The organism is Pantoea allii (assembly GCF_002307475.1).
Classification (GTDB): Bacteria; Pseudomonadota; Gammaproteobacteria; order Enterobacterales; family Enterobacteriaceae; genus Pantoea; species Pantoea allii.
In genome coordinates this window covers 57,672-106,233 of sequence record NZ_NTMH01000047.1, presented here as the reverse complement: position 1 = coordinate 106,233, position 48,562 = coordinate 57,672, and the positions used below count along the sequence as shown (strand labels likewise).

Genomic DNA, 48,562 nt, shown 5'->3' with positions numbered 1-48,562 from the left:
AGAGTAATCCCGCTGAGTGCGTTTAACATACTGTTTCATCACATTCTCCTCAAAACCAGTGGAAAATGTGTCAACGCTATTCAGGACGGGACACTGGATTTTACTCCGCCGTCTCTTTCCCTTCCGTTGCCTCTTCAGCGATGGCCAATGGCCAGCCACCTAAGCGCTTCCAGCGGTTTACCAGTTCGCAAAACAGCGTAGCCGTTTGCTGCGTATCATAAAGGGCAGAGTGCGCCTGACTGCTGTCAAATTCCATCCCCGCTGCTTTACAGGCTTTCGCCAGTACCGTCTGACCTAACACCAGTCCGCTTAACGCGGCGGTATCAAAGGTGGCAAAAGGGTGAAACGGGTTACGTTTCAGGCTGGCACGCTCGGCCGCGGCATTAATAAAATTAAGATCAAAAGTCGCATTGTGCGCCACCATAATCGCGCGGTTGCAATCGTTGTCTTTAATGCCTTTGCGCACCATCTTAAAAATGGCGTGCAGCGCATCGTATTCACTTACTGCACCCCGCAATGGATTGCTGGGATCAATGCCCGTAAAGGCGAGCGCTTCCGGATGCAGCAGGGAGCCAACAAAAGGTTCAACGTGAAAATGCAGTGTCTGGTCGTGATGAAGCCAACCCTCGTCATCCATTTTCAGCGTAATGGCGGCGACTTCCAGCAGCGCATCGGTTTGCGCATTAAAGCCCGCCGTTTCCACATCGATAACCACGGGATAGAAACCACGAAAGCGTTGATTAAGTGCGTTGGGGGAAGACGATTCAGACATCAGGATCTCATTGCAGAAAAAGGGCAACGCGTAGTATGCCAAAAAAGCGCACCGTCTGCAGCAGGTAGAGAGAGGGGAAACGAGAATCAGCCCGCGTGGCGCGGGCTGATATTGTACGGCTTAACTTCTGAGGCCGTGTCCAGCATGTTTATTTTCGATCAGTTCGATTTTATAACCATCGGGATCTTCAACGAAGGCAATCACTGTGGTGCCGCCTTTAACCGGGCCGGCTTCACGCGTGACGTTACCGCCGTCTTTACGGATGCGCTCGCAGGTGGCGGCAACATCGTCAACGCCCAGTGCAATATGGCCATAGGCATTGCCAAGGTCATAGCTGTCAACGCCCCAGTTATAGGTCAGCTCAATGACAGCACCTTCGCTCTCTTCGGTGTAGCCAACAAACGCCAGGGTATATTTATATTCAGCGTTTTCGCTTTGACGCAGCAGGCGCATGCCCAGCACACGAGTGTAGAAATCAATGGAGCGTTGCAAATCGCCAACGCGCAGCATGGTGTGAAGTAAACGCATAGCTTCCTCTTTTTAAAACGTCATTCCCGGATGACACAACTACTAAGTATAGCGACGATAACCGCGAAAGAATAACCGCAGCCGTGAGAACGTCTCACGGCTGCCTGCATGTTACAGTGCAGGATAATCAGTATAGCCTTCTGCGCCGCCGCCGTAGAATGACTCTGGACGTTGTGGATTGAGCGGGGCATCTTTTTGTAACCGCTGCGCCAGATCCGGGTTCGCAATATAGTCACGACCAAAGGCAACGGCATCGATCAAGCCACGGCTGATAAGGTCATCGGCTTTTTCGACAGTATAAGCGCCTGCGCCAATGATCACGCCAGGGAAGGTGTCACGCACTTTCTGACGGAACGCATCGCTGTAAGGTGTACCACCTGCCCAGTCAGGTTCTGACATGTGCAGATAAGCGATGTTGCGTTTAGCCAGCTCAGCGATATACCACAGCGCATCTTCTTCTTCGTTCGGGCCGTTATCCAGATTCTGGAAGCTGCCCACAGGGGAGACGCGGATACCTACGCGGTCTGCTGACCAGTTGGCAATCGCGGCATCAACCACTTCCAGCGCAAAACGTCCGCGTTTTTCAACGCTGCCGCCGTATTCATCGGTGCGCAGATTAGATGACGGAGACAGGAACTGGTGCATCAGATAGCCATGGGCTGAGTGCAGCTCCAGCATGTCAAAGTCCGCTTCGCGGGCATTAGCGGCAGCCTGACCGAAATCGGCCACGATCTGCTGAATTTCGCTGATGCTCAGTTCGCGCGGGGTTGACGTATCTTCACGATAAACGCTGCCATCTTCAGCACGCAGTGAGGTACGGGTGCCTGCCGGAATCGCCGAAGGGGCAACCGGTGCTTTGCCTTCTGGCTGCACGCTGTTATGCGAAATACGGCCGGTGTGCCACAGCTGCACGGCACTGTGTCCGCCTGCCTGATGGATACCTTCATTGATGGCTTTCCACGCGGCGATTTGCGGCTGCGTGTGCAAGCCTGGTGCGCCCGCATAGCCTTTGGCCTGGAAAGAGATCTGTGTTGCTTCGGTAATAATTAAGCCAGCACCTGCGCGTTGACGGTAGTATTCAGCCATCAGCGGAGTAGGGATATCTCCTGGCTCAATGCTGCGTAAGCGCGTCAGTGGTGCCATAAATACACGGTTAGGAACGGTAATTGCGCCCACTTTTAACGGACGAAACAACTGCGTACTCGCCATAACAACTCCTTTCAAGTAGACCGGTCGTCTACAAACTGTGGTTTTTTATACCAGCGGATTTTTCAGCCACTGTTCGAGGGTAATAAATGCAAGCCTCATGGGCTGTGCTTTACGGGAAAGCTTGCTCTGCAAACTGGCGCCGAGCCACAACACATAGAGCAGTTCAGCCAGTTGCTCGGGTGGATGAGGCAACTGCAATCCTTCATCCTGCTGTGCCAGTTTGAGCGCACGCGCATAAGCGGCAATAACATGACTGGCACCTTGCTGCAGGGCTATGCGCATGGGCTCAGACAGGTCACACACTTCGGCTGACAGTTTTACACTCAGACAACCGACGATATGCCCCTGTTGTTCAAAGATTTCAAGCGCATGCCTGAAATGGTCCAGCAATCGTTCACTGACCTTACCCACGGGGTGAGACAGTTGCTGCTCAACCTCATGCAGGTAGCGGATAAAGTAGCGCTCCAGCAGGGCGACGCCAAAGGCTTCTTTAGACTGGAAATAGTAATAAAACGATCCCTTCGGGATGGCCGCCTGAGTCAGCAACTGGTTCAGGCCCATGGCGGTAAACCCGCGCTGCAGGCAAAGCGATTCGCCTGTAGCCAGCAAGTGTTCCCGTGTCTCATTACGTTGTGGCATCTTATTCATGGGCTTTATCCTGGTAGACCAATCGGTCTAATGCAAATCTTAATCGCGTCGCAGGCACAGAGTGCTAAATCATCACGGACGGAAAGTGAATAAATGGCGCGTGCGGTGATTATTTCTTGCACAAATGCATCAGTCTGTCTTCAATAGAAGGATTAACGTTTGAGTGGGAGCAGTCGTGGCAGAGCAGCTAGAGTTTTTTCCGGTGCCCAGTCCATGCCGGAGTATTTGTCAGACAGATACACGCGGCTACTGTGTGGGGTGCCTGCGCAGCCGTGATGAGCGTTTTAACTGGATGCGCTACACCGACAGCCAAAAGCGCGAGGTGCTACGTCTCTGCCACCAGCGCCGCCTGCGCCTGCTGCGGCAACAGCATAAAGACGAGCCTCAGGAACCGCAGCAACCTACCTTGTTCTGACCCCTGCGCGATTTCCGTTATACTCCCTAACCAGCCGCTTTTTGTGCCACAGGGAGAACACCATGTTACAACCGCAAGCCATTGCTCCGCAGGGACCCGACTTTTCACCGCTCATTATGGGCTATTGGCGTCTGATGGAGTGGGGCATGACGCCTCAGCAGCTGGTGGGATTTATTGAACACCATCTTTCACTGGGGATTTCCACGGTCGATCATGCCGATATTTATGGTGACTACCGCTGTGAGGCGGCGTTTGGCGAAGCGTTAAAATGCGCGCCGGCTTTGCGCCATCGGCTGCAAATCGTCACCAAATGCGGCATTGCAACCCGGGCTAAACCAGAACATCAGATTGGTCATTACGTGACGGACACCGCGCACATTCTTGCCAGCGCCGAACGTTCACTTCGCTATTTCAACACCGACCATATCGATCTGTTACTGATTCATCGCCCCGATCCGCTCATGGACGCCGACGAGGTCGCTGAGGCATTTCAGCAACTGCGCCAGGCCGGTAAGGTGCTACACTTCGGTGTATCCAATTTTACGCCTGCACAGTTTGCGCTGTTACAGTCGCGGCTGCCCTTTAGCCTGGTGACTAACCAACTTGAAATTTCCCCCGTTCAGCAAAACGTCCTGCTGGATGGATCGCTGGACCACTGCCAGCAGCATCGCCTGCGCCCGATGGCCTGGTCATGTCTGGGCGGCGGCCGTCTGTTTAGCGATCCCCATTTCCAGCCTTTGCGCGACGAACTGGCGCAAATCCGCGAGGAGACAGGCGCATCCAGCCTGGAACAGGTGGTGTATGCGTGGGTTATGCGCTTACCGAGCAAACCTTTACCTATTATTGGATCGGGCAAAGCACATCGCGTCACCGAAGCGGCAGGTGCCGCCGATCTCTCGCTCAGTCGCCAGCAGTGGTTCCGCATCCGTAAAGCTGCCCTGGGCTATGACGTACCCTGAGCGTAAACATTCGTCAATTTGCGGCAATCTTTGCAGGACGGGGCCAGGCTTAAGCTGAAACCCAAAGCAGAAAGGAGCCACAATGAAAGGTAAAGCCATCGCGTTATTAACGCTGTTAACCTGCGGCGTCGCCCAGGCCGCGAGTGAAGAGGTGACGATTCATGACGTGTCGCCGCAGGGGATCGGCAAATCCGTGGGGACGGTGAAGATCGAAGAAACGAAGTATGGTTTAACGTTTACGCCCATGCTGACAGGGCTCAAACCGGGCATTCACGGCTTCCATGTTCATGCCAAAGGCAGCTGTGAACCCGGCGAGTCAGAGGGGAAAACGGTAGCCGCAGGGGCTGCGGGGGGCCATCTGGACCCGGAAAATACCGGTAAACACCTCGGGCCTTACGGTGAAGGGCATTTGGGCGATCTGCCTGCTCTCTATGTCGATGAGCAGGGCAAGGCAAGCTACCCCGTGCTGGCGCCACGCATCAAAACCCTCAGTGAGGTGAAAGGCAAAGCGCTGATGATCCATGTCGGTGGCGATAATCATGCAGATCATCCGAAACCGCTTGGCGGCGGCGGTGCCCGGTTTGCCTGCGGCGTTATCTGACGGGCCAGTCTGGCGGCGCAGGTGGCCGCCAGTAAGGCTTTTCGCTTGTTGAGCATTTGTTGTAGCATCATCGCCTTATTCCCCCCTATGATACTGATTCCCGTCATAAAGCCTGACAACCTGAGGAGCAGGACAGATGAAATGGAAGGGCGCATGGTTACTGTGCTTGCTGCTGGCAGGATGCGATAAACCGAATGATACGCAGTTGGTCACCGAAACCGGACGTGAACTTCAGCGCACCATTGATACCAATCCTGCGCGCATTCGGTGTGAACACATCGCGAGAGGGCGTGAGCGGTTGAGTCGGGATGTGATGCAAAAACTTCAAGACGCGCACTGCCAGAATGTTCTGCGTAGCGCCACTGAGACCAATTTCACGGACACCACTATCTATCATCATAATGCGGTGATGATTTGTGGGGGGATCACCGGGAAAAGCTTTACCGGCACCTTTATTTCGCGGCGCTTTATTTTCTCTCCTGACGAAAAAGCACTGGTTATTGAGCCCGTATCAGAGGCGGATAAAACCCGGTTTGAAGGACAAAAAACCGTGCAGCAGCTGCAGGATGATTTTAACCGGCAGCATCAGCAGTATTGCCAGTAATCAGTCGGGAATCGCCTGCTTCAGCTGATCCAGCGAACAGCGTAATCGCCACAGCAATCCCGCAAGCGTGCCGGCTTCGCGGGTATTTTCCCGCAGAGTTTCCTCGATCATCGTCTGTAGCGCGTCCAGCGCCGCATCCAGTTGCCGGTGCTGCACACCGCGAAGGCTCATCACGTGCTGCAGATCCTGCATCGCGCGCACGCGGCAGGCATTCAGTCTCGATGACCCGGTTTGCCAGTCGCGCAGTTGCCAGACGAGATGTGAACAGTTGAGCAGGACCACGCCCCAGCGCAGTAACCAGACGCGCGCCGTTTCATCCCGACTGCTGCTGAGTTGACCGATCTTATGATAGATCAGTGACTCGAAGCGGTTTTCGCTCAGGTGAGGTCGGGGACGAAGCTGATCCAGAAACGCCATACGTAAAGACTGAATATGGCGTCGGCTACGGCGGCTGTCTGAACTGGGCCGAAGTATCTGAAACGCCAGCCAGGCCAGCAGCACGCCACACACTTTGGCGATATTACCGTCAAAAAACGTTTGGTAATCCCAGTCGGGTGGGTTGGTGACGGCCAGAAATGATCCCAGGAAAACAATAAACTGGCCCCACATGGCGGCCCGCTGTTTCTGTTGCACCCGAAACAGTTGCAGAGTCAACAGCAGCGGAAATAAGATCGCCAGCAGTTGCCACAGCTGATCAAACTGCACCATAAGACCGAATTTAAAAACAAAGCTAAACGCAAACAGCCACAGCAGCGTTTTCAGTAATAATGTGATGCTGCCCGTGGGCGAGGGAGCCGAGGCGTAAAGCACACAGGCAATTGCCGTAAAGGTCAATGCCGATGCGCCAGAGGACCATTGCGTCGTCATCCAGAATGCGCAGCCCGCAACCACCACAGTAAAGGTGCGCAGTGCACTCCAGCCCGCTTCCGCACTGTCGCTTTCACTGGCGAGCGCCGACACGGCGGGTGGCTGAAAGCGCCTCTCCCCATCGGCGTGCTCCAGCAACCGTATCCAGCGTAATACGTTGAGATACATCCAGCAGAAATAGCGCAGCCGCTGACAAAAAGCGCGCTGCCGATAGTCGCCGTCACCGGCTGGCGTAATGGTGCGGAGCAGTGCTGCCAGGCGGTACTTATTACAGTCTGGTTTCGCCAGCTCACGTGTGAGGCTCTCTAACGCCACAAACACCGTCTCAGGCGCGTCGGGCCAGTTCAGCAGCATACGACGCAGGCTGGACAGTACGCTGGTCAACCGTAACTGTTGATGCAGGATGTAATTCAGCACGTTATTTTGGCGGCGAAAGCGGTAATGACTCCAGAAGGCCTGAATGCGTAATAAATTCATGGTGAGGATCTGCCCAATCACCGCTTCATGTGCCGTGCGTATCCCGTCATTGCGGGTGTCCTGCAGCAGCAGCGTGGCGTGCTCCAACAGGCGAGTGTGCATCTGTTTTAGCGCGTTGATTAACGCATCGCCGTCAGAAGTGCTGGGCAAGAGCATCATCATAAAGCCCGCGCACAGCAGCCCGGAAATCACTTCGCACACCCGAGCCTGCGCGATGTCCCACAGGCTGGCGATATCGGTGAGATTGACGCAGCTGAAGGCAATAATCGCCGCGGTATAACCTGCCAGCGAAAAACCGTACGCCACGTTGTTCTGGTAGTGGTTTGCCACCCAGGTGCACAGCGCCAGCCAGCCGGCAATATAAAAGGCGAACAGCCAGGGCTCATTCAACGTATGGCCCGCAATCAACAGGGCAGCCGTCGCACCCAACACACTGCCCACTATGCGACCCAGACTTTTACTGATCACACCGCCGATGGTCGGAAAGCTGACAACGGCTGCAGAGGTCATGGCCCAGTAAGGCTCATCCAGATTCAGGCCATAGGCAATGCTCAGGGCAAGACACATCGCGCTGGCATTACGAAGGGCATAGCGCCATTGATTGCGATCCGCCTTCACCCAGGGCAGGTTTCCCCAGGCCAGTCCATTGAGATTCATGGCTGTATCGTAATCGTGCAGGTCGTGCCTGCGATTAAACGCGCGTGATCGGGAAGTGCGGTGAGGCGAATGCGAACAGGGACACGCTGCGCCAGGCGAACCCAGGGCACGTTAGGTTTGATATCCGGCAGTAAACCGTTATCCGCCTCCAGGCTTTGATCGTAAATAGCCCGTCCCACGCTTTCGACCTGGCCGGGCAACTGCATACCACTGCTGTACAGGACCACCTGGGCAGCGGCGCCTGGATGAATATGGCGCAACTTGGTCTCTTCAAAGTAGCCCACGACATAATAAGAATGGCTGTCGACAAGGGCAAAGAGCGGCGTGCCCGCGCTGGCGTAGTTGCCGGGTCGCAGGGTCAGATTACTTATCCAACCGTCAGTGGGGGCAGTAACGGTGGTTTGCTGCACATCCCACTGCGCCTGATCCCGCTGTGCCTGCGCGGCTTTCACGCTGGCCAGCGCCGCATCCGCATTCAGGCGAGCCACATCCAGATCTTCGCCAGAAATCGTATTGCGCGGCAGTTTACTTCGTCTGCTGAATTCATGTTGGGCTTTGGCGAGGTCGGCTTTTGCCTGGCTGAGTTGCGCATCGGCTTTGTTCAGTTCGATTTGCCACGGCACCGGGTCCAGTGTGAATAAGGTGTCTCCCTGATGGACAAACTGGTTATCCGTCACTTTTAGCGCAACGATGCGCCCTGATATCTGTGGTGTGATATCCACCAACTCGGCACGGACTTTTCCATCCCGTGTCCAGGGTGACTGCATGTAGTAATTCCAGGCCCACCAGGCGCTGAGCAACGCAATGGTGAAAACAATCAGCGTAGAGAAGTATTTTAATCCGGAAAATGTCATCTTTTTCATCCGTGATCCATCAGCCAGAGTGAGCCAGTTACGCACAGCACGAACAGGGAGAGATCAAACAGTGTGGGATGCCAGACTTCGCCGGAGGCGAGCCAGCCGCGCAGCAGTGGGTGAATCAGCAACCAGAGAAAAAAACCGGCCAGCACCGCTTTAAACAGGGGAGGGAAGTAAAGTGACGCCCCGAAAATCAGTTCCGTGAGCGGGTGAACAGTAAGAAATCCGTGGTTGATGATATCCATTATGGTGGTGCATCCTGGAACCGGATGGTGAAATATTTTCAGCCGAAACTGTTCACTTAGTTATTTGTAATTTAACCTTCAAGCTTGCAAAATACTATACAATGCCGCTTGATAGCTAGCATACTAAATTATAAGGAGATAACATGGATACCCCTCTCGGAACGGACCTGTCCAGACTGGTACGCATCTGGCGCGCACTGATAGATCAGCGCCTGAAACCGCTCGACCTGACTCAAACGCACTGGGTCACACTGCACAATATCCATCAGCTTCCCCCTGAGCAGTCACAAATTCAGTTAGCCAAAGCCATTGGCATCGAGCAACCTTCGCTGGTCAGAACCTTAGATCAACTGGAAGAAAAGGGGTTAATTACCCGCACCACCTGTGCGCACGATCGCCGTGCCAAACGCATCAAACTGACGCAGCAGGCAGAGCCGGTTATTCAGCAGGTTGAACACGTGATTGATATTACCCGGGATGACATCCTCTCCGGTATCAGCCGCGATGAAATCAATCAGATGGTGTCGCTGATTGCACGCCTTGAGAAGAATATCCTCGAGCTACAGAACAAAGAGAAATAACACCGACGCGCAGTGCGGCAGCACTGGCGTCGGTAGGTTACTGCGTTAGCGTGGAGAAACGGTAACCTGGCTGCCGTCAGTCGCCATTGCCACACGTTGTCCGACGGAGTAACGACTGGCCGCCTGTTTCTGCACCACCATGATGGTATTGCCGTCATCCTTGCGGATTTCCAGCTCGACACCATCAGATTTATTCATCGCACCTTGTACGCCCTGACCTGCAACGCCACCCAGCACCGCACCGCCGGCCGTTGCCAGACTGCGTCCTGCGCCACCGCCGATGGTGTTGCCTAAGAAGCCACCCAGCACCGCACCGCCGATTGCGCCGATGATGTTACTGTCATCGCCGCCCTGAATTTTAACCGGGCGCACGGACACCAACGTACCGTATGAAACACTCTGAACCTGTTTGGCTTCACTGGCGCTGTAGGTATCGCCCGACAACGTATCGGTATTGCTACAACCTGCAAGCATTACACCAGTCAAAGCGACCACAATTACACGCTTAATCATTTGAAAACTCCTTTATTCAAGAATGCGCCATATCTCTCGCGAAATCCTGTAAACAGTATAAGACATAAAGCTGGATAGTTGACCTTTGTCGGAACAAAACATGGCTGACGCCAGCATAGACCGTTAAAATTTAACAATGATTCAATCGATAACAGAAAAAGTTCAAAGGCGTTAACTGACAGGCAATTAATTGATTAAAAACAAATTAATCATGGATTTACCGGGGAGAGTTTGTCACGCTTATACCCGCATAATAACATTTTCACCACAACGAAAGGAAAGGCTATGAAATCAGGACGCTACATCGGCGTGATGTCGGGTACCAGCCTTGATGGTGTGGATGTGGTGCTGGCAGCTATCGACGAAAATATGGTGGCGCAGCAGGCAAGCTACTGCCATCTCATGCCGCCTGATTTGCGTCAGGCGATTCTGGCGATATGTCAGGGGCAAACCCTGACGTTGTCACAATTAGGGCAACTTGATACGCGACTGGGGCAGTTGTTTGCTGAAGCGGTACTGACCCTGATGCAGCGAGAATCCCTTGAGGTGGGCGATATCGTGGCCATTGGCTGCCACGGTCAGACGGTGTGGCATGAGCCGCAGAGCGCGGCACCGAATACGCTCCAGATCGGTGACCATAATCAGATTGTTGCCGCGACCGGTATCACGGTGGTGGGTGACTTCAGGCGGCGAGACATGGCGCTGGGTGGGCAGGGTGCCCCGCTGGTGCCGGCTTTCCATCAGGCCTTGCTGATGGATGCCACTGAACGTCGCATGGTGCTGAATATAGGCGGGATCGCCAATCTCTCTTTGCTGATCCCGGGACAGCCTGTTCGGGGGTTTGATACCGGGCCGGGCAATATGCTGCTTGATGCCTGGATCTGGCGCAATCAGGGTAAAGCCTATGATAAAGATGCCCAGTGGGCACGCAGTGGCCACGTCAGTCATGCTCTGTTAGAGGCTTTACTGCGTGAGCCCTGGTTAGCCTTGCCGCCGCCAAAAAGTACCGGGCGGGAGCTGTTTAATCTGGGTTGGCTGGAGCAACACCTGCGCCATTTCCCCGGCATCGCCGCACAGGACGTCCAGGCCACGCTCAACGAGTTTACTGCCATCAGCATTGCGCAACAGGTACAGCTCAATGACGGGTGCGATCGTTTACTGGTCTGTGGGGGCGGCAGCCGCAATCCATTACTGATGTCACGTCTGGCGGCGCATCTTGCCGGTACCGAGGTGACCACGACCGATTCGGCTGGCATTAACGGTGATGATATGGAAGCCCTGGCTTTTGCCTGGCTGGCATTTCGCACCCTGTCGGGCCTGCCTGGGAATTTGCCGGCGGTCACCGGAGCGCGTGCTAAAAGCGTTATCGGTGCAATCTATCCCGCCAATCCGTTATATACGCGCTAAAAGAAAGGGGACAGAAGCTGTCCCCTTGAAAGACGTGGACGTAGCGGCTCAGGCCACCCCGGGAAGATGCGTCAGATTACGCACGCCCGTGATGACGGTTGCCACGATGGTTTCCCGACGTGTAATGACTTCGACCTGGTAGTATTTGCTGCGATAGGCAATTGAATAGATAACCGGATGGTATTTATTGCCCTCACCATAGCGAGACATATGGGCTTCAAGCGCGCGCGAGGCGGCTACGATATGGACGGGTTCTTTATCACCGCGGATGATTTGCTTCATTCAGTCCCTCAAATGCTGTACCTGTGGGGCGCGCCTGAACACTGCGCGTTGCATCGGTCTTTAACACTGAACATCTGACTGCTTAACATCATCGTTAATTAAAAAAACAGCGTGCACGTTAAATATTGCAGAGCAATGACACAATCTGAAACGTGCTACTCATATTTAGCAGCACGTTTTATTTCCGGCAAGGGAAACGCAAAATTTATTACGTTTTCGTGCTAAGCCTTATTTAAGCTCTGGCCAGGCGACGGCAGAGACGCCGTTTAACTTAGGCCAGGAAAAAAGAAACCCCTGGAACTGTGAAATGCCGGCCGCTTCCAGCCACATCCACTCTTCAGGTTGTTCAATCCCTTCTGCAATTACGCTAATTTCCAGAGACGAACAACAGGCTAAAATAGCGTGCACAATCGCCTGCTTCGGCCCGCTCTTGTGCACGTTACTGATAATGCTGCGGTCGATTTTTATTTTATCGGGTTGAATCTGCGTCAGTAATGACAACCCGGCATAGCCCGCGCCAAAATCATCCAGCGCAACGCTAATACCGGCGGCTTTAAGCTGTTTTAGCGCGGCGGCAAATTCATCAAGGCGCGAGATGATTTCATTTTCGGTGAACTCAACCACAATTTGTTCGGGCACCAGATCCTGGGCATGAATTTCCGCCAGCAAAAAAGCGACCGCGTCGGGCACCACGACCAACGACATCGGCAGCAGGTTAACTGACAGCATGATACCGTCGACGCCCAGTGCTTTTGCCTGGGCAAAGGCGGTGCGCTTAGAGTGCAAATCGTTGCGGTAGATATCCTCGGGTGCAAGGCGCGAAAAATAATGCTGTTGTGTTTCCCCCTGACGGCCGCGCAGCAGGGCTTCAAGGGAAACAATTTTACGGGCAAAGGGATCAATGATCGCCTGAAAGGCAAAATTTACGCCCTCCTGATCGATCATTGCCGCATCACCTTCGCGTGTTTCCGCATCATCCTGAATAAAATCCCAGCTGTCCGCAGAGGGGATTTCAAAATAATTTTCTTTCTCTCGCGCTTCAACAAACGTGCGTAAGAACTTAAGCGCCCGATCTTCGTACGTCAGTTGATATTTAGTCGTGCCTTTTTCCAGCACGGCATTGAGCACCGTGGTTTTATCGTATTCCCGCAGGTCAAACAGCTCCATGCCCACGTTACCAAAACGACGAGAAGGGGCGTAATCACGCATTAATTCCACAATATTATGATGGCTGGAATCGCGGCAAATACGCTCATAAACCGCCAGGACATCCGCTTCAGGTCCTTCAAGCACCTGAAAAAAATGGGTACCGTTAAATAATAAAATGCCGGTTACACTGGATGTCTCATTTATTTTGTTAGCTTTAGTGACTAATCCTTCCAGCATCTTAAGCGGAACGTGGTCAGCGATGTGACTGCGATAGATAATTGTAGACAGCATAAAGTCTTCCAGATTCTTGTTTTTTTACCGCACACATTGCCAGAGCGTTTATCAGGCAGAGCCTGATCCTGCTGTCATATCATCGCAAAATGTGTCTGTGCCATGCTCTTCACCAGCACTGCACCAGGGGGCGCTTACCTGTGATGTTCCGTTGTCACAGAAGAGTTAACGCGATCGATCCGTGGGGTGGATAACAGACCGGGTCGGCGGTAAACAGATTTTTTATTATTCTGTTCTTTACCAGCGTGTTACGCATAGTTTCTATTATATCAGTAGTTCAGCCGTTAGGTATTGAATAGTAGTATCTTTTTTGCATTTTATCGCCCACTAATAAATCCGGCTGGCGCAGTCTGCGATCAGGTTATCTGGCGTAATCAAATTATCCCTCCGGCCTTACGTTCTCAGCCGGGCAGAAAATAGCAGCGTGTTGATTTGATATGTTTTTTTAAGCGGTATGCAGACTGACGGGTTTAAACGCAATGATTAAAGGATCAGACCTGATTTGGCGAACAATGCCATTTCCTGAAACCCGATGCTCATAAGAAGTTAACCTATGCGAAACCGCCCACTGCGAATAAATCTCAAAACCACGGTTTTATAATTATCTCTGTAGTTTTAGGGATAATTCTCAGCTAAGGTCAACAACGCTACATTATTAAATTAAATCGTAATTAACTCTTTTTCTACCTCATTGGCACAGCGACCACCAGGGGCAATCTTATGCTTAAATCAAGCTACTATTATGTCTGTCCTTATACCCGAGGCGGATGGATAATTCATAAAGAAGGTTGTATTCATCTGGATAACGGCCGTGGACGTGAATTTATTGGTTCGCTGTATACCCGTCAGCAAGCCTTAACGGTGGCCAAAATTCATCACCCCGACGTCATCCTGTGTACCGCCTGCCTGAGCCCGTACGTGTGCCCCAGTGCTGGCAGAAGCCTGGCAGCACGCAGTCGGGCCATGCCCATGCGTCATACGCCAAAGTCGTCCTGAACGGAGTATGCTGCGCCAGCGCTGAGCGTGCGTTTCATCTTGTCGGCACAAGGTGTCGGAAGGGCGTGAAAAATCGGGTCATGAAGGCGGGGCGTTCACTGCCGCGTTAAGAGCGAATAACCGCTAAACACGCATCGTATTAATAGTGCAGGGCACGCAGTGTAATAAAGCAGCTGCGAACAGCTGCTTTATTCATATTAAGCCTGTTTAGGCTGTCCGTTAGAAGCGGTCAGGCCACCATCAACCGGGAGATTAGCGCCTGTAATATAACGCGCGTCCTCACTGGCAATAAAGGCTATTGCATCAGCAATATCTTCAGGCTCACCCGCACGCCTTAACGGAATGCGATCGTAGAAGCGCTCAAGCAGCGCCTGATCGTTTTTCACGCCTTCGGTCAGATCGGTGAAAGTGAAGCCGGGACAAATTGCATTTACCCGCACGCCGTCAGCGCCGTAATCCATTGCCAGTGACCGGGTAAAGTTGGTAACTGCGCCTTTGGCGGCGTTGTACACGCTCATTCCCCAGTCGCCACCCAAACCGGATACCGATGAGATATTCACCACGTTGCCTTTGGATTTGAGCAGGGCGGGCATGAAGAAGTGAACGCAGTGGAATACGCCGTCGAGATCGACACTCATCAGCTTCTTCCAGTCGGCAGGTTCGATCTCATGGATGCGCCCCTGCACGATAATTCCGGCATTATTGACCAGCACGTCAACCCGGCCATATTTCTCTTCGACGCGGGCTGCCAGGGCTTTTACCTGATCGGCCTCGGCGACATCGCAGGCGGTAGCCAGATGACTGTCGCCAGGCAACTGCGCTAACACTTTTTGCAGCTTATCCTGATGACGTCCAACCAGTACGACAGAGGCGCCTTCCTGTGCAAAACGCCTGGCACTCGCTTCACCAATTCCTGAACCGGCTCCTGTCACTACAACGATTTTACCTGTAAATCTGGACATTTTGCCTCCTTAATGGCGTCGCTTGCTGTTATAACCCTGTTCAGCCTGGCAGCCCTGTGGCCCAGGTCAAGCGCAACGGGACCGGATGCGTATTGTTTAACCGCTAAGCGCCCGAATCGCGTTGCACAGGACGCCGTTACGGCCTTCTGAACAGGGCCATGCTCCGGCCTTCCAGCTCAAAGTCCTTCTCTTTGGTGATCACCATTCCGTGTTTGCTCACATCGCTGGTGGTCAGCTCCAGTACCCATCCGCCTTCCCCAAACTGAGGAATACGGAAGGGGACGTTGCCTTCAAACGGGTTGATCAGCATGAGCACGTCATACCAGACACCGTCCTGATGTTGCAGGTCCGGGCGGCCGATATAGACGCCGAGCGTTGAGCCTTCGTCCCACTGTTCTGCCTGCTGTAATCCACCACCGGCATTGAACCACTTAATTTCCATTCCATCGCGCCAGCTTTCACGCCGTAACAGCGGCTGGGTTTTACGCAGCGAGATGACATGGCGCGTGAACTCACGCAACGCTTCAGCGGAGGCGGGCAGGTTGTCCCAGTGAACCCATGAAATTTCACTGTCCTGACAGTAACCGTTGTTATTTCCCATCTGGCTGCGACCAAACTCATCGCCCGCCAGCAGCATCGGTGTACCGTGCGAGAAGAATAACGTGGCAAGAAAGTTACGCTTCTGACGCTCGCGAACCGCATTGATGCCCTCGTCGTCCGTGGGGCCTTCGGCACCATAGTTATACGAGCGGTTATCATTGTGGCCGTCGTTGTTGTCCTCACCGTTATCGGCATTGTGCTTCTCGTTGTAGGACACCAGGTCGTTCAGCGTGAAGCCATCATGCGCGGTGATAAAGTTGACGCTGGCCCAGGGGCGGCGTCCGCGCTGGTCATAGAGATCGCCGGAGCCAAGCAGGCGCGCAGCAAAGTCGGTGGAGACATTGTTCCCTTTCCAGTAATCGCGCACGGTATCGCGATACTGATCGTTCCATTCTGCCCAGCCCGGTGGGAAGCCGCCGACCTGATAACCGCCAGGGCCGATGTCCCAGGGCTCACCAATAAGTTTTAACCGGGAGAGCAACGGGTCCTGGGTGATGGCGTCGAAGAAGCCGCCACGTGGGTCGAAGCCTTCCGGTTCGCGGCCCAGAATGGTGCCAAGGTCGAAACGAAAACCGTCGATATGCATGGAGTCGGCCCAGTAACGCAGGGAATCCGTGACCATCTGCAACACGCGCGGATGAGAGGTATTCACGGTGTTTCCTGTGCCGGTGTCGTTGATGTAGTAACGATGCTGGTCCGGCAAGGTGCGGTAGTAAGAGAAGTTGTCGATGCCTTTAAAGGACAGGGTTGGGCCAAGCTCGTTGCCCTCGGCGGTGTGGTTGTAAACCACGTCAAGGATCACTTCAATGCCCGCATCATGAAAGGCGCGCACCATATCCCGGAAACCCTGAATGCCGCGCGGACCGAAATAGCGCGTCGCCGGGGCAAAAAAGTTCAGCGAATTATAGCCCCAGAAGTTTTTCAGCCCTTTATCCAGCAAGTGTTGGTCGTCTGGAAACCAGTGCACCGGCAACAGTTCAACCGAGGTAATGCCCAGGCTCTTGATATAGCCCACCGTCGATGAATGGCTCATCCCATCGTAAGTGCCGCGCATCTCCGGCGGCAGCGCCATGTTCATTTGGGTGAAGCCCTTCACATGGGTTTCATAAACGATCGTTTCGGACCAGGGAACCTGAGGGCGGTTTTGGTCCTGCCAGTCAAATTCATTCGGGTCAATCACGCGGCATTTCGGCGTGAAGGGCGCGCTGTCGCGATCGTCAAACGTCAGGTCTTTGTCTTCGTGGTACAGATCATAAGCGAAGTGCGCCTCGTTCCACGCAATATCCCCGGCCAGCTCGCGCGCATAGGGATCGACCAGTAATTTATTCGGGTTAAAACGATGACCGTTTTCCGGATCGTAAGGGCCATAAACGCGGTAGCCATAGAGTGTGCCTGGCGGTAAACCGGGCACGTAACCATGCCAAACCTCATGGGTAAACTCAGGCAAATCCAGTCTGGCTATCTCATTTTTTCCGCCTGGATCGTAAAGACACAGTTCTACGCGTTCTGCGTGGGCAGAAAACAGCGCGAAATTTACCCCTTTACCATCGAAGTTTGCCCCAAGCTGTAGACTCGATCCCGACGTGATTTCAAAACGATGATTTGACATCTATCCCTCTCAATTAACGAACCCAGTTACGGCGTTTCAGTCCATGTACTGACCTGCTTTCAGCAAGCGAATAATGCCAGTGCCCAGTAATTATTTAACGTTTCAAGCGTAATGCGATCGGTCAGGGTGATTTCCTGGCCACTTAACACATCACGGTAACGGCGATGTGCCAGTTCGTCAGGCAACACAATCTCTGTGGCGGCCCAGCGCGCCGACGGGGGCGTTTCCAGGTTTTGCTGTGGGTTAAACATCAGCCGGGAGGTGATCACGATAACAGCGTCATTGCCGCGCGTACGGGCAAAGGCCAGTAGCCTGTCCGAATGCGCGCCCTGTGCCGTCAGCGGCAGGTAAGCGCCTCGGGCGAACAGTTCAGGCCGATCCCGACGGGCATTCAGTAGCGCAACCGTCGCTTGCTGGTTAACCTGTCCCTGAAGCCAGCCATCAAGCGTAGTGGGCAGGGCGGTCGTCGCAGTCGCTAACATCTGTTGGAGGGCGGCATAATCAGGCTCACGACGGTTGTCAGGATCGACCAGGCTGAAGTCCAGTGCTTCGCTTCCCTGATAAATATCCGGCACGCCAGGCGCGGTCAGCTTGATGACTCTCTGGCTCAGGCTGTTTATCAGCCCGGTCTGGATAAAGGGCTGCAACGCCTCGACGAAATCCTGCAGGAAAGCCTGATTAGTCGGTGAAAGCAGATGACGCGCGTAGTCCAGCACCGCCTGCTCATAGGCCGCATTGTTCTCTGTCCAGTCAGTACGCAGCTTGGCTTCACGCAGCGCTTTTTCCACATAGCCCGCAAAGCGCTCGGCTAAGGCATCCAGGCCCGCGCTATCCTGAGGGTCCAGGGTCGGTGGCCAGACGCCAGCCAGCGCCTGATACAGCATCCACTCCACGGACGCCTCCGGTGCAGGGCCATCCTCAAGGGTACGTACCGCCTGACGATTAAGCCCGCGCCAGCGTTCCACGCACGTCGCCCAGCGCTGAGGGGCTTCTGTCAGGGTATAAAGGCGGGCACGTGCGTCCTCGCCTCGCTTGGTGTCATGCGTCGAGCTGGCGGTAAGGGTATCCGGCTGGCGCGCAAGACGCGTTTGCATCTCATGGTGAAACTGTTGCGGGTCAAACTGCTGCTGCAAGGGTTCTGCGCCGACTTCATTAAGCGCCAGCGCCCGGTTCTGTCGGTAGAACAGCGTGTCCTCGATGGATTTCGCCATCAGTGGGCCGGTGAGCTGCTGGAAACGGGTACGGAAGCTGTCCGCCAGCCCGGTGACCTTAGCGTCAACGTTGCCCTGTATAATCTGTAGCAGGAAATCGATCGTGCGACTGTCCGGTGCCTGTGCTGACGCCTTCACGTTGCTGGCGATATCCTGTAGCCGTTGCAGGTCATCTGCGGGCAGGCCGTGCGCATTACCGTAGGTGCGGTAAACCGGAAAGGCCACCAGCAGCTCACGCAGTGCGGCGCGCAGCTGATCCGGGTTAACCGTCATCTGTTCACCTGCGGCAATAGCGGTAGCCAGATCCATAAGGCGCGAAAATTCACCCGCAAAGTTGCGGTCTGCCATCAGGCATTTCGCGTTGCGGAGTTCGTCTGCCATCTGGACAGCGTTGCCACTGACGCTCTCATAGGCCTGGCGGAGCCCGTCGAGATGATGGTTATCAACCAGGACATGGGACAGCGCGGCGATAAACTCGTAGCCGGTGGTGCCCGAAATCGGCCAGTCGGCGGGGATCTGTTCTCCCTCGCCCAGGATTTTCTCGACGGTGATATAACATGCCGCACCGGCCTCGTGGCGCAGCTGTTCAAGGTATCCTTTTGGATCGGCCAGCCCGTCAACGTGATCGACACGCAGGCCGTCAACCGCGCCGCTGTGCACCAGTTCCAGAATAAGCCGGTGCGCATCCCTGAACACTGCCGGATCTTCGACCCGCACACCGACCAGGCCAGTAACCTCAAAGAAACGGCGGTAGGAGAGATCCTGGGCGGCATCGCGCCACGACATCAGTCGCCAGGGTTGCTGTTGGTGCAGGGCCGCCAGCTCGGCTTTGCTGCGAAGCTGGAGAACCGCCTCTTCACGTCCCTGCCAGCTTTCCGGGGTCAGGGGATAGTAGCTCTCAAAATAGGCCAGTGCCGGTTTGCCGGTTTGCGGATCGCGTTTGACGGCGAGGTCTCCGTTTTCCAGCACGGTGTCGGGATCATCGCCCAGAAATGGCAGCGTCAAACGGCGTGACCAGTCGATATCAAAATAGTGGGCATAGCGACTGTTTTGGCCGTGTTCCAGCACGTCGTACCACCAGCCGTTTTCCAGCGATGCCGCCATGTGGTTGGGAACAATATCAATGATGAATCCCATACCGGCCTGTTTCAACGCCTGCGCCAGACGATCAAACCCCGTGCGGCCGCCAATGGCCGGATCGATTTGATTCACGTCGGTCACGTCATACCCGTGGGTGGATTCACGGGTCGCGGTAAAGACTGGCGAAGCATAGAGATGACTGATGCCGATGTGTTTCAGATAAGGAATCAGCGCCGCTGCGCGGTCAAAGGTCATGCCATTTCGGAACTGAATACGGTAGGTCGCGGTTGGAATACTCATTTATGCTCTCCGGCAGCCAGACGAACAATCATTGCGTTTGGCGGCAGATTGTCTGCCGGTTGCGGCCAGGCAAAAAGGGTTTCACCCGGCATCTCTGGCAGGGGACGATCCTGTTCACCGATATTCAATGCCACAGAGAGGGTTCCGGCTGGGAACGTCCAGCTTACGGCAACGAATCCCTCTGCGGTTTCCAGCACCTTCCCGCTATGCCCGCCCGCCGTTGCCAGCAGCGGCACAATGTACTGCTGCCGGATGGCCAGAAGCGAACGGGTCAGCTTCAGCCAACGTTTTCCTTCTTCACTTTCCAGCTTGCGCCAGTCCAGTTTTGATCGGGTAAAGGTCGCTTCGTCATTGGGATCGGGAACGCTTTCACCTTCATGGCCCGCGTGTCCTTCAAACTCTCTCGCCCGGCCTTCGCGCACCGCTTTGGCCAGATCGCCATGGAAATCGGTAAAGAACAGGAAAGGATGGGTTTCGCCGTACTCTTCCCCCATAAACAGCAAAGGGATGTGAGGCGACAGCAGGAGCGTGGCCAGCAGCACCTGGGTACGTTCGGCTCCGGCCAGCGAAATCAGCCGTTCTCCCTGCGCGCGATTGCCGACCTGATCGTGATTCTGGATAAAGTCCACAAAGGCCACCGGGGGTTGACCGGTGCTGTCAACGCCGCGCTTTTCGCCGGACTGCACGGAGACCTCGCCCTGATAGACAAAGCCCTCAGCCAGCGCGCGCGCCACGCGTTTCTCTGGCTGCCCGGCAAAATCCTGGTAATAAGCATGCGTTTCGCCCGTGGCAAACACATGAACGGCATTGTGAAAATCATCATTCCATTCCCCGGTAAACAGCGGGGCGGAGCCATCTTCTGCTCTGGGATGCAGAAAGATAACGTTGCGACAGTCTTCGGTGGTGAGGTGAATCTGGCGATCGGGAATATCGGCACGAATGCGTTCGGCAATGTCCGTCAAAACATGCTTGTCTGAAATGTCTTCAATCTGGTCGATGGCGTCAAAGCGCAAGCCGTCAAGATGGTACTCCTGCAGCCAGTAGAGCGGGGCTTCAGCGATATAACGCCGCACCGCATCCACATCATAAGCAATACCTGCGCCCCACGGCGTCATCCGGTCTTTATGAAAGAAGTCAGGCGACAGCAACGGCAGATAGTTACCATCCGGGCCAAAGTGGTTAAGCACAATATCCAGTACCACCGCAATGCCATAACCGTGGGCTGCATCAATAAACGCCTTAAAATCGTCAGGCGTACCGTACGCGGCGTGAGGTGCGTAAAGCAGCACGCCATCGTAACCCCAACCACGTTGACCACCGAACTGAGAGACGGGCAGCACTTCAATCATGGTGATGCCAGTTTCAGCCAGGTAAGGCAGTTTCTTTATCGCGGCCTGGAAGGTTCCTTCTTCGGCGAAGGTGCCCATATGCATTTCATAGACCACGCTTTCCTGCCACGGACGACCTTGCCAGTTGGTGTTCTGCCAATGATAGTGACCAGGATCGATGACCAGAGAAGGGCCGTTGACGTCGTCTTGCTGCGCGCGTGAAGCCGGATCGGGAATCACCGTGCCATCGTTCAGCACGAAATTATAGGCTGCTCCCGCCTGTACACCGCTGACCTGCTGCTCAAACCAGCCGTCTTCGGCTGGCGTCATCGCGATATCATTACCGGAAAGTCTTAATGTGACCTGCTGTTGACCCGTCGCCCAAACGCGGAAACGCACGGTACCATCAGCCAGAAATTCACTTCCCCAACTCTTAAAAAAAGATGTAGATCCCATTCCGTTGCCTCGTTAACCAGAAAGTACGCAATAAACATCCTCGCGCTATCGTTAAGCCGATGAGGCGAGTTCAAAGGTATGTCAGCGAGATTCAGCGCCCAGGAGGTCGGTACGCCTTAACAGCCTTAACCAGCGCCATTATTCAGAAAATGTTATGTGTAATACCGCTTCAGGCACCCGGCAGCGCCTGCTTCACACGACTCTCAACAAGTAATCATAGACTACGCTGCGGCATTTACGGTCGCGGTGCACAATGAACAGCGCACCTTTTTTCCCCTTCTATATGACCGGGTTGTCCGATCACCCCGACATCCTTCTGCTGCTGTCTGCGGTAAATCAGATAAACACCAGGGCTTTTGCAGAAAAAAACCGCTGAAAGCAGCGGTTTTGCAGGGAAAACAGAAAGGGCAGGTGTGACACCCGTGCGCCCCGTGCTCCAGCCACCCCGATCGGAATGGCTGGAACCAGGATCAGGCCGGAATGGTCTGTGCTTTTTGACTGCGCGACCAGACGCGATGTTCTGCCATGGCGGCCGTAAAATCATTCATCAGCGCAATTTCAGCATTATCGGCTTCCACAATGCCTTCTTCTTGCTGGTTTTCATCCAGATCAAACTGGGCTTTAAAGCGACGTGCGTCGCCACTCAGGCCGATGACTTTCAGATGCTTGTAGGCTTCCAGCAGGAAGTAGCGCGCGTCACCGCTTTTCAGCAGCGCGTCAATGTTACCATCGGGTACCATTACGGCATCGAAGGTCAGTGAAGGGAGACCGTTGAACGTCGCATCGATGGGTAACAGAGAACCGTCGTCGGCGCTGACCTGGCCCATATGCGCCGCCAGCAGTTTGGTATGCACGCCTGCGGCTTTCAGGTGCTGCAGGATGTGCAACACGTCCTCGGCCTTCACGCCTTCGCTCAACAGCAGCGCCACCTGACGACCTTTGATGTCACCATCCGGAATCGCATACAGGCTCAGGCTGTCATCTTTCTGCAGACCATTCACGTCTTTTGGCGCAGCGGTATTCAGCTGTTCGTCGCTAAGGCCAATACCCAGATTGGCTGCCACACCTTGCGCCAGTTTGACATCAATGCGCAGCAGATGGTCAAGCACGCGCTCGCGAATATAAGGACGGGCGACTTTACTCAGCTCGAAAGAGTACGCGCCAATGATGTGCTGCTGTTCGATCTCGGTCTGACTGTTCCAGAACAGGCGAGGTTGAGAATAATATTCGCCAAAGGATGGACTGCGTTCACGGACTTTATGCCCCTCAACTCGTTCCTGATAGCTCTCGAACCCGCCACCTTTTGCCGCAGGCGGTGTTTCGCGAGGCCAGTTATCGTTAATCGAGTTGGGCTCATAGTTGGCCGGATTGGTGTCAATATCCATCCGGTGCATGCCCTGGCGCTGAAAGTTGTGATATGGGCAAACCGGGCGGTTAATCGGGATCTCATGGAAGTTAGGACCACCGAGGCGACTGATTTGCGTATCGGTGTAGGAGAACAGTCGGCCCTGAAGCAGAGGATCGTTGGAAAAGTCGAGCCCCGGTACGATATGGCCCGGGTGGAACGCAACCTGCTCTGTTTCTGCAAAGAAGTTATCCGGATTGCGATTCAGCACCATTTTACCGACCCGCACGACAGGGACCAGCGCTTCAGGAATCAGCTTGGTGGCATCCAGAATATCGAAGTCGAACTTGAACTCATCCTCTTCCGGGATCAGCTGCAGGCCAAGCTCGAATTCCGGAAAGTCACCCGCTTCAATCGCTTCCCACAGATCGCGACGGTGGAAGTCAGGATCGCGCCCGGTCAGCTTCTGCGATTCGTCCCACAGCAGCGAGGCTTTACCTGCCAGTGGTTTCCAGTGGAAGCGAACAAACGTGGCTTTGCCTTCATCGTTAATCAGACGGAAGGTGTGAATACCAAAGCCTTCCATTGTGCGATAGCTGCGCGGAATACCGCGGTCAGACATTGCCCAGATCACGTTGTGCAGGGTTTCAGGTTGTAGCGACACATAATCCCAAAAGGTGTCATGAGCACTTTGGCCCTGTGGAATTTCATTGTGTGGCTCGGGTTTCACCGCATGCACAAAGTCGGGGAATTTGTGGGCGTCCTGAATAAAAAACACCGGCGTGTTATTACCCACTAAGTCGAAAACGCCTTCATCGGTGTAGAACTTGGTGGCAAAGCCACGGATATCACGCACCGTATCCGCTGAACCCGCGCCGCCCTGAACCGTGGAGAAGCGCACAAACACCGGTGTAATCTGCTCTGGCTCGCTCAGGAAATGGGCCTTGGTCACGTCCTTCATTGAGCAGTAAGGTTGGAAATAGCCGTGTGCCGCCGAGCCTCGCGCATGAACGATACGTTCCGGAATTCGCTCATGGTCAAAATGGGTGATTTTCTCCCGCATGATGAAATCTTCAAGCAGCGTCGGCCCACGCGCACCGGCGCGTAACGAGTTCTGGTCGTCTGCAATACGGGTGCCCTGATTGGTGGTAAGCGGGCTGCCCGTTCCATCTTTACGGTTCGCTGCTAACTGATCGAGTTTGCTGCTGTGGGTATCGGGGGCTTTAAGACTGCCTGGTGCCGTGGGTTTCTTACCCGGCGGTGTCGGTTCGGCTGGTGGCTGATGTGAACCATCTTTAGGAGCCAGTGAGCCCAGTCCGGGCTGTGATGATTCCGGGCCGGTCGTGGGGGCCCGATGACTCAGGGGATTATTCTTTTTTTCATTCGACATAACACATTGCTCCAGCTTTTTTTTACTACTTGAGGTGCCAGTAAATATAGAACAACTTAATTAATAAGCTTATAAATATTGCGATTAATCGTTGCGGTTAAATAAAGAGCAGGCGATATTCCTCCTGTTTTTAGTGATTTTCAATCAGCGGAAAAACAATTTAATAGCGAAACTAAATGCTTATTTTAAGCGCGACGGCAATGTGATATTTCTATCTTATTCAATGGGTTGATTTTTATCTCACTTTGCTGTCGCCTGGGTGATTACAGCCAGTTTTTTTTTATAACCCAGGTATTTTCTGAAAATCGTTCCGCTCAGGTTTATTACGTTTTGCTAAAAATAAGCGGCGTTTTTTCCTCTCACGCTACGCTTATTATCCTCAAAGCGAAGCGGAAATAAGCGACGATGGATAAGGCGTAAAAAGCATTACTGGAAAGGGTGAACGGGAATAAAAATGCAGGGGTGAGAGGGGATAAAAATCGCCAGTCCATGGCGTACTACCTCCTTAAGGCGCCTTACTCAGAACTACTTAGAAGTGCGACGGCTTTTTTTGCCTCCTTTCCGACCGGCCTCCCTGGCTCTTTCAGGATCGTTTTTGAAATTACCTCCGCTGGCTTTGCCTCCTGCACTGCCAGCTTCACTGGCTCGGTCTGGATCGTTGGCAAAATTACCGGCACCACCTCTGTATTTCTGTTGTGTCATAGACAAGACCTCATATCAGGGTTCCTTAGATAAGAAGGACTAGCTAGTCACAGCGCTAAGTTTAGTTCTGATACGAAATTATGCCACCCTGAAACCCATTATTCGGTGACGAGATGTTGCGGTTATTACTTGTAAAATCAGGGGATAAGCTGTGCGCGCCGGGGAAGCGGGGCAGGTAGCGCGCGTTGCCGTTATACGCGACCCGTTACAACAAAGGTATTAATCAGGGATTATTCATAAAGTTAGCGTTTAACTTATTGATAGTGCTGGCCTTAATGGCGATTTTAAAATTAGCTGTTACACTTTCTGGATACTGTTCAGGAGTGTTTATGAAATTAGGCTTTGCATGTAAGTATTTAAACGAAGAGGGCAAGCAGTATTTCCCCTTTCGCGCGACCACGCGAACCCGTTTTCTCAGCCTGGATGAGGCGCAACGCACGGCGCTCATTTATGAGATTTCGAAGACCAATTTGCAGAACCTGTATTTAACGCTGGAAGCCATTGCCGTACTCCCGGACGCGTTAAGAATGATGCGGATTGGCAGCGATTTACTGCCGTTGTATACCGTACCTGAAGCAAAGCCGTTATTTGCGGCGTTTCTGCCTGAGCTGTATCCGTTGTTTGCCCGCTGCGGTGAGCTGGCGCGGGCGCATCATATCCGGCTGTCATTCCATCCGGGACAGTACAGCGTGCTGGCGTCGGACAATCCTGATGTCGTTTCACGCGCGTTAGAGGATGTGGAATACCATGCGTTGTGCGCCTGTTTGATGGGGTACGGCAAAACCTTTCAGGACTTTAAAATCAACATTCATATGAATGGCAAACTCGGGTTTGACGGGTTTAAACAGGCGTTTCAGCGCCTCAGTCCTGAAGCGCGCTTGATGCTGACGGTAGAAAACGACGAAATTTCGTGTTCACTGGACGATGTGTTGCAGGCAGGGGCGCTGTGTCCGGTGGTGCTGGATATCCATCATCACTGGGTCAAAGAGAACCAGTTTATCCGGGCGGACGATGCACGTATTGCGCGGATTGTTGATTCCTGGCGCGGCGTCAGACCGGTGCTGCACTACTCCATTTCGCAAGAGGGGATTATCCCCACCGAGGGCTTTCCAGATCAGCACGCCCTGACCGTGCCGAAAACAAAGCTTCGTGCCCATTCCGATTACTATTTCAATCCCACGCTCAACGCCTGGGCATTGTCATTCAGCGATTTCGACATCATGTGTGAGGTGAAAATGAAAAACCTGGCGCGTGAGCAGCTGTACGATTGGGGAAGACGTCAAAACCTGATCGCCTGAGGCGCGCAGGCAAAAAAAAGCCCCTGAATCAGGGGCAAATTTTTAGGGAAGGTAAAGCATCCTTGCTAAGTAGCGTGTCATCATCACAACAAAATTAAAAACGAACGTCGCCCGGCTTACGCTGAAGAACGCTCTCCAGAGCCTGACGATAGATATCCTGTTTGGTCGCGTCGGTTTCACTTTCCAGTTTATGGATCAAACCCAGTAACATATCTTTTTCAGAAACGTGCGCTTTAAAAGAAGCGAGTTCTGACCAGGTCTCTGCAATCACATCTTTTTCGCTGGTGAAAGTGTCACCCGCATTCATGAAATATTCAGAAATCTGAGACTCAGTATTCGTTGTCGTTTGCATGGTAGCCTCAAAATCGGAAGAAGACGTTTTCCTGCCCGTGGCGAAGAAAATTTTGCATCTGAAGGTGGAAATCCACTCACCTTCAGATGCGGTGCAAGGCACCTTTCGTTACAAGTGATTTAACATCACGGCGTAAAGTTATACAGAAAAACTAACTTTGTACAATTTTTTGCGAAAAAAAACTGCTGGTCGGATGAGTTGCTGGCCGAGATTGCACTGCTTTCTGCTACTGTTTTTGATATTTAATTATGATTTATAAGGGTTTTTTATGGTGTTGCCTGCGCCTGTTTTTTTCGTTCGGTTGTACAAGGCTGCGCAAACTTGTACAGCATAAGCTGTATAATTCTGGTCAGGAACGCACGAAAAAGTCCCGGACTGGGCAGGGCACGCATCGGGTTGGGAGCCTTTAAGCCGGTTGCTACTGTCCTGTGGGCTACCGCAACGTCGGCATCACCGCATGACGGCCCGCGGGCAGCGTATGACCATTTTCCGGATAACGATGCCCCGGCAGAGAATAGCAACCGATGGTCAGCGGCGCATGAACGCTCGACCGGTCAGGCCCGCATTTTTGCGTCCTGTGGTCATAAAGCAGGCTTTGTGGGCGGCGGTGCAATAATTCACTTCCTTCTGTACCCGCAGGGCGTTAAGGTTTACGCCTCTTGGATCAGAAGGAAATGATAATGGTTAACGACTATTTCTCGCTGCCGCCTGCGGGTATGACGCAGGAACAGCATAAACGTACGGTCGCGGTTGCGGCGGCACTGGCAGTGGCAAAAGAGTCAGTCAGCGCCTCAACGTCAGCAAATGGCTCGAAAGCGGCCTGGGATCTGCAAGCGGTGGCAAACGAAATTGCCAATCTGGCCGATGCGATTCAGGATGCGCTGGAGTCTGACAGCGACGTATAACGGTGAGATTGCGCTGTCTGATCGGGCAGCGCGACGGTAAAAAGCACGCTCACGCTCAATAACAAGGCTGTCTGTTTCATCCTCCGCCTCCTGCGCAGCCCGCTTTCCCACCATATCCCACTACGCAGCGCTATACAGCCTGTCATCCCGGTAACGTCACCAACACCGCTTGCCGGTTTTACGCAGTCATCAGGCTTTGACGGCACCGATAGCGTTATCGCTCAGAGCGCTGCTGAGAGAAATAAGCCAGCAGACGGGTCATTTTTTGCTGGGGTGAGGTGTAAGTCTCGTCAGTGACTTTACCTGTCCAGCGATCATCTGCTTCAGGATGAGGTCCGGTTAACACCACCGTCCCTTTTCCGTAGGCATAACGCGCCATCGCCACATCACCATTACGATAAAAGGCCACAGGGGTAAAACCGTCCTGCGGTTTATGGCCGACAAGATAAGGGCCATCCTGATAATAGAATGTCTCTTGTCTGCCATTCCACTTAACAGGAATCGTGTAATCACCCTCATCGGCGATCTGCGATCCCGGACGTCCTGCTTCGGAATCAAGCGGCGAGGCGATCAGCCCCAGCCAGTTACTGTCCGCCAGATAAGCACCCATGCACAGACCGAGGTAACCTTTACCATCGCGGACAAAATCGCGTAGGGCTTTTGCCCCCTCATCCCCCAGGGCTTCATAGGCCGCTGGAATATCCTGGCCTCCGCCGGGCTGGATATAAAGATCAACCTGACGCAGGTTCTGAGCATTCAGTGTTTGTTTTTCGTTTTCGCCAATATAAGAAATGCTGAGCGGCATCGCGACGCCGTGTAGCGCTTTCATCACCATTTCTGAACAACCTTCACAGCCAGCCGCACCACGATAAATGGCGATTCTCAGTGGATGATTGTCCGCCAGGCTAAAGCCGGACGCGAGGCTCAAGGCAAGTAGCATCGCGGTTAACATCCCACGAGGATAGCGGACACGTTGTAATGCATTAAAAGCCGGGCGCATGATGCATTTCCTGTCATAGCGAGAAAGAACGCTTCCGTTGCGGCACCCACGGCGCGGCATGAGAAGAGAAGGTCAGCGCAGGCAGACTGCCTGGACGCGATAAAAATAGCGCATTTCAGTGTCCTTGAGCAACTGCTCAATTTTGGGTGACGATCATTCCTTGCTAACCCTTTATTCGCAGCGGGCGTCCAGCAGACCGCCGCCATCGGTGTCGTTGTCTCCTGTCCTTGCCGGTTACTGGCCGTTATTGGCTATAACCCGAAGCGATGATTTTCGCTGCGCCCGCCAGAACTTCTTTGCGCGAAGCGGCATGTGGGTCGGGCTGGGTGTAATAGGTGACCAATACCAGCGGTGCATGATGCGGTGGCCAGATAACGGCGATATCGTTGGTGGTGCCGTAATCACCGCTGCCGGTTTTATCCGCAACTGTCCAGTCAGCGGGCAGGCCGGCACGTAGGCTGTTCGCCCCTGTGGTGTTGCCTTTCATCCAGTCGCTCAGTTGCTGACGTTGCGCCGGTGCCAGCGCACTGCCCAGCACCAGCTTTTGCAGGCTTTGCATCATGGCAGCAGGCGATGTCGTATCGCGTTTATCACCCGGGATGGCGGTATTCAGATCCGGTTCTGTGCGATCGAGCCGAAAAGTGGTATCGCCAATGCTGCGCGCAAAACGGGTCACCTTCTGCGGACCACCCAGGCGCGTCAGCAGTTTGTTCATCGCCGCATTGTCACTGTATTGCAGCGCAGCCGCGCTGAGTTCAGCCACCGTCATTGTGGCACCGACGTGTTTTTCAGTTATCGGGTTGTAATTAACCAGATCGGTTTTGTGGATCGCGACGTTTTCATTAAGCAATCCGCTCGCGGTTTCACTCTTTTTCAGGATGGCCGCAACGGCGAAAACTTTGCTGGTGCTGCAGAGCGGAAAACGCGTGTTGCCACGATAGGTAAAAACGGCGCCATCGGCGGTGTCCGTCACTGCCACTCCCAGCCTTCCGCCTGCGGTCTGTTCCAACTGTTGAATATCGCGTTGCAACGCGGCGTCATCAAAGCTGGCCTGTGCGGCAAGCGGGGTCGCGAGCGCCAGCAGGATAACGGTAGGGCGTGCGCGTTGTGTGAATAGATTAATCATATAAAACCTCATCTGATAAATGTCCGCATCGCTGAGTGCCGTCTGCGGCCGGGAAGTGCATGGCGGTTTACCGCATCATTGCGCGGCAGGATGCAATAAGAAACAGACTGGCTGCCCCTCAATAAACTTATGTCGCTTTAAACGGCGTGACGCGTCAGGCCATTCAGCCTTGCAGCACGCTATTCCCCGACTTTGTTAAATCACGAGGGAGATGGTAGGGGATTTCAAAATGTCGACAAGCGAGATAATTTGAGTGGAGACTAAAGAATTTCTGGGGGTAAACGTGAAAAATGATGTACCGCTTAACGCGCTTCGGGCTTTCGAAGCCTCCGCCCGCCACCTGAATTTTACCCACGCGGGGCTGGAGCTGTTTGTCTCTCAGGCCGCCGTCAGCCAGCAGGTCAGGCTGCTGGAAGAACGACTGGGCGTCGTATTATTCCGTCGATTGCCGCGTGGTCTGGAGATGACGGATGAGTCGCGACTGCTGTTTGCGGAGGTGTCAGCGGCCTTCACGCAGCTCGAAAGCGCCTGGCGTCGCTTTGAAGGCGGAGAATACCGCGAGGTGATGACGATCGCCTGTGTGGGTACCTTTGCGCTGGGCTGGCTGTTACCCCGGCTTGAGGTGTTTCGTCAGCAGCACCCGGCGCTGGAGCTGAATGTGCGCACTAACAATAACGTGGTCAGCCTGGCGGGTGAAGGCGTGGACTATGCGATTCGGTTTGGCGCGGGTGCCTGGCCCGCCACACACAATGAGCGGCTGTTTACGGCACCGCTGACGGTGCTCTGTCGCCCGGACATCGCCAGCCGTCTGCAGCAGCCTGCCTGTTTGTTGCGGGAAAACCTGTTACGTTCCTATCGGGCTGATGAGTGGGACAGCTGGTTTACGGCGGCGGGAATGACACCGCCCAGGATCACCGGCCCGGTATTTGACTCGTCACGTTTAATGGTTGAAGCCGCGATCCAGACCGGCGCTGTTGCTCTGGTGCCGGCGTGCATGTTTCAGCGTGAGCTGGATGCTGGCACGCTGGCCCGTCCTTTTACGCTTGAGATCGATGTCGGTGGCTACTGGTTAACCTGGCTCCGCTCAAAGAAGATGACGCCCTCGATGGAAATATTCCGTGAATGGATAGTGCAGCAGGCAAAAGGCGGTCATGAAGAGCCGGATAAGCCCGATGCAGGCGGCGCGCCTTAATGCTAAACGCCATCTGAGCAGCAGCATCGTGCTCAGGCGGCAAGGCGGCTCTGCATTCACTCATCGTGCAGAGAAAAAGCGTTAACGGCTACCCGCTATGACGGATGTAAAAAATAGCCTGTTCGGGATGATTCATTTCATCAGGCTATCGCTGTGTGGAAGTCTGCGGTGTTCAGTTTTTTCAGTTTCGTCACGCCCTCTGTTATTAAGAAACCAGATAATAAACTCACTGTTATTTTTCACGCCAAGCTTTTTCATTACGCGTTGTTTAATATAATATGCAGCGTGTACAGGGAGTGCCATCCAGCTTGCTATCTGTTTCATATCCATTCCCGTCATAAAAAACCACGTTAATGAAATCTCATCGACCGTTAAATAAACCTGTTGTCCGTCGTTATTTTTTATTTCCATGCTGTGCTCCTTTTCAACATACAGCTGTCTGATCAGGGCTCATCATAGCGCTGGGATGAGGTAATGGCATTTCACGTATTCTTTGCTTATCTTAAGTCTTTAATCTTCATTTAAATCAATTGATTACTCTTTTTTTCTGATCTGCCTGAGAAAGGTCAGGTTAAGCGAAGAACACATGACGCATCATGTCGCCGCTGCGCGCCAGTGCATCAGATATCGTGGGGCCTGTTGAGCCCCATGTGATATACAGACTACTCTGCGATTGCTTTTTATCGCGTTGGATCGAATTTGTGGCTGATTCTTACGGCAATAAATACCTGCGCTTCTGGTGTTAATCCTGTTGGACAGATAACACCATTTGAATTTTGCGCAATAAACTTCTCTTTGGCTCGTTATGTATTATGCGGCCTCTGTATTTGAATAAACAGGTAAGGCTAAGGAAAGGGGAGGTAAAACGTAACGATTCCCGAACGGGTTTATATTATGTTATCGCCAGGGATTCAGGGCTATATATTTCAGAAAACAGGCGTGACAGGTAATTTAAATCCAGCCAGTAACAAAGAACTGAAAACAACCGGGCGAGTCGTCAACAGAACCGCCTTATGTCTTGTTTTGCGCAGTACAGAGTCAGCCAGAGACGTGTAAACCCGCTGTGTACTTCTGCAGGACGATGGCAAAAAAGGGGAGCCATCAATGAAAAAATGCCAGGCGTGCAGAAGGCAACAGGTGAAAGCATAACCTGAATGCGCAATCGTTAAGCGGCTGCATAAAACCGACACCGCTTCGCTGTAACAAAATCTTCATCCACATCAACCGCTTCATATAAACCTCTGCCGTTTCACTTGATCAAACCCATCGATCGCGATTACTGTAAATATATACAGTTATTTTGAAGGGGAGGTGAGTATGGAATTTATCAGGCCAGCAAAAGTCAGTGCGCTGTTACCGCTGCCACTGTTTATGGAGCGGGTGCCATGTGGTTTTCCGTCACCGGCTCAGGACTATGTTGAGCAACGTCTTGATTTGAACAAGCTCATCGTTCAGCACCCCAGTTCGACCTACTTTGTACGGGTAAGCGGAGAGTCGATGACCGGCGCAGGCATCAACGACGGCGATATGCTGGTGGTGGACAGCGCGCTAAGAGCCTCGCATGGCGATATCGTGGTGGCGTCCGTGGACGGAGAATTTACCGTTAAGCGTCTTCAGCTTCAGCCCTGCCTGCAGCTGATGCCGATGAACCGGCAGTTTAAACCGATTGCCATCAGCACAGAGGATGCGCTGGAAGTGTTTGGCGTGGTGACCTATGTGATCAAGTCGGTTTATTAATCATGTTTGCGCTGGTGGATGTGAACAATTTTTATGCCTCCTGTGAGACGGTGTTTCGCCCCGATCTCAAAGGAAAGCCCATCATTGTGCTGTCTAATAACGACGGCTGTGTGATTGCGCGTAATGCAGAGGCAAAAGCGCTGGGCATTACCATGGCTGTGCCGTTCTTCAAAATGAGAGAGATTATTGCCCGCCACAACGTACAGGTCTTTAGCTCCAACTACGCACTTTATGCGGATATGAGCACCAGAGTAATGACGTTGCTGGAGGAAATGGCCCCGTCGGTGGAAATCTACTCGATTGACGAGGCTTTTCTGGATTTAACGGGCGTCAGCCATTGCATGTCGCTCGACACGTTGGGCCACGAGATCAAAACCCGGATAAAAAAAGAAGTTCATCTCAACGTCTGTGTCGGCATAGCCCCCACCAAAACGCTGGCGAAGCTGGCGAATTTTGCCGCTAAAAAATGGGCAAACTACACCAAGGGTGTTGTCGATCTGTCCGATCCTGCACGTCGGGAAAAACTGCTGGTGAAGGTGCCCGTTGCGGAGGTCTGGGGCGTAGGTCGACGGCTCAGTCAGCGGCTTGAGGAAATGGGCATAACCTCGGCCGCGGACCTGGCGCGTCAGCGCCCCAGCCTGATTCGTAAGAACTTCAGCGTGGTGCTGGAGCGCACGGTCAGAGAATTATGTGGCGAACCCTGCCAGGATTTAGAGGCGCTCGAACCCACCAAACAACAGATCATGTGCTCACGTTCCTTCAGCAGCCGCCTCTCAGACTATGCCCAGGTGCGTGAGGCGGTCTGTACCTATGCCGAACGTGCCGCCGAAAAACTGCGTAAAGAAAACCAGTACTGCAGACAAATCGGGGTATTTCTGCGCACCAGTCCGCATGCACCCGGCGAAAATTTTTACGGTAATCAGGCGACAGGGCAACTCCTGACGCCGTCCCACGATACGCGCGATATTATTCGGGTGGCGACCGAGATGCTCGACTATATCTGGATAGAAGGACACCGCTATATCAAGGCCGGCATAGTCCTGAGTGATTTCTTCGATCATGGCGTGACGCAGTTGGATCTGTTCGACGAGCGTTCGGTTAACCCAGGCCGTAACGATCTGATGCAGGTGATCGATCGGATTCATAAAGAGGGCAAAGGAAAGATGTGGTTTGCCGGGCAGGGCACGGAAAAACGCTGGGCCATGAAGCGCGAGATGTTGTCGCCTTGTTACACCACAAGATATTCAGACCTCCTTGTCGTAAAATAACCTTTTACATCATCATATTATGATTTTTCATGACGCAAGGTGCACACGGATGCCCGATCAGTCATTTGTTGAAATCTAGTTTGTCCTCAACATAATCTTGTATCTGAAAAAGTGCGGGTAGCATGAAACCAGTACGCAGAAGTCAATGCTCGCGGCTCACCCGGCATCTCGCACACCTCAATCCGAAGATTCTCTTTGAACTGAGCCACCGGCTTCATTTTTTTTTAGGTGAAGGTTCCGCGTTTTACCTGAAAGAAGGACTGTTCCGGTAATGCCTGTTAGCGCGATAAGCGAACTCATCCCAGCAAAAGCAACCATCAGTCCCCCAGCTGCGAGCAGCCCGGAAAGAAGGCCAGAAAGGGCTTCAGCAGTGTTTGCCAGTGTAGAGAACGTGCCGAATGTCTTACCTGTATTCTCCGCCGGGGACAACGTCTGTATAACTGTCACAAGCGCAATATCTACAAAGGCACCGCTGATCCCAAGTATAAATGCGAGAGGAAGAAGAAAATTAAAGGAATACAGAGCGGTAAGTGACATTACAAATAAAAGCATACCGTACAAGAACCAGTACCGCATTACTCTCTCGGGTGAAGCCTGCTTTAAAAACCGACCATAGATAAGTCCACCAGTGATCGTGCCTGCGGCCATGAGAGAAAAGATCCAACTGGTTATCAGTTCCCCCTGTCCGTGACTGACTGTCATCGCAGGAATTATAAAACGCAGAACCGATCCGGTGAACAGGATGCAGACGGAAGAGCACAGTATGGTGATAAATAGCCCACGGGTGTCATAATAAAGGCCCTGAATACAGGACCAGGTTTCCTTATAAACATTTTTGCTCCTGAAAGCCGATATTTTTACCGCTACCGTTTCAGAAAATGTGAAGAGGAAAATAATCGATACAGCATAGGTCAAGGTGTTAAAGAGCAGGACCCATGATTTATCCGAGAATGTGAGTATGAAGGAACAAATAAGAGGGCCTGCCACCGAAGCCGTTTCTTCGGCTACCTGCGATATACCATTAGCACCGGCAAGCCTTGATGCATCAACGGTTCTGGGCACAGCGGTCTGATAGCTTGGCTGGAAGATACTGCGGCCAATGGTTGTCAGCACAGAAGCCACGATAAGGACGGTGATACTGACCGAACCATTCAGGCTGCATATGAAAAGAAGAAGCGACACAATGAGACGCAGCCATTCGCTGAGTAAGAGGTTATGTTTAAGGCGATAATTATCTGCCATCCAGCCTCCAACCGGGCCGAAGAACAGAAAGGGAATAAACCGGAAAAAGTAAACGAAACCGGTAAGCAGATAATCATGATGTGTGCTCTCCAGCACGATAAATACGAAAACCACTTCGTATGCATAATCGCCTGTCTTTGACATAAAAAGCGAGGCGAGAAGGGTTCGGAAATTCTTAATCTTCAGCCAGTTCATGACAGTCCATTCCCATACTGAAACGCGAAGCGCCCAGCGCAGAAACGCCCTCCGCCAGTTCGGTAATTCTGACGTTCCTGAGTGCGCCAATTGAGCTGGTACGGGCGATAAAGGATGAAGCAAAGTTGAGCGCGATCCCCATACCGATACACATATGCATCCCGGTTCCGAAAGAAAGTGGTTTCTCTTTTCGACCCGGAATGAACTGGAAAGGCTCATCAAAAAACCCGGCATCGAAATTAGCCAGCGCGGTATAGAACATAACCCTGTCACCCTTTCGTAGATTCAGCCCTCTGAAGCTCAGATCCTGAGACATCACTCTTCCTACGGAGAGAACGGGGCTGTAAAAACGCGAGGCCTCAACCACTATGTCGCGGACATTATCTGCATTTACTCTCAGACTGAAGTGAGATATGGCCCAGAGCGTGGCCACAATGAGCTGCATGGTCGTCTGATGCGCAGCAATATAGGCGATAGCTCTGTCTGACGCCTGAACATCGGTGCAGGGATCACAGCCAGAAGTCATGTCTCTGCAGGCTTCAAAAACGGCCATAAAGGAATGCGCAATGTCGACAAAATGTTCCTTTCCCTTTACTCTGCCGTCGAAAAGCATACCCACATTATACGCATGATCCGACAAGTGGCGGGCAGGTTCTAACCCGACAAGCATGGCCGCAAGCGTGTTATTGAGGTTGATAAGATCATGCTCATCAAGGTATTTCTTTTCCCTGAACTGCAAAAGTGACCTTTCAATCATCTCGTCGCAGGGCAATTTTTTGAAATTTTGATGAATAAGCCGGACTACATCACTTTTACAATCGTCCCGAAAAATCAGTGACTGATTAATAAGTAACATAAAACGTTCAATGATCGCCTTTTCTTGCTGAAATATGCTGAGGGGAACAAGCATTCTGTTCTTGGTAACATAATGACTGTTCAGCAGTTCTGAACAGCCAGCATAATCATAAATAACCCAATATTTTCTTTCGTTATGATAATAGATACCTTTCCGCTCAGTATCGTCCCGAACGATATCCTCAAATCTTTTTTTATAAGCGTCGGTGAGAGAAAGTGTCAACTCAGACATACATAAGCTCTTTCTTTGCAATAAATTTACCAGGAATACTGAGCTGTTCAGTAATGAAACGTTTCATGGCAATTTGATCGGTTTCTGGCATTAACCAATACATAATATTGGTATACCAGTACCAGCCGAGTTTAGTAAGATATATTTTTTCTGAATCTTCTGTGATGAGCTGATGCGCTTTCAGTTGAGAAATTTTGTCCTGCAAAGCAAAAGGAATTTGCGCCATACTTACTTTCGATTTTTCTATTTCGCCATGATAGGGAAGCCGCAAAATTACTGGCTTCATCTCATCAAGTATGCCGGGATGCTTGCTAATAGTTGAAGGCACAGCATTATCTTCGAGTATGGATTTTATATATTTATGACGGCCTGATGTATTGGTAATGACATGCCCCCGAAGGGAAGAAACCGCGTTAACACCAAACCCATGTAAATCATGATCCGCATAGCCGTAAACGTGTTCATGATAAACGAAGCTGTAATCCTGACTCACCACAGCATCACTCACATTTTTAGTTCTCACATATCCGTGACCATTATGTGGCATGAAACCTCTGCTGCGCATGTATGCATCAACCAGCATATTCATGGTAAATTTTCGGGTCGCTGTTGTAACCGGCATTTCTTTGTTCTTAATAGATTTATGGAGTTTCGCCTGCGTCATGACGTTATCGATTGGGTAAATATCAATATTCGATGTCCCCAGGGAAACCGCCTGCTCGAGATCTCTTATAATATCTTCCTCATCCTGCCCGTTCATTCCATAAAGGATATCGAAAAGAACAGTGCTGAAATTTCGATTGAGAACATCTGCAGCAAAATGAATATGATCCAATGTTGATGTCAGATTGAAGAGTTCCCGCCACATTGGGTTAAACGTCTGTAGCCCGAAGCGGGGATGTGTAACACCTATCTCCTTCATTGCAGAGACTTTCTCCTCACTTAAACTCTTAATTTCGATCTCAAATGAGAACTCGCAGTCAGGTGAGAGTGAGAAATGTTTGTGTATCGCGGCACCGATCTGAGCAATATTCTCTGGTGACAGGAGGGACGGCGTGCCTCCACCAAAGAATATTGATCTTACCGGAACAGCTTTATAGTCATTAAACTCTGACTTTAACTCGATTTCTCGGAGCAAAGCCCGGGTATACTGATCGACCAGTTCAGCGTCTTTATATGCCCCACGGGTGAAGGGGCAGAAGGTGCAGATTGTTTCACAAAAAGGGATATGGAAATAAAGGGCTCTTGATGATACCTGAGTGTTACTGTAACGCAGAACATCTGACAGACTCTCAGCTGATATACCTTTACCCTGATTTGGGAAAAAAAAGTTATATACCGGAAACTGGTAATCAAACTTGAATAAGCCATTATCTTTGATGTTCATCTTAGCTCACCTTTTCTGCAGTGACGTCATTCTTGTGAAACAACGGGGTCTTGATATGACTACCGCGCTCAATATAACGAACAATTATCCTGTTAACTGATTCCAGGCTGGATTCTATCTCCCTCACTGCCGAGAAACACTTACCTCCACAGGTATAAATATCCACACTCATGTAATTACTTTCTGGATAGGTATGATATGAAAGATGTGACTCACTCAATAAAAATATTCCCGTAACGCCTTCTCCTTCAGATGTGAACTTATGAGACAGGAAACCGATTACATTAAATCTTGTTTTATTCAAAACGTTTTTGAAGAACGTCTGAAGTTGATGTTCATCTTTAAGAAAACTCTCATCATTTAAAACAATATCCAGAACGTAGTGATGGCCTGAATCAACCATGTTCGCCTCCGGGAACATTTGCTTTTTAAATGAGAAAGGGCAGCAGTGCTGCCCTTTCTGAAATATCACCAAGCTACGCTGTTGAAATCGTAGTTATCGGCAGATGACTCAGTTACGAACAGCTCGATTGCACTTTCCATAATAAATCCTCATTTGATAAATGTGGTGAAGTGTATTTGTTACTTTGCTGAACAGACTAATTAATAATCAGTCAGCGATTTCATATATAATAAAAAATTAATAAAAGTTAACTTTGCATTTACACTATTGCGACAAGGATCACAAAAAAACTTAATGGAAATTATCTATTAATTCGTTGGTTTTGATTGGGAAAATATATCTGAAATATTTCGCCTAAAAAAATAATAATATTTATAGTTATTTAATCACAGGGTGAAATTACTTAAACATATATTACCCTGATGTCTTGATGCTGGTATTAAAATTTTTTAAGCATGGCTACAGCTTCATTACCCGGCGTCGAAAACTGCACCCAGTGATGCGCCGTCACGTCAAGTGCGAAAACTTTCGTATATCCCTCTGTCAATTTCAGGCTTTTGTGGCCCATCAGGCTCTGTAGCGGCTTCAGCGGAATCCCCGCATAAAGCATGTGCATGTAGCTGTGCCGGAAGGTGTGCGGCGTCACAGGAACGGAGAAAATCACACCGCCTTCCGTTGCGGCCGCTACTGCACAAAGGGATGGGATAGCGTCAGGGTGAAATCTGCACGGATCAGGGCAAATGCTTCATTAATACGTGCCCGGTGTTCCACATCGTGGTCAGCCGCTTCTCTCAAACTATGCCCAGGTACGTGAGCCGGTCTGTACCTGTGCCGAACGTGCCGCCGAAAAACTGCATAAAGAAAATCAGTACTGCAGACAAATCGGGGGAGGTCTGCGCTCCACCTGCATCAGCGATTTGCCCGTGGTGAAATGATGGAACCTGCCAGGTTGAGATCGAGGTTGAGGGCAGGGCAGACAACGGAATGCTCTCATAAAGGGTTCGTTTTGTGCTGGCGCGCTGCTTAAACCTGACTTTCTGGTCTAGGATGAAACAGGTATTCATTCGCCCTTAAGGAGAACATTGTCATGTCAGAACTTAGTAAATCTCCGGTGGCAGATCAGGCTGAACATAATGCCTTTTTCCCATCAGCCTACTCTCTTGACCAGTTCACCAGCCCTAAATCCGATCTGAGCGATGCCGGGTACGCGCAACCGCACACCGGGAATAAAAAAATTCTGGTCATCTGTGCCGACGAACGCTATCTGCCGTTGGATAACGACACGCTGTTTTCAACCGGGAATCACCCGATTGAAACGTTGCTGCCTATGTACCACCTGTATCAGGCCGGCTTTCAGTTTGACGTTGCCACGCTGTCTGGACAAATGGTGAAGTTTGAACACTGGGCAATGCCACAACAGGATGAAGTGGTTGTGGGATTTTATAACCACTGCCTGTCGCTGTTCCGTTCGCCTTTGACGTTAAGTGACGTTGTAACCTCACTCACGCCCCATTCCGATTATGCCGGTGTATTTATTCCGGGCGGGCACGGCGCATTGATTGGACTGCCCGAAAGTGAAGCGGTGGCAGAGGTTATCCGCTGGACGCTGGCAAACGATCGCCATCTGATTTCGCTGTGCCATGGCCCGGCGGCGTTCCTGGCGCTGGACAAAGGTGAAAATCCCCTTAACGGCTATGCAATCTGCGCGTTCCCGGACTCAGCCGATAAGCAAACCCCCGATATGGGTTATATGCCAGGGCACCTGACCTGGTATTTTGGCGAGAAGCTCCAGGCGATGGGATTAACGCTGGTTAACAGTGATATCAAAGGTACCGTGCATAAAGATCGCCGCGTACTGACCGGTGACAGCCCGTTTGCCGCGAATGCCTTAGGTAAACTGGCTGCAGAGGAATTGTTAAACGCTAACCGTTAATCGCTAAAAGCTAAAAAGTTCGTACCCCTGTCCCGCGCCCGGCGTGGTCCAGGCCAGGCTTCTGCATTCGGGCCGGGATTCGGGGTATACTTGTGATCAACGACTGAGATACAATCACCCGCGCATATCGTTTTCGGCCGAGCCGAAGATGCCGCCTTTCAAATTGGTCGTCATGAACAGCCAAATCTCTACAGCGTATCAACACAAAGAACGAGGTCGGCCCAGAGAGTTCAATATGGAACAGGCTCTGGACCAGGCGATGATTGTGTTTCGGCAAAAGGGATATCATGCCGCATCGCTAGCCGATTTGGGTAAAGCAATGAACCTCTCTGTGGGAAGTATCTATAAAGCTTTCCAGGATAAGCGCGCCTTGTTTCTACTGGTCTTTCAGCGCTATATCGCCGTTCGCAATGAGGATTTGCGCGGGCGACTGGCCCAATTTTCTACTGGCCGCGCGAAGTTAACCGAGCTGTTACAGTTTTATCTGGATTCCTCCCGGGCGACAGAAGGGCGAACAGGTTGTCTGGTGGTAGGCAGCGCCATTGAGTTACAGGTGCTGGACGCAGAGCTGTCGCAGCTGGTTGCGCAGGTCATCAACCGTAACAAGCAATTTTTGATGGCGTTATTGCAGGAAGGGCAGCACGATGGCTCGATCTCAGCCAGTCTGGATGTTGAGACGGCGGCAGGCCTGATTTTGCGCATCGCATTTGGTATGCGCGTCACGGGCAAGGTCGCCGATGTAACCGATGAGCAAGCGACTATTGCGCTGGCCCTGAAAATACTGGATTAACATTTGTCTATTTAGGAAGCGAATGTTTCCTAAATTTTGACACAACGCTGACCGTGACTGCACAACATGCGGCGCGTTGACTGGGCGGCCGAACACACGCCGTCGCGATAAATTGATGATATTAAATGAAAAGTAAGGTTCGAGGAAAAGGCGTGAAACAAGACAGGACAGAGATTGGTGAAGAGATACACGCGCTGTTAGGCAGGATTGTGTCAGGTATTCTCCAGCCCGGAGAAACGGTGACAGTACAGGAAATTATTAGCGCCCTGCATCAGCAAAGTGTTCTAACGGAGTGCGAAAAAACCAGGCTGACCTGTGAACAGGCTATCCGCATCCTGGCGCATAAACTTCACTAGCGGATAGCAATGACGGGCAGGACGTTTCCTGCATAGTAGTAACAGCAGTAACAGCAGTAACAGCAGTAACAGCAGTAACAGCAGTAACAGCAGTAACAGCAGTAACAGCAGTAACAGCAGTAACAGCAGTAACAGCAGCTATGCCGCGACTGCTCTGACAAAGACCAACCCGCCTGAATAACGGCAGCCCGTTGCCGTATCACCGCCCAAAGAGCAATCCAATCAGTTCACGACACAGACGCTCTTCTTCCTCACTTGCCGACAGCTCAAGGCGGCGCAGCAGCTTAGTGCAGATAGCTTTACGATTCACGTTCTGGCCTGCACGTAAAATATCAACCACGATCTGCCCCAGCATTTCTTGCTGTGAAGGCAGGCTGGCCGCAGCAAAATAACGGGAGATATCGTCGGCGCTCTGAGGTAGGCGATGGTTGTGTTGCATAGGTGCTCTCGCAGTGGTCCAAAAATAGTCAGTTGAAAGTTGCGTAAAGTTATACAATAAAATAAAACTTGTACAGCTATTTCGATGGAAAATTGTGCGGGAGTTAACAGGAAGCAAGTGGAGTACGTCAAAGCAGGTGATCGGCAACAAAACGCGCCAGAAGCGGATGATGGTTGCGCGGACGCAGAGCGCGCCCGCGCAGAGGGATAACCGACTGACCTGTTGAATTAATGCTCGGTCAAATTGGCGGGCACCTGGCCGGTAACAACCATCCAGCTGAGTTCTGCCCGTTCCCGTGTCGCGACGTTAATAAAGCTTTTCAGCCATTTACGGGCATCTGCAATCTGAATAACCCGCTCGTCGTCGATTTCATTGTCCGCCATGATGCTTAGCTGACGGATCAACGAAACCACAGTTATCTCCTCATCCTGTAGTGCCAGGTTCACCGCAGCTTCACCAATAATCTTATGACCGGTAGCTTCATCGTGAAAATACATATGCAACTCCTGAGTGAGTGAGAATGTCGTCGACCCAGTAATTAGTCTAGTAAAAGAAATGCATAACGAAAGTGTTATTTCATTAGGCGTTACCTATCAAATAAACCTGCATAAAAAGTGAACTTTGCGATAAGCAGGCTAACCTCCTCAAAAGGAAGGGAAAAACACATATAAAGCGGTTTTACGGTAAAAGATTGAAGTGATTAAACCACTAGATATGTATTTATTGGCCTGAAATTAAGATAGGTACTTGACGAAAATGGACTGATATCGCGCCATTATTATGACTTTTTCAGCGGAATAACAGCGATACCGCGGCGAGAAAAGGGCCAATAACATCAAGAAATATCACGCAGGTGATTAAAAAAGCGATCTGCCTGATACGGGAGCCAGGGCAACGGGTTTCACACAGCGGCAGGGCGGCCTGTGCAACAGCTTAGCTTTGCTGTGCCGCGCAAAATCCTGCAAACAATAAATGGATTTGCGATTGTCGCCTGTGGATTAACGGTTAAAACAGAAGGTCTTTAAGAAAGGGGCAGGGCAGATGGGAAATAAAAATGCCGCCCTGGGTGGGCGGCAATGATATTAGTGGGGTACTTCAGAGACAGCTTTCACGTCTGTTTTATTGATCTGCTGTTTCACACCGTTAGCATCGGTGTAACCCAGTAAACCGGCATCCGATTCAGAGGGTTTGCCATCGCTAATAATCGTACGGCCATCGTTAGTATGAATAGCATAACTGGTACGTGTGCAACCGGTTAATGCGGCCATGCCGATCAAAACTGCCAGCGGTAAAATCAGAGTCTTCTTCATATTATTCACCTTATATCCATGATGGAATTAATTAGTTATTAAGTTCACTCATATTGCTGATCTGATCGCGATTGATTTGTTCGGTTTTGCCTGTCTGTGCGTCGCGATAGGAAACCAGTCCGGTATCGCTGTCAATTTGAGGCTTACCATCGGTCACTATGGTGCGGCCGTCTGAAGTCTTAATGGATTGATTTGAAGAGCAACCCACTAATGTTGCCAGTGAAAGGGCAAGCAAAACGGCAGCTGAGAAGGATTTAGTATGCATTTCATCTCCTTGAAGTGGACCTTGAATTAAACAGCATAGTCGCTTTTGAGATTTTTGCAGGCGTAAAAGCGAAACAGCGCAAATTACCGGATGGAAAGCGCGAATCGCTAAATCAGTTCAATAACGAACCATGTTTCTCAGAAAATTCACATTTATCCCCTGTCGTTAGGTATTTTACCTGACGCCCTATAACCTCGTTTGCAGGTTAACTCAAAAAAAGGAATCGATAATGAAATGGCAAATGGGTGCAGTTGCAGCGTTATTAATGGGCTCAGTCAGTGCGTATGCAGCAGAATCAACCAGTATGAAAAATCCGCTGAGTGTTCATGTATTAAACCTGGAATCTGGCACGCCAACCCCGGGTATTTCCGTTGACCTCGAACATAAAGAGCAGGGCAAATGGGTAAAACTCGCCTCGGGTGTCACCGATAAAAACGGCAGAATTAGCGCACTGTTTCCAGATGATAAGAAATTTGAAACAGGAGATTACAAAGTCGTCTTTAAAACAGGCGATTATTATCAGAAAGTGCAGCACAAGTCATTTTTTCCGGAAATTCCGGTGATATTCCATATGGACAGTAGCGAGCCGCATTACCATATTCCGTTACTGCTGAGTCCTTACGGCTATTCCACCTATCGCGGTAATTAACAGCGCCCGGCAGCGCCCTGATAACCTCCGCTGCCGGCACGTTTTACCTCATCTCGCGTCAGCAACACGCGCTGGCTGACCGCTTAACCGCAGCCCTGCTTGTATGGTCATAAAGCCTGTTTAGACGGACTCATTGAATAACGATCAGAAGCGATATGTCACCAGCAGGCTTCCGGTGGGCGATGTTTTTCGTTGCACAATCGGGCTATTGCGCGCATCCCCCGTCAACTGCGTAACGCCTGCTGCGGCAACCACGCTCCAGTCCTCATTGAACTTATGTGTCCAGTCAAGATTCATCGACCAGGCGTAAACTCCCGCTCCGGCATCATATCGGGTAAACCTTGATGCGGCTGATTGGGATGCACTGACTCCGTAGTAAGTCTGCATGTATTTGTCCGTCCCCCAACTGCCGGTCAGCGCCAGCGTTACGGTATTATTCGGTGAGGTATAAAGCGGGCTATTAATGCCAAAATGCAGTGCCGCGCCATTGTTTCGTTCAGAAAATGGCACTTCAGCCTGCAATTGCAAATTAAGCCAGTCGGCCACCCCGTATCCCAGGCCAAACACACCGAGAGCCGAGCCTTTGACGTCGCCCATACCACGCAAATAGTCGCTGCCGTCGCTCAGCGAGTCGCTGTCCACGTCGTGATCCTTCCGGCCTGCGCGATAGCTCAGCGCAGCGTTGTAATCGAATTTGCCGATGTTATTGCCGTAACCGATGCCCCGCGTGGAGCTGGCGAAGAAACCATTTGCCATTGTGTAATCCAGCACCATGGCGGTCGTGACGCGGCTTTTATCCGAACCAGAATAGCGTGGCGTCACGTTCGCGCCGCCTCCCAGAGTCAACGCGTTGTCCTGATTCTGTGCTGCCGCCAGTATCGGGGTTGCCAGTAACGCCAGGACGGTGCCCGGCAACATTTTTTTCAGGCTGCGCCCCGGGAGTGAAAGGGGGAACTTATGACGCAGTATGTTATTTCTCATTAAAGAAGTCCTCGTGGATTCAAATGATTACGATACAAGCGGGTTGTAAACGCCAGAACGCGCATTTTGCAGGCGCCCGCTAAAGTTCTCATGAGCCCAAAATGAAGAAAGGGTGAAGCAACCACAGAGGCGGCAAAGCTGATAGATTTCCTGATACCGTTTTTTTCTTCAGACGTTCTTCATTCACTGTTGATACCGTAACCATTGTGAAAATACTCCTAATCGAAGACGACCTGGATCTCGGCAACGGCGTACGTATCGCCCTTGCAGATCAAGGATTTGATGTTATATGGGTTCGCCGCAAAGAGGATGCACTGCATCAGCTTGATGTCTGCGTGCCTGAACTTGTGTTGCTCGACCTCGGATTACCCGACGGCGATGGCATGAGCCTGATGGCGTACTTGCGTCAGCAGCTCAAGGGTATTCCCGTCATCATCCTGACGGCGCGAGGCACACTGCACGATCGCCTTTGCGGGCTGGACGCGGGTGCAGACGACTATCTCGTCAAACCATTTGTTCTCGCCGAGTTGTTGGCGAGGGTGAGAGCGCTTGCGCGCCGCAGTTATGGTTTTCAGAACGAGGCGATAGAACTGCGCGGATTATCGCTTTATGTGCCCACACGACGCGTGACCGTGAATGCACAGCATATTGAGTTGACGGCAAGTGAATACGCGCTGCTTGAAACGTTGATGTTGCGCACTGACCGCGTGCTTACTCGCAGTTTTCTGGAAGAAAGGATCTTCGGCGCAAAAGAAAATATGAGTAATGCGCTCGATGTGCATATGGGGAATTTGCGTCGCAAAATCGGCGACGGCTATGTGCGAACGGTGAGAGGAGTTGGGTATGTCATTGATACCGTACCCATTCAGAAGGGGGCAGGTTGATGCGAAATGTCTGGCGCCTTCTGAGAACCCCAACGTTCGTGCGGCGAATTATGGTAGCGCAAATGCTATTGCTCACCCTGCTCTGGTGTCTTTTTCTGACTTACGTTTTGTGGGAGGACTTGCGTAGCCCGCCAATATTAACGGGCAGCAAGACGTACGAAACCATTTTTACTGTGGTTAAGAATATGGACGATCGCCCGCAGGAGCGAACGCATGTGCTGGCTGCATTAAGTAAGGCAGTGCGGGAAAATTATGGCGGCGGTGAAGATCCAAAACTCTCAATCAGCCTTATCGTACGCAAGAATAAAGAGATAGTTTATGCCTCTGATGGTGCGCCAGCGGGCGTGATAAACAGCCGTTATGGAAAAATTGAGCGTGTTGAGAGTGATGGTCGCGCCTGGACCAGCCGTACCTTAAAGTCCGGGAACGCCGACACAGAGGTCACGCTTATCACCCCTGCTGGAGGCTGGAATTTCTTTATCTACCTGAACTCGCGCGGCTACTACGTGATGCCGCTGCTGGTATGCATTCCGTTTCTTTTGTTTCCTGCGTGGCTGTCAATCCGCATTGCCATGCGCCCATGGAATAAGGTGGTAAATGAAGTGTCCTTACGCACGCCGGACGATCTCTCGCCCTTAAAAGCAGTGCCAAAGCACAGGGAGCTTCGCCAGATGGTTGACGCTGTTAATGGATTTCTTGCCAGAGTGCGGGAAAGCACTGAACGGGAACGCGTTTTCATCGCCGATGCCGCTCACGAGCTGCGTACCCCCCTGGCGGCGATGCGAATCAATGTTGAGGCGTTGCAGTCTTATGTGAGCAGTGACAGCCAAAAAGAGTTGCTTGCAGGCATTATTCGCAGCAACAGCCGTGCGGCTCGTCTGGTCAATCAGTTGCTGCTGATGATGCACAGCGAAGCGCGCATTGATACGGTTATGGAGCCTTTGCAGATGACAACGCTCATACAAGAACGCATGGCCGGGCTGGCACCGCTCGCGGCGGAACGCAGGATTGAACTTGAATTCTACGCCGAAGAGGAAATCTGGGTGACTGGCGTCAGGGAGCGGTTGATGTCGCTTATCGATAACATAGTTGAAAATGCAGTGAAGTACAGCCCTGGGGGCGGGAGGGTTGAGGTGGAGTTACGATCCTTAGACCAATCCACGCAGTTGCGTGTTTCAGATGCAGGGCCTGGCATTCCCGTTGAATTGAGGGAGCGCGTATTCGACAGATTTTTTCGTGATCCCAATCAGATGCAAAGCGGAAGTGGGCTGGGGCTTGCCATCGTCAAAGCCGTTGCGCAGCAACACAACAGCAGCGTACGCCTCAGTACGTCGGAAGAAGGTGGGCTGATGGTTTCGGTTAATTTCCCAAATCACAAATCCGCCTGAAAGCAAACACCATCTTGATCCGCGCCGGCGCAAGGCATTTACCTGAATGATGGAGTTAAAAGTGAAATACGTTGCTCTGACAAGTCTGTTATTTTCGCTCTCACTCAGCGGGTGTGCTATTACCGTCAGCGAACTAAAAAGCAGCCAATCCTCTTTTGACGGCAGTTTCGTGAGCAACGCAGGGTCTTCTGATACTTATCGAACCATAAGGCTCATGGCAAGGCAGTGCCTCGAATATGAGGCATATTCAGGAAATCCGGTAATCGTATTAACCGAGTTTGATGGTGAGCGCAAAAAAGGGGAGATTAATCAGAAGTTCCTTTCACAGGGACTGTTGATTAACAACACGCTAATTGAGATCGAAAGCCCTAATGGTGACCACGCGCAGGTCAGCCTGTATACAACCAAGAACCTCTTGAGCACGGGTATCCGGTCGCCAAAGATAAGTGATATCAAGCGCTGGGCTGACGGCGATAAAACGTGCTAGCGCGACACTGTGAAGCATCCCTGTGATATGACTTGCGCCGTATTGATTAACACACCGCAATGTTAACTAGTACCTTCATCAGAGGTGAGAGCCACTGCGAACGTCCGCTCTTCGCTCGTAGCAGACAAAGGAAGAGATGTTATCGTCCGCTGCGTGCCAGAAGCGGACATTACTAAAATCGCGGTGTATTAATGAACGTGGAGCAGGCCAGTTGGCTAGTCAGATGAGCTGCAGAAGTGCTTCTATGCCATTATGACACCACACCGTCATCGTATTGAAGTGCTAAAATAGATGCTGATGGGAGCGCAAAACGCTCCTGAAGATTCGCAGGTTTTGTGGGGCAGAGTGTGATTAGTGAACAGCGTTTTTAGATCGCCTTGAAATTACGCTGAATCCGCATTTGCTCAGCATATCTATCGTTGGTTTACTTGTCATCAGTCAGCGCTGGTGCTGCCAGCTTTCATGTTACTAATCTCTCAGTACAGCCTTTCCGGCGAAAGAGGCTTTTCCAGCCTTAATCGCAAAGGAGAACTACGCCCACATTGTCTGTGAATCCATGCTAAAGATCTCCATTTCCCAGACGATAAACAGATTAATCACTTCATTGACTTTCCACACATGTTTAATCGTCAGCCGCGATGAACAGCAGTCGCATTTAGGGAGCAAGCATGGCAGCCAGGCAGGTAGCAGGTTTCGATCTTGGTACGACCAACAGCGCGGTCGCACTGTGGCACGATGGAAAATCGCAGCTAATTGCCAACAAGCATGGCGCACTGTTGACGCCATCGGTGGTCGGGTTGGACGATCAAGGAAACCTGATTACCGGGCAGCCAGCGCTGGCCCGTCT

The 48,562-nt window shown here is 51.9% G+C and carries 49 protein-coding genes and 1 pseudogene (1 of these 50 running past the window's edge); 20 read left to right on the top strand and 30 right to left on the bottom strand.

Translation table 11 applies throughout. The annotated features are described in order from the left end of the window. Window positions 1-100: 100 nt before the first annotated feature. The 4 genes from rnt to CMR03_RS22025 form a co-directional block, all read right to left on the bottom strand. Window positions 101-772 (bottom strand): ribonuclease T, encoded by a 672-nt coding sequence (gene rnt / locus CMR03_RS22040; protein ID WP_096012656.1) that lies wholly within the window; start codon window positions 770-772, stop codon window positions 101-103. 120 nt (window positions 773-892) lie between these two features. Further along, window positions 893-1,300 carry a lactoylglutathione lyase gene (gene gloA / locus CMR03_RS22035; protein ID WP_063879400.1) on the bottom strand — a complete coding sequence of 136 codons (408 nt, stop codon included), beginning with the start codon at window positions 1,298-1,300 and terminating at the stop codon, window positions 893-895. Between the two features lie 111 nt (window positions 1,301-1,411). Next, the gene (gene nemA, locus CMR03_RS22030; protein WP_096012655.1) at window positions 1,412-2,509 is read right to left on the bottom strand and encodes an alkene reductase; all 1,098 of its coding nucleotides are present in this window, start codon (window positions 2,507-2,509) and stop codon (window positions 1,412-1,414) included. 45 nt (window positions 2,510-2,554) lie between these two features. Beyond that, a complete protein-coding gene (locus CMR03_RS22025) occupies window positions 2,555-3,157 on the bottom strand; it encodes a TetR/AcrR family transcriptional regulator (protein ID WP_096012654.1) in 603 nt (200 codons plus the stop codon). A 175-nt stretch (window positions 3,158-3,332) separates the two neighbouring features. Between CMR03_RS22025 and CMR03_RS22020 the strand changes: the two genes are divergently transcribed. The 4 genes from CMR03_RS22020 (at window position 3,333) to CMR03_RS22005 (ending at window position 5,736) form a co-directional block, all read left to right on the top strand. Next, a complete protein-coding gene (locus tag CMR03_RS22020; RefSeq protein WP_096012659.1) occupies window positions 3,333-3,572 on the top strand; it encodes a DUF1289 domain-containing protein in 240 nt (79 codons plus the stop codon). A 62-nt stretch (window positions 3,573-3,634) separates the two neighbouring features. Further along, window positions 3,635-4,531, top strand: a complete 897-nt coding sequence (locus tag CMR03_RS22015; RefSeq protein ID WP_096012653.1) for an aldo/keto reductase — start codon at window positions 3,635-3,637, stop codon at window positions 4,529-4,531. Between the two features lie 82 nt (window positions 4,532-4,613). Further along, entirely contained in the window at window positions 4,614-5,132 is a 519-nt protein-coding gene (gene sodC / locus CMR03_RS22010; RefSeq protein WP_063879404.1) for a superoxide dismutase family protein, read from the top strand. A gap of 136 nt (window positions 5,133-5,268) precedes the next feature. After that, window positions 5,269-5,736 carry a hypothetical protein gene (locus CMR03_RS22005; protein WP_063879405.1) on the top strand — a complete coding sequence of 156 codons (468 nt, stop codon included), beginning with the start codon at window positions 5,269-5,271 and terminating at the stop codon, window positions 5,734-5,736. Here CMR03_RS22005 and CMR03_RS22000 read toward each other — a convergent pair whose 3' ends face one another. From CMR03_RS22000 to CMR03_RS21990, 3 genes are read right to left on the bottom strand one after another with little or no spacing between them, the layout of a single operon-like run. After that, window positions 5,737-7,737, bottom strand: a complete 2,001-nt coding sequence (locus CMR03_RS22000) for an FUSC family protein (RefSeq protein WP_096012652.1) — start codon at window positions 7,735-7,737, stop codon at window positions 5,737-5,739. It abuts the gene before it with no gap. Beyond that, entirely contained in the window at window positions 7,734-8,591 is an 858-nt protein-coding gene (locus CMR03_RS21995; protein WP_208625041.1) for an efflux RND transporter periplasmic adaptor subunit, read from the bottom strand. Before CMR03_RS21995 ends, CMR03_RS22000 begins: the two co-directional genes overlap by 4 nt. Before the next feature lie 5 nt (window positions 8,592-8,596). Then, window positions 8,597-8,839, bottom strand: coding sequence for a DUF1656 domain-containing protein (locus CMR03_RS21990; RefSeq protein WP_096012650.1), 243 nt, complete (start codon window positions 8,837-8,839; stop codon window positions 8,597-8,599). Between the two features lie 143 nt (window positions 8,840-8,982). Here CMR03_RS21990 and slyA point away from each other — a divergent pair, with 143 nt between their 5' ends. Continuing rightward, window positions 8,983-9,420 carry a transcriptional regulator SlyA gene (gene slyA, locus CMR03_RS21985; RefSeq protein WP_063879409.1) on the top strand — a complete coding sequence of 146 codons (438 nt, stop codon included), beginning with the start codon at window positions 8,983-8,985 and terminating at the stop codon, window positions 9,418-9,420. Window positions 9,421-9,465: 45 nt separating this feature from the next. Here slyA and CMR03_RS21980 read toward each other — a convergent pair whose 3' ends face one another. Continuing rightward, window positions 9,466-9,933, bottom strand: a complete 468-nt coding sequence (locus tag CMR03_RS21980; RefSeq protein ID WP_063879410.1) for an outer membrane lipoprotein — start codon at window positions 9,931-9,933, stop codon at window positions 9,466-9,468. A 285-nt stretch (window positions 9,934-10,218) separates the two neighbouring features. On the opposite strand from CMR03_RS21980, the gene anmK reads away from it, so the two are divergent. Continuing rightward, entirely contained in the window at window positions 10,219-11,340 is a 1,122-nt protein-coding gene (gene anmK, locus CMR03_RS21975; protein ID WP_096012649.1) for an anhydro-N-acetylmuramic acid kinase, read from the top strand. 48 nt (window positions 11,341-11,388) lie between these two features. On the opposite strand, the gene CMR03_RS21970 is transcribed toward anmK, so the two are convergent. Continuing rightward, window positions 11,389-11,622 (bottom strand): DUF4060 family protein, encoded by a 234-nt coding sequence (locus tag CMR03_RS21970; protein WP_063879412.1) that lies wholly within the window; start codon window positions 11,620-11,622, stop codon window positions 11,389-11,391. Window positions 11,623-11,850: 228 nt separating this feature from the next. Then, window positions 11,851-13,062, bottom strand: a complete 1,212-nt coding sequence (locus tag CMR03_RS21965) for a diguanylate phosphodiesterase (protein ID WP_096012648.1) — start codon at window positions 13,060-13,062, stop codon at window positions 11,851-11,853. Between the two features lie 720 nt (window positions 13,063-13,782). Here CMR03_RS21965 and CMR03_RS21960 point away from each other — a divergent pair. Continuing rightward, entirely contained in the window at window positions 13,783-14,058 is a 276-nt protein-coding gene (locus CMR03_RS21960; protein ID WP_063879414.1) for a hypothetical protein, read from the top strand. A 197-nt stretch (window positions 14,059-14,255) separates the two neighbouring features. On the opposite strand, the gene budC is transcribed toward CMR03_RS21960, so the two are convergent. From budC to CMR03_RS21930, 6 genes are all read right to left on the bottom strand, one after another. Then, window positions 14,256-15,020 (bottom strand): meso-2,3-butanediol dehydrogenase, encoded by a 765-nt coding sequence (budC, locus tag CMR03_RS21955; protein ID WP_063879415.1) that lies wholly within the window; start codon window positions 15,018-15,020, stop codon window positions 14,256-14,258. Between the two features lie 136 nt (window positions 15,021-15,156). Further along, entirely contained in the window at window positions 15,157-17,229 is a 2,073-nt protein-coding gene (gene glgX / locus CMR03_RS21950; RefSeq protein ID WP_063879416.1) for a glycogen debranching protein GlgX, read from the bottom strand. Window positions 17,230-17,288: 59 nt separating this feature from the next. Then, the gene (gene treY, locus CMR03_RS21945; RefSeq protein WP_096012647.1) at window positions 17,289-19,820 is read right to left on the bottom strand and encodes a malto-oligosyltrehalose synthase; all 2,532 of its coding nucleotides are present in this window, start codon (window positions 19,818-19,820) and stop codon (window positions 17,289-17,291) included. Further along, a complete protein-coding gene (gene treZ, locus CMR03_RS21940) occupies window positions 19,817-21,604 on the bottom strand; it encodes a malto-oligosyltrehalose trehalohydrolase (protein WP_096012646.1) in 1,788 nt (595 codons plus the stop codon). Before treZ ends, treY begins: the two co-directional genes overlap by 4 nt. A 470-nt stretch (window positions 21,605-22,074) precedes the next feature. Further along, window positions 22,075-24,339 carry a catalase HPII gene (katE, locus tag CMR03_RS21935; protein ID WP_096012645.1) on the bottom strand — a complete coding sequence of 755 codons (2,265 nt, stop codon included), beginning with the start codon at window positions 24,337-24,339 and terminating at the stop codon, window positions 22,075-22,077. Between the two features lie 525 nt (window positions 24,340-24,864). Then, window positions 24,865-25,041: a con-10 family general stress protein gene (locus CMR03_RS21930; protein WP_074181015.1), complete on the bottom strand. Its 177-nt coding sequence runs from the start codon at window positions 25,039-25,041 to the stop codon at window positions 24,865-24,867. 329 nt (window positions 25,042-25,370) lie between these two features. Between CMR03_RS21930 and CMR03_RS21925 the strand changes: the two genes are divergently transcribed. After that, the gene (locus CMR03_RS21925; RefSeq protein WP_063879420.1) at window positions 25,371-26,339 is read left to right on the top strand and encodes a UV damage endonuclease UvsE; all 969 of its coding nucleotides are present in this window, start codon (window positions 25,371-25,373) and stop codon (window positions 26,337-26,339) included. A 94-nt stretch (window positions 26,340-26,433) separates the two neighbouring features. On the opposite strand, the gene CMR03_RS21920 is transcribed toward CMR03_RS21925, so the two are convergent. Continuing rightward, entirely contained in the window at window positions 26,434-26,691 is a 258-nt protein-coding gene (locus CMR03_RS21920; protein ID WP_063879421.1) for a biofilm development regulator YmgB/AriR family protein, read from the bottom strand. 680 nt (window positions 26,692-27,371) lie between these two features. On the opposite strand from CMR03_RS21920, the gene CMR03_RS21915 reads away from it, so the two are divergent. Next, window positions 27,372-27,596: a hypothetical protein gene (locus CMR03_RS21915; protein WP_063879422.1), complete on the top strand. Its 225-nt coding sequence runs from the start codon at window positions 27,372-27,374 to the stop codon at window positions 27,594-27,596. A gap of 214 nt (window positions 27,597-27,810) precedes the next feature. Here the strand turns inward: CMR03_RS21915 and CMR03_RS21910 are convergent, their stop codons facing one another. Together CMR03_RS21910 and bla are read right to left on the bottom strand one after the other, a co-directional pair. Next, window positions 27,811-28,596 (bottom strand): BPL-N domain-containing protein, encoded by a 786-nt coding sequence (locus CMR03_RS21910; protein ID WP_096012644.1) that lies wholly within the window; start codon window positions 28,594-28,596, stop codon window positions 27,811-27,813. A 244-nt stretch (window positions 28,597-28,840) separates the two neighbouring features. Then, window positions 28,841-29,722 carry a class A beta-lactamase gene (gene bla / locus CMR03_RS21905; protein WP_096012643.1) on the bottom strand — a complete coding sequence of 294 codons (882 nt, stop codon included), beginning with the start codon at window positions 29,720-29,722 and terminating at the stop codon, window positions 28,841-28,843. Between the two features lie 283 nt (window positions 29,723-30,005). Here bla and CMR03_RS21900 point away from each other — a divergent pair, with 283 nt between their 5' ends. Further along, a complete protein-coding gene (locus CMR03_RS21900) occupies window positions 30,006-30,914 on the top strand; it encodes a LysR family transcriptional regulator (RefSeq protein WP_096012642.1) in 909 nt (302 codons plus the stop codon). A 132-nt stretch (window positions 30,915-31,046) separates the two neighbouring features. Here CMR03_RS21900 and CMR03_RS25325 read toward each other — a convergent pair whose 3' ends face one another. Next, the gene (locus CMR03_RS25325; protein ID WP_244181416.1) at window positions 31,047-31,325 is read right to left on the bottom strand and encodes a helix-turn-helix transcriptional regulator; all 279 of its coding nucleotides are present in this window, start codon (window positions 31,323-31,325) and stop codon (window positions 31,047-31,049) included. A gap of 906 nt (window positions 31,326-32,231) precedes the next feature. On the opposite strand from CMR03_RS25325, the gene umuD reads away from it, so the two are divergent. Further along, on the top strand, window positions 32,232-32,651 hold the full coding sequence (gene umuD, locus CMR03_RS21890; RefSeq protein WP_063879427.1) for a translesion error-prone DNA polymerase V autoproteolytic subunit: 420 nt from the start codon (window positions 32,232-32,234) through the stop codon (window positions 32,649-32,651). A 2-nt stretch (window positions 32,652-32,653) separates the two neighbouring features. After that, a complete protein-coding gene (gene umuC / locus CMR03_RS21885; protein ID WP_096012641.1) occupies window positions 32,654-33,919 on the top strand; it encodes a translesion error-prone DNA polymerase V subunit UmuC in 1,266 nt (421 codons plus the stop codon). 177 nt (window positions 33,920-34,096) lie between these two features. Here the strand turns inward: umuC and CMR03_RS21880 are convergent, their stop codons facing one another. The 5 genes and pseudogenes from CMR03_RS21880 to CMR03_RS21860 form a co-directional block, all read right to left on the bottom strand. Next, window positions 34,097-35,356, bottom strand: a complete 1,260-nt coding sequence (locus tag CMR03_RS21880) for an MFS transporter (protein WP_096012640.1) — start codon at window positions 35,354-35,356, stop codon at window positions 34,097-34,099. Continuing rightward, a complete protein-coding gene (locus CMR03_RS21875) occupies window positions 35,337-36,443 on the bottom strand; it encodes a cytochrome P450 (protein ID WP_244181415.1) in 1,107 nt (368 codons plus the stop codon). The genes CMR03_RS21880 and CMR03_RS21875 overlap by 20 nt, the downstream gene beginning before the upstream one ends. Continuing rightward, a complete protein-coding gene (locus CMR03_RS21870; RefSeq protein WP_096012639.1) occupies window positions 36,436-37,830 on the bottom strand; it encodes a coproporphyrinogen-III oxidase family protein in 1,395 nt (464 codons plus the stop codon). Before CMR03_RS21870 ends, CMR03_RS21875 begins: the two co-directional genes overlap by 8 nt. Window position 37,831: 1 nt before the next feature. Then, on the bottom strand, window positions 37,832-38,233 hold the full coding sequence (speD, locus tag CMR03_RS21865; RefSeq protein ID WP_096012638.1) for an adenosylmethionine decarboxylase: 402 nt from the start codon (window positions 38,231-38,233) through the stop codon (window positions 37,832-37,834). A gap of 439 nt (window positions 38,234-38,672) precedes the next feature. Further along, window positions 38,673-38,924, bottom strand: a pseudogene (locus CMR03_RS21860) (tyrosine-type recombinase/integrase); the annotation flags it as partial. A 396-nt stretch (window positions 38,925-39,320) separates the two neighbouring features. Between CMR03_RS21860 and hchA the strand changes: the two are divergent. The 3 genes from hchA (at window position 39,321) to CMR03_RS21840 (ending at window position 41,312) form a co-directional block, all read left to right on the top strand. Continuing rightward, a complete protein-coding gene (gene hchA / locus CMR03_RS21850) occupies window positions 39,321-40,166 on the top strand; it encodes a glyoxalase III HchA (protein ID WP_096012636.1) in 846 nt (281 codons plus the stop codon). Window positions 40,167-40,314: 148 nt separating this feature from the next. Then, complete coding sequence (locus tag CMR03_RS21845; RefSeq protein ID WP_096012635.1) at window positions 40,315-40,956, top strand: TetR/AcrR family transcriptional regulator; 642 nt, start codon at window positions 40,315-40,317, stop codon at window positions 40,954-40,956. 152 nt (window positions 40,957-41,108) lie between these two features. Continuing rightward, the gene (locus CMR03_RS21840) at window positions 41,109-41,312 is read left to right on the top strand and encodes a hypothetical protein (RefSeq protein ID WP_096012634.1); all 204 of its coding nucleotides are present in this window, start codon (window positions 41,109-41,111) and stop codon (window positions 41,310-41,312) included. Between the two features lie 199 nt (window positions 41,313-41,511). On the opposite strand, the gene ycgZ is transcribed toward CMR03_RS21840, so the two are convergent. From ycgZ to CMR03_RS21820, 4 genes are all read right to left on the bottom strand, one after another. Beyond that, complete coding sequence (gene ycgZ / locus CMR03_RS21835; protein WP_063879432.1) at window positions 41,512-41,751, bottom strand: regulatory protein YcgZ; 240 nt, start codon at window positions 41,749-41,751, stop codon at window positions 41,512-41,514. A gap of 227 nt (window positions 41,752-41,978) precedes the next feature. Then, complete coding sequence (locus CMR03_RS21830; RefSeq protein ID WP_063879433.1) at window positions 41,979-42,248, bottom strand: hypothetical protein; 270 nt, start codon at window positions 42,246-42,248, stop codon at window positions 41,979-41,981. A gap of 585 nt (window positions 42,249-42,833) precedes the next feature. Beyond that, a complete protein-coding gene (locus CMR03_RS21825) occupies window positions 42,834-43,061 on the bottom strand; it encodes a YgdI/YgdR family lipoprotein (RefSeq protein ID WP_063879434.1) in 228 nt (75 codons plus the stop codon). 31 nt (window positions 43,062-43,092) lie between these two features. Continuing rightward, window positions 43,093-43,326, bottom strand: a complete 234-nt coding sequence (locus tag CMR03_RS21820) for a YgdI/YgdR family lipoprotein (protein WP_063879435.1) — start codon at window positions 43,324-43,326, stop codon at window positions 43,093-43,095. A gap of 229 nt (window positions 43,327-43,555) precedes the next feature. Between CMR03_RS21820 and uraH the strand changes: the two genes are divergently transcribed. Further along, window positions 43,556-43,975, top strand: a complete 420-nt coding sequence (gene uraH, locus CMR03_RS21815; protein WP_096012633.1) for a hydroxyisourate hydrolase — start codon at window positions 43,556-43,558, stop codon at window positions 43,973-43,975. A gap of 144 nt (window positions 43,976-44,119) precedes the next feature. On the opposite strand, the gene CMR03_RS21810 is transcribed toward uraH, so the two are convergent. Then, entirely contained in the window at window positions 44,120-44,956 is an 837-nt protein-coding gene (locus CMR03_RS21810; protein ID WP_096012632.1) for a MipA/OmpV family protein, read from the bottom strand. 206 nt (window positions 44,957-45,162) lie between these two features. On the opposite strand from CMR03_RS21810, the gene CMR03_RS21805 reads away from it, so the two are divergent. The 4 genes from CMR03_RS21805 to CMR03_RS21790 all read left to right on the top strand — a co-directional run. Next, window positions 45,163-45,840: a response regulator gene (locus CMR03_RS21805; protein ID WP_063879438.1), complete on the top strand. Its 678-nt coding sequence runs from the start codon at window positions 45,163-45,165 to the stop codon at window positions 45,838-45,840. Next, window positions 45,840-47,228 carry a sensor histidine kinase gene (locus CMR03_RS21800; protein WP_096012631.1) on the top strand — a complete coding sequence of 463 codons (1,389 nt, stop codon included), beginning with the start codon at window positions 45,840-45,842 and terminating at the stop codon, window positions 47,226-47,228. The genes CMR03_RS21805 and CMR03_RS21800 overlap by 1 nt, the downstream gene beginning before the upstream one ends. A gap of 49 nt (window positions 47,229-47,277) precedes the next feature. Further along, window positions 47,278-47,715, top strand: a complete 438-nt coding sequence (locus tag CMR03_RS21795; RefSeq protein WP_371873655.1) for a hypothetical protein — start codon at window positions 47,278-47,280, stop codon at window positions 47,713-47,715. Between the two features lie 668 nt (window positions 47,716-48,383). Beyond that, window positions 48,384-48,562, top strand: the beginning of a protein-coding gene (locus tag CMR03_RS21790) for an Hsp70 family protein (protein WP_096012629.1). It continues 1,522 nt past the right edge of the window; 179 of the gene's 1,701 nt are visible here — the first part of the coding sequence; the start codon lies at window positions 48,384-48,386; the stop codon falls past the right edge of the window.

Bases quoted from the DNA above. Each gene is read 5' to 3' on its own strand.
- rnt (WP_096012656.1), bottom strand. From the start codon at position 772: ATGTCTGAATCGTCTTCCCCCAACGCACTTAATCAACGCTTTCGTGGT.
- gloA (WP_063879400.1), bottom strand. From the start codon at position 1,300: ATGCGTTTACTTCACACCATGCTGCGCGTTGGCGATTTGCAACGCTCC.
- nemA (WP_096012655.1), bottom strand. From the start codon at position 2,509: ATGGCGAGTACGCAGTTGTTTCGTCCGTTAAAAGTGGGCGCAATTACC.
- CMR03_RS22025 (WP_096012654.1), bottom strand. From the start codon at position 3,157: ATGAATAAGATGCCACAACGTAATGAGACACGGGAACACTTGCTGGCT.
- CMR03_RS22015 (WP_096012653.1), top strand. From the start codon at position 3,635: ATGTTACAACCGCAAGCCATTGCTCCGCAGGGACCCGACTTTTCACCG.
- sodC (WP_063879404.1), top strand. From the start codon at position 4,614: ATGAAAGGTAAAGCCATCGCGTTATTAACGCTGTTAACCTGCGGCGTC.
- CMR03_RS22005 (WP_063879405.1), top strand. From the start codon at position 5,269: ATGAAATGGAAGGGCGCATGGTTACTGTGCTTGCTGCTGGCAGGATGC.
- CMR03_RS22000 (WP_096012652.1), bottom strand. From the start codon at position 7,737: ATGAATCTCAATGGACTGGCCTGGGGAAACCTGCCCTGGGTGAAGGCG.
- CMR03_RS21995 (WP_208625041.1), bottom strand. From the start codon at position 8,591: ATGACATTTTCCGGATTAAAATACTTCTCTACGCTGATTGTTTTCACC.
- CMR03_RS21990 (WP_096012650.1), bottom strand. From the start codon at position 8,839: ATGGATATCATCAACCACGGATTTCTTACTGTTCACCCGCTCACGGAA.
- slyA (WP_063879409.1), top strand. From the start codon at position 8,983: ATGGATACCCCTCTCGGAACGGACCTGTCCAGACTGGTACGCATCTGG.
- CMR03_RS21980 (WP_063879410.1), bottom strand. From the start codon at position 9,933: ATGATTAAGCGTGTAATTGTGGTCGCTTTGACTGGTGTAATGCTTGCA.
- anmK (WP_096012649.1), top strand. From the start codon at position 10,219: ATGAAATCAGGACGCTACATCGGCGTGATGTCGGGTACCAGCCTTGAT.
- CMR03_RS21970 (WP_063879412.1), bottom strand. From the start codon at position 11,622: ATGAAGCAAATCATCCGCGGTGATAAAGAACCCGTCCATATCGTAGCC.
- CMR03_RS21965 (WP_096012648.1), bottom strand. From the start codon at position 13,062: ATGCTGTCTACAATTATCTATCGCAGTCACATCGCTGACCACGTTCCG.
- CMR03_RS21960 (WP_063879414.1), top strand. From the start codon at position 13,783: ATGCTTAAATCAAGCTACTATTATGTCTGTCCTTATACCCGAGGCGGA.
- budC (WP_063879415.1), bottom strand. From the start codon at position 15,020: ATGTCCAGATTTACAGGTAAAATCGTTGTAGTGACAGGAGCCGGTTCA.
- glgX (WP_063879416.1), bottom strand. From the start codon at position 17,229: ATGTCAAATCATCGTTTTGAAATCACGTCGGGATCGAGTCTACAGCTT.
- treY (WP_096012647.1), bottom strand. From the start codon at position 19,820: ATGAGTATTCCAACCGCGACCTACCGTATTCAGTTCCGAAATGGCATG.
- treZ (WP_096012646.1), bottom strand. From the start codon at position 21,604: ATGGGATCTACATCTTTTTTTAAGAGTTGGGGAAGTGAATTTCTGGCT.
- katE (WP_096012645.1), bottom strand. From the start codon at position 24,339: ATGTCGAATGAAAAAAAGAATAATCCCCTGAGTCATCGGGCCCCCACG.
- CMR03_RS21930 (WP_074181015.1), bottom strand. From the start codon at position 25,041: ATGACACAACAGAAATACAGAGGTGGTGCCGGTAATTTTGCCAACGAT.
- CMR03_RS21925 (WP_063879420.1), top strand. From the start codon at position 25,371: ATGAAATTAGGCTTTGCATGTAAGTATTTAAACGAAGAGGGCAAGCAG.
- CMR03_RS21920 (WP_063879421.1), bottom strand. From the start codon at position 26,691: ATGCAAACGACAACGAATACTGAGTCTCAGATTTCTGAATATTTCATG.
- CMR03_RS21915 (WP_063879422.1), top strand. From the start codon at position 27,372: ATGGTTAACGACTATTTCTCGCTGCCGCCTGCGGGTATGACGCAGGAA.
- CMR03_RS21910 (WP_096012644.1), bottom strand. From the start codon at position 28,596: ATGCGCCCGGCTTTTAATGCATTACAACGTGTCCGCTATCCTCGTGGG.
- bla (WP_096012643.1), bottom strand. From the start codon at position 29,722: ATGATTAATCTATTCACACAACGCGCACGCCCTACCGTTATCCTGCTG.
- CMR03_RS25325 (WP_244181416.1), bottom strand. From the start codon at position 31,325: ATGGAAATAAAAAATAACGACGGACAACAGGTTTATTTAACGGTCGAT.
- umuD (WP_063879427.1), top strand. From the start codon at position 32,232: ATGGAATTTATCAGGCCAGCAAAAGTCAGTGCGCTGTTACCGCTGCCA.
- umuC (WP_096012641.1), top strand. From the start codon at position 32,654: ATGTTTGCGCTGGTGGATGTGAACAATTTTTATGCCTCCTGTGAGACG.
- CMR03_RS21880 (WP_096012640.1), bottom strand. From the start codon at position 35,356: ATGAACTGGCTGAAGATTAAGAATTTCCGAACCCTTCTCGCCTCGCTT.
- CMR03_RS21875 (WP_244181415.1), bottom strand. From the start codon at position 36,443: ATGTCTGAGTTGACACTTTCTCTCACCGACGCTTATAAAAAAAGATTT.
- CMR03_RS21870 (WP_096012639.1), bottom strand. From the start codon at position 37,830: ATGAACATCAAAGATAATGGCTTATTCAAGTTTGATTACCAGTTTCCG.
- speD (WP_096012638.1), bottom strand. From the start codon at position 38,233: ATGGTTGATTCAGGCCATCACTACGTTCTGGATATTGTTTTAAATGAT.
- hchA (WP_096012636.1), top strand. From the start codon at position 39,321: ATGTCAGAACTTAGTAAATCTCCGGTGGCAGATCAGGCTGAACATAAT.
- CMR03_RS21845 (WP_096012635.1), top strand. From the start codon at position 40,315: ATGCCGCCTTTCAAATTGGTCGTCATGAACAGCCAAATCTCTACAGCG.
- ycgZ (WP_063879432.1), bottom strand. From the start codon at position 41,751: ATGCAACACAACCATCGCCTACCTCAGAGCGCCGACGATATCTCCCGT.
- CMR03_RS21830 (WP_063879433.1), bottom strand. From the start codon at position 42,248: ATGTATTTTCACGATGAAGCTACCGGTCATAAGATTATTGGTGAAGCT.
- CMR03_RS21825 (WP_063879434.1), bottom strand. From the start codon at position 43,061: ATGAAGAAGACTCTGATTTTACCGCTGGCAGTTTTGATCGGCATGGCC.
- CMR03_RS21820 (WP_063879435.1), bottom strand. From the start codon at position 43,326: ATGCATACTAAATCCTTCTCAGCTGCCGTTTTGCTTGCCCTTTCACTG.
- uraH (WP_096012633.1), top strand. From the start codon at position 43,556: ATGAAATGGCAAATGGGTGCAGTTGCAGCGTTATTAATGGGCTCAGTC.
- CMR03_RS21810 (WP_096012632.1), bottom strand. From the start codon at position 44,956: ATGAGAAATAACATACTGCGTCATAAGTTCCCCCTTTCACTCCCGGGG.
- CMR03_RS21800 (WP_096012631.1), top strand. From the start codon at position 45,840: ATGCGAAATGTCTGGCGCCTTCTGAGAACCCCAACGTTCGTGCGGCGA.
- CMR03_RS21795 (WP_371873655.1), top strand. From the start codon at position 47,278: ATGGAGTTAAAAGTGAAATACGTTGCTCTGACAAGTCTGTTATTTTCG.